The 56645-nt window shown below is 35.2% G+C and carries 76 protein-coding genes (2 of these 76 running past the window's edge); 71 read left to right on the top strand and 5 right to left on the bottom strand.

Features of this window, described 5'->3' with window-relative positions:
* Positions 1-257: the beginning of a hypothetical protein gene (locus IGI72_RS18830; RefSeq protein WP_438755320.1), read on the bottom strand. 640 nt of this gene lie to the left of the window's left edge; 257 of the gene's 897 nt are visible here — the first part of the coding sequence; its start codon is at positions 255-257; its stop codon lies beyond the left edge, outside the window.
* A 167-nt stretch (positions 258-424) separates the two neighbouring features.
* Entirely contained in the window at positions 425-1708 is a 1284-nt protein-coding gene (locus tag IGI72_RS18825) for a hypothetical protein (RefSeq protein WP_438755319.1), read from the bottom strand.
* A 1247-nt stretch (positions 1709-2955) separates the two neighbouring features.
* Here IGI72_RS18825 and IGI72_RS18820 point away from each other — a divergent pair.
* The 46 genes from IGI72_RS18820 (at position 2956) to IGI72_RS18595 (ending at position 29030) form a co-directional block, all read left to right on the top strand.
* Positions 2956-3474, top strand: coding sequence for a hypothetical protein (locus IGI72_RS18820; RefSeq protein ID WP_438755318.1), 519 nt, complete (start codon positions 2956-2958; stop codon positions 3472-3474).
* 52 nt (positions 3475-3526) lie between these two features.
* Positions 3527-3877: a hypothetical protein gene (locus tag IGI72_RS18815; protein WP_086373250.1), complete on the top strand. Its 351-nt coding sequence runs from the start codon at positions 3527-3529 to the stop codon at positions 3875-3877.
* A gap of 48 nt (positions 3878-3925) precedes the next feature.
* Entirely contained in the window at positions 3926-6817 is a 2892-nt protein-coding gene (locus IGI72_RS18810; protein ID WP_438755317.1) for an RNA dependent RNA polymerase, read from the top strand.
* 48 nt (positions 6818-6865) lie between these two features.
* Positions 6866-8347 (top strand): hypothetical protein, encoded by a 1482-nt coding sequence (locus IGI72_RS18805; protein WP_438755316.1) that lies wholly within the window; start codon positions 6866-6868, stop codon positions 8345-8347.
* An 83-nt stretch (positions 8348-8430) separates the two neighbouring features.
* Positions 8431-8697, top strand: a complete 267-nt coding sequence (locus tag IGI72_RS18800; RefSeq protein ID WP_438755315.1) for a hypothetical protein — start codon at positions 8431-8433, stop codon at positions 8695-8697.
* 170 nt (positions 8698-8867) lie between these two features.
* On the top strand, positions 8868-9233 hold the full coding sequence (locus IGI72_RS18795) for a hypothetical protein (protein WP_086373254.1): 366 nt from the start codon (positions 8868-8870) through the stop codon (positions 9231-9233).
* Complete coding sequence (locus tag IGI72_RS18790; protein WP_086373255.1) at positions 9202-9441, top strand: hypothetical protein; 240 nt, start codon at positions 9202-9204, stop codon at positions 9439-9441. The genes IGI72_RS18795 and IGI72_RS18790 overlap by 32 nt, the downstream gene beginning before the upstream one ends.
* A gap of 69 nt (positions 9442-9510) precedes the next feature.
* Positions 9511-9909, top strand: a complete 399-nt coding sequence (locus IGI72_RS18785; RefSeq protein ID WP_438755314.1) for a hypothetical protein — start codon at positions 9511-9513, stop codon at positions 9907-9909.
* Between the two features lie 395 nt (positions 9910-10304).
* Positions 10305-10553: a hypothetical protein gene (locus tag IGI72_RS18780; RefSeq protein ID WP_086373258.1), complete on the top strand. Its 249-nt coding sequence runs from the start codon at positions 10305-10307 to the stop codon at positions 10551-10553.
* Positions 10546-11052 carry a hypothetical protein gene (locus tag IGI72_RS18775; RefSeq protein ID WP_438755313.1) on the top strand — a complete coding sequence of 169 codons (507 nt, stop codon included), beginning with the start codon at positions 10546-10548 and terminating at the stop codon, positions 11050-11052. Before IGI72_RS18780 ends, IGI72_RS18775 begins: the two co-directional genes overlap by 8 nt.
* Before the next feature lie 13 nt (positions 11053-11065).
* A complete protein-coding gene (locus IGI72_RS18770; RefSeq protein ID WP_438755312.1) occupies positions 11066-11506 on the top strand; it encodes a hypothetical protein in 441 nt (146 codons plus the stop codon).
* 151 nt (positions 11507-11657) lie between these two features.
* Entirely contained in the window at positions 11658-12338 is a 681-nt protein-coding gene (locus IGI72_RS18765; RefSeq protein WP_438755311.1) for a hypothetical protein, read from the top strand.
* Between the two features lie 1145 nt (positions 12339-13483).
* Positions 13484-13990 (top strand): hypothetical protein, encoded by a 507-nt coding sequence (locus tag IGI72_RS18760; protein ID WP_086373264.1) that lies wholly within the window; start codon positions 13484-13486, stop codon positions 13988-13990.
* Positions 13990-14493, top strand: a complete 504-nt coding sequence (locus IGI72_RS18755; protein ID WP_438755310.1) for a hypothetical protein — start codon at positions 13990-13992, stop codon at positions 14491-14493. The genes IGI72_RS18760 and IGI72_RS18755 overlap by 1 nt, the downstream gene beginning before the upstream one ends.
* A gap of 66 nt (positions 14494-14559) precedes the next feature.
* On the top strand, positions 14560-15033 hold the full coding sequence (locus IGI72_RS18750) for a hypothetical protein (RefSeq protein WP_438755309.1): 474 nt from the start codon (positions 14560-14562) through the stop codon (positions 15031-15033).
* Between the two features lie 60 nt (positions 15034-15093).
* Positions 15094-15501: a hypothetical protein gene (locus IGI72_RS18745; protein ID WP_438755308.1), complete on the top strand. Its 408-nt coding sequence runs from the start codon at positions 15094-15096 to the stop codon at positions 15499-15501.
* Positions 15502-15787: 286 nt separating this feature from the next.
* Entirely contained in the window at positions 15788-16219 is a 432-nt protein-coding gene (locus IGI72_RS18740; RefSeq protein WP_438755307.1) for a hypothetical protein, read from the top strand.
* Positions 16220-16657: 438 nt separating this feature from the next.
* Positions 16658-16858, top strand: coding sequence for a hypothetical protein (locus IGI72_RS18735; RefSeq protein ID WP_438755306.1), 201 nt, complete (start codon positions 16658-16660; stop codon positions 16856-16858).
* Between the two features lie 23 nt (positions 16859-16881).
* Positions 16882-17055, top strand: coding sequence for a hypothetical protein (locus IGI72_RS18730; RefSeq protein ID WP_413155913.1), 174 nt, complete (start codon positions 16882-16884; stop codon positions 17053-17055).
* Between the two features lie 39 nt (positions 17056-17094).
* On the top strand, positions 17095-17379 hold the full coding sequence (locus IGI72_RS18725) for a hypothetical protein (protein ID WP_438755305.1): 285 nt from the start codon (positions 17095-17097) through the stop codon (positions 17377-17379).
* A gap of 74 nt (positions 17380-17453) precedes the next feature.
* The gene (locus IGI72_RS18720; RefSeq protein ID WP_438755304.1) at positions 17454-17774 is read left to right on the top strand and encodes a hypothetical protein; all 321 of its coding nucleotides are present in this window, start codon (positions 17454-17456) and stop codon (positions 17772-17774) included.
* A gap of 229 nt (positions 17775-18003) precedes the next feature.
* Positions 18004-18396: a hypothetical protein gene (locus IGI72_RS18715; protein ID WP_438755303.1), complete on the top strand. Its 393-nt coding sequence runs from the start codon at positions 18004-18006 to the stop codon at positions 18394-18396.
* 300 nt (positions 18397-18696) lie between these two features.
* The gene (locus IGI72_RS18710) at positions 18697-18894 is read left to right on the top strand and encodes a hypothetical protein (protein ID WP_438755302.1); all 198 of its coding nucleotides are present in this window, start codon (positions 18697-18699) and stop codon (positions 18892-18894) included.
* 40 nt (positions 18895-18934) lie between these two features.
* Complete coding sequence (locus IGI72_RS18705; RefSeq protein WP_438755301.1) at positions 18935-19141, top strand: hypothetical protein; 207 nt, start codon at positions 18935-18937, stop codon at positions 19139-19141.
* A 101-nt stretch (positions 19142-19242) separates the two neighbouring features.
* Positions 19243-19410 carry a hypothetical protein gene (locus IGI72_RS18700; RefSeq protein ID WP_325837270.1) on the top strand — a complete coding sequence of 56 codons (168 nt, stop codon included), beginning with the start codon at positions 19243-19245 and terminating at the stop codon, positions 19408-19410.
* Between the two features lie 42 nt (positions 19411-19452).
* Complete coding sequence (locus IGI72_RS18695; RefSeq protein WP_142425087.1) at positions 19453-19677, top strand: hypothetical protein; 225 nt, start codon at positions 19453-19455, stop codon at positions 19675-19677.
* 111 nt (positions 19678-19788) lie between these two features.
* Entirely contained in the window at positions 19789-20115 is a 327-nt protein-coding gene (locus IGI72_RS18690; protein ID WP_438755300.1) for a hypothetical protein, read from the top strand.
* Between the two features lie 92 nt (positions 20116-20207).
* Positions 20208-20468: a hypothetical protein gene (locus IGI72_RS18685; protein ID WP_438755299.1), complete on the top strand. Its 261-nt coding sequence runs from the start codon at positions 20208-20210 to the stop codon at positions 20466-20468.
* Between the two features lie 50 nt (positions 20469-20518).
* Positions 20519-20701 carry a DUF7167 family protein gene (locus IGI72_RS18680; protein ID WP_438755298.1) on the top strand — a complete coding sequence of 61 codons (183 nt, stop codon included), beginning with the start codon at positions 20519-20521 and terminating at the stop codon, positions 20699-20701.
* Complete coding sequence (locus tag IGI72_RS18675; RefSeq protein ID WP_438755296.1) at positions 20691-20879, top strand: hypothetical protein; 189 nt, start codon at positions 20691-20693, stop codon at positions 20877-20879. The genes IGI72_RS18680 and IGI72_RS18675 overlap by 11 nt, the downstream gene beginning before the upstream one ends.
* A gap of 286 nt (positions 20880-21165) precedes the next feature.
* On the top strand, positions 21166-21360 hold the full coding sequence (locus IGI72_RS18670; protein WP_438755295.1) for a hypothetical protein: 195 nt from the start codon (positions 21166-21168) through the stop codon (positions 21358-21360).
* A complete protein-coding gene (locus tag IGI72_RS18665) occupies positions 21360-21665 on the top strand; it encodes a hypothetical protein (protein ID WP_438755293.1) in 306 nt (101 codons plus the stop codon). Before IGI72_RS18670 ends, IGI72_RS18665 begins: the two co-directional genes overlap by 1 nt.
* On the top strand, positions 21601-22965 hold the full coding sequence (locus tag IGI72_RS18660) for a hypothetical protein (protein WP_438755291.1): 1365 nt from the start codon (positions 21601-21603) through the stop codon (positions 22963-22965). The genes IGI72_RS18665 and IGI72_RS18660 overlap by 65 nt, the downstream gene beginning before the upstream one ends.
* Positions 22966-23004: 39 nt before the next feature.
* A complete protein-coding gene (locus tag IGI72_RS18655; RefSeq protein WP_438755290.1) occupies positions 23005-23625 on the top strand; it encodes a hypothetical protein in 621 nt (206 codons plus the stop codon).
* A gap of 22 nt (positions 23626-23647) precedes the next feature.
* Complete coding sequence (locus IGI72_RS18650; RefSeq protein ID WP_438755288.1) at positions 23648-24019, top strand: hypothetical protein; 372 nt, start codon at positions 23648-23650, stop codon at positions 24017-24019.
* Between the two features lie 43 nt (positions 24020-24062).
* Entirely contained in the window at positions 24063-24674 is a 612-nt protein-coding gene (locus IGI72_RS18645) for a WDGH domain-containing protein (RefSeq protein WP_438755286.1), read from the top strand.
* Between the two features lie 8 nt (positions 24675-24682).
* Positions 24683-24862: a hypothetical protein gene (locus tag IGI72_RS18640; protein ID WP_438755285.1), complete on the top strand. Its 180-nt coding sequence runs from the start codon at positions 24683-24685 to the stop codon at positions 24860-24862.
* Positions 24863-25319: 457 nt separating this feature from the next.
* Positions 25320-25937 (top strand): hypothetical protein, encoded by a 618-nt coding sequence (locus tag IGI72_RS18635; protein ID WP_438755283.1) that lies wholly within the window; start codon positions 25320-25322, stop codon positions 25935-25937.
* Between the two features lie 54 nt (positions 25938-25991).
* Complete coding sequence (locus IGI72_RS18630; protein ID WP_086373288.1) at positions 25992-26201, top strand: hypothetical protein; 210 nt, start codon at positions 25992-25994, stop codon at positions 26199-26201.
* Complete coding sequence (locus IGI72_RS18625; RefSeq protein ID WP_086373289.1) at positions 26201-26641, top strand: macro domain-containing protein; 441 nt, start codon at positions 26201-26203, stop codon at positions 26639-26641. Before IGI72_RS18630 ends, IGI72_RS18625 begins: the two co-directional genes overlap by 1 nt.
* Before the next feature lie 12 nt (positions 26642-26653).
* On the top strand, positions 26654-27157 hold the full coding sequence (locus IGI72_RS18620; RefSeq protein WP_086373290.1) for an NADAR family protein: 504 nt from the start codon (positions 26654-26656) through the stop codon (positions 27155-27157).
* 17 nt (positions 27158-27174) lie between these two features.
* Positions 27175-27462, top strand: a complete 288-nt coding sequence (locus tag IGI72_RS18615) for a hypothetical protein (RefSeq protein WP_086373291.1) — start codon at positions 27175-27177, stop codon at positions 27460-27462.
* Positions 27463-27506: 44 nt separating this feature from the next.
* Positions 27507-27836 carry a DUF5839 family protein gene (locus IGI72_RS18610; protein WP_086373292.1) on the top strand — a complete coding sequence of 110 codons (330 nt, stop codon included), beginning with the start codon at positions 27507-27509 and terminating at the stop codon, positions 27834-27836.
* Positions 27837-27852: 16 nt separating this feature from the next.
* Positions 27853-28131 carry a hypothetical protein gene (locus tag IGI72_RS18605; protein WP_438755279.1) on the top strand — a complete coding sequence of 93 codons (279 nt, stop codon included), beginning with the start codon at positions 27853-27855 and terminating at the stop codon, positions 28129-28131.
* Complete coding sequence (locus IGI72_RS18600) at positions 28124-28612, top strand: hypothetical protein (RefSeq protein ID WP_438755277.1); 489 nt, start codon at positions 28124-28126, stop codon at positions 28610-28612. The genes IGI72_RS18605 and IGI72_RS18600 overlap by 8 nt, the downstream gene beginning before the upstream one ends.
* A gap of 16 nt (positions 28613-28628) precedes the next feature.
* The gene (locus IGI72_RS18595; protein WP_438755276.1) at positions 28629-29030 is read left to right on the top strand and encodes a hypothetical protein; all 402 of its coding nucleotides are present in this window, start codon (positions 28629-28631) and stop codon (positions 29028-29030) included.
* Positions 29031-29472: 442 nt separating this feature from the next.
* Here IGI72_RS18595 and IGI72_RS18590 read toward each other — a convergent pair whose 3' ends face one another.
* Entirely contained in the window at positions 29473-30099 is a 627-nt protein-coding gene (locus tag IGI72_RS18590) for a hypothetical protein (protein WP_438755274.1), read from the bottom strand.
* Entirely contained in the window at positions 30099-30872 is a 774-nt protein-coding gene (locus IGI72_RS18585) for a ParA family protein (RefSeq protein WP_086373297.1), read from the bottom strand. The genes IGI72_RS18590 and IGI72_RS18585 overlap by 1 nt, the downstream gene beginning before the upstream one ends.
* A 627-nt stretch (positions 30873-31499) precedes the next feature.
* On the opposite strand from IGI72_RS18585, the gene IGI72_RS18580 reads away from it, so the two are divergent.
* The 22 genes from IGI72_RS18580 to IGI72_RS18475 all read left to right on the top strand — a co-directional run bounded on the left by IGI72_RS18580 (position 31500) and on the right by IGI72_RS18475 (position 53034).
* Positions 31500-32348, top strand: coding sequence for a hypothetical protein (locus IGI72_RS18580; protein ID WP_438755272.1), 849 nt, complete (start codon positions 31500-31502; stop codon positions 32346-32348).
* Positions 32349-32865: 517 nt separating this feature from the next.
* Positions 32866-33609 carry a hypothetical protein gene (locus IGI72_RS18575; RefSeq protein WP_413155930.1) on the top strand — a complete coding sequence of 248 codons (744 nt, stop codon included), beginning with the start codon at positions 32866-32868 and terminating at the stop codon, positions 33607-33609.
* A gap of 74 nt (positions 33610-33683) precedes the next feature.
* Entirely contained in the window at positions 33684-34205 is a 522-nt protein-coding gene (locus tag IGI72_RS18570; protein ID WP_438755270.1) for a hypothetical protein, read from the top strand.
* Between the two features lie 19 nt (positions 34206-34224).
* Positions 34225-35733 carry a hypothetical protein gene (locus tag IGI72_RS18565; protein ID WP_438755268.1) on the top strand — a complete coding sequence of 503 codons (1509 nt, stop codon included), beginning with the start codon at positions 34225-34227 and terminating at the stop codon, positions 35731-35733.
* 23 nt (positions 35734-35756) lie between these two features.
* Positions 35757-36494, top strand: coding sequence for a hypothetical protein (locus IGI72_RS18560; protein WP_086373303.1), 738 nt, complete (start codon positions 35757-35759; stop codon positions 36492-36494).
* A gap of 21 nt (positions 36495-36515) precedes the next feature.
* The gene (locus IGI72_RS18555) at positions 36516-38036 is read left to right on the top strand and encodes a Mov34/MPN/PAD-1 family protein (RefSeq protein WP_438755266.1); all 1521 of its coding nucleotides are present in this window, start codon (positions 36516-36518) and stop codon (positions 38034-38036) included.
* 14 nt (positions 38037-38050) lie between these two features.
* Positions 38051-39145, top strand: a complete 1095-nt coding sequence (locus tag IGI72_RS18550; protein ID WP_438755264.1) for a ThiF family adenylyltransferase — start codon at positions 38051-38053, stop codon at positions 39143-39145.
* Positions 39145-39726, top strand: a complete 582-nt coding sequence (locus IGI72_RS18545; protein ID WP_086373306.1) for a reverse transcriptase-like protein — start codon at positions 39145-39147, stop codon at positions 39724-39726. Before IGI72_RS18550 ends, IGI72_RS18545 begins: the two co-directional genes overlap by 1 nt.
* Positions 39727-40058: 332 nt before the next feature.
* Entirely contained in the window at positions 40059-40448 is a 390-nt protein-coding gene (locus IGI72_RS18540; protein ID WP_438755262.1) for a hypothetical protein, read from the top strand.
* 1 nt (position 40449) lies between these two features.
* Entirely contained in the window at positions 40450-41304 is an 855-nt protein-coding gene (locus tag IGI72_RS18535; RefSeq protein ID WP_438755260.1) for a metallophosphoesterase, read from the top strand.
* A gap of 116 nt (positions 41305-41420) precedes the next feature.
* Positions 41421-41705: a hypothetical protein gene (locus IGI72_RS18530; protein WP_086373310.1), complete on the top strand. Its 285-nt coding sequence runs from the start codon at positions 41421-41423 to the stop codon at positions 41703-41705.
* The gene (locus IGI72_RS18525) at positions 41692-45228 is read left to right on the top strand and encodes a DNA polymerase III subunit alpha (protein WP_438755258.1); all 3537 of its coding nucleotides are present in this window, start codon (positions 41692-41694) and stop codon (positions 45226-45228) included. Before IGI72_RS18530 ends, IGI72_RS18525 begins: the two co-directional genes overlap by 14 nt.
* Before the next feature lie 19 nt (positions 45229-45247).
* Entirely contained in the window at positions 45248-46198 is a 951-nt protein-coding gene (locus IGI72_RS18520) for an HD domain-containing protein (RefSeq protein ID WP_086373312.1), read from the top strand.
* A 90-nt stretch (positions 46199-46288) separates the two neighbouring features.
* Positions 46289-46663, top strand: coding sequence for an SLOG family protein (locus IGI72_RS18515; protein ID WP_086373313.1), 375 nt, complete (start codon positions 46289-46291; stop codon positions 46661-46663).
* Between the two features lie 10 nt (positions 46664-46673).
* Entirely contained in the window at positions 46674-47057 is a 384-nt protein-coding gene (locus IGI72_RS18510) for a hypothetical protein (RefSeq protein ID WP_438755255.1), read from the top strand.
* A 12-nt stretch (positions 47058-47069) separates the two neighbouring features.
* A complete protein-coding gene (locus IGI72_RS18505) occupies positions 47070-48410 on the top strand; it encodes a hypothetical protein (RefSeq protein WP_438755254.1) in 1341 nt (446 codons plus the stop codon).
* 96 nt (positions 48411-48506) lie between these two features.
* Positions 48507-49304: a hypothetical protein gene (locus IGI72_RS18500; RefSeq protein ID WP_438755252.1), complete on the top strand. Its 798-nt coding sequence runs from the start codon at positions 48507-48509 to the stop codon at positions 49302-49304.
* Positions 49305-49311: 7 nt separating this feature from the next.
* The gene (locus IGI72_RS18495; protein WP_438755251.1) at positions 49312-50055 is read left to right on the top strand and encodes a metallophosphoesterase family protein; all 744 of its coding nucleotides are present in this window, start codon (positions 49312-49314) and stop codon (positions 50053-50055) included.
* A complete protein-coding gene (locus IGI72_RS18490) occupies positions 50056-50580 on the top strand; it encodes an NUDIX domain-containing protein (RefSeq protein WP_438755249.1) in 525 nt (174 codons plus the stop codon).
* Between the two features lie 24 nt (positions 50581-50604).
* Positions 50605-51987 carry a multifunctional transcriptional regulator/nicotinamide-nucleotide adenylyltransferase/ribosylnicotinamide kinase NadR gene (nadR, locus tag IGI72_RS18485; RefSeq protein WP_438755247.1) on the top strand — a complete coding sequence of 461 codons (1383 nt, stop codon included), beginning with the start codon at positions 50605-50607 and terminating at the stop codon, positions 51985-51987.
* A complete protein-coding gene (locus IGI72_RS18480) occupies positions 51988-52755 on the top strand; it encodes a nicotinamide mononucleotide transporter (RefSeq protein ID WP_438755246.1) in 768 nt (255 codons plus the stop codon).
* 120 nt (positions 52756-52875) lie between these two features.
* Positions 52876-53034, top strand: coding sequence for a hypothetical protein (locus tag IGI72_RS18475; protein WP_438755244.1), 159 nt, complete (start codon positions 52876-52878; stop codon positions 53032-53034).
* Positions 53035-53105: 71 nt separating this feature from the next.
* On the opposite strand, the gene IGI72_RS18470 is transcribed toward IGI72_RS18475, so the two are convergent.
* On the bottom strand, positions 53106-53939 hold the full coding sequence (locus IGI72_RS18470) for a site-specific integrase (protein ID WP_438755242.1): 834 nt from the start codon (positions 53937-53939) through the stop codon (positions 53106-53108).
* Positions 53940-54253: 314 nt separating this feature from the next.
* On the opposite strand from IGI72_RS18470, the gene IGI72_RS18465 reads away from it, so the two are divergent.
* The 3 genes in view from IGI72_RS18465 to IGI72_RS18455 are tightly spaced (at most 37 nt apart) and all read left to right on the top strand, a layout consistent with a single transcriptional unit that may run on beyond the window.
* The gene (locus IGI72_RS18465) at positions 54254-55240 is read left to right on the top strand and encodes a hypothetical protein (protein ID WP_438755240.1); all 987 of its coding nucleotides are present in this window, start codon (positions 54254-54256) and stop codon (positions 55238-55240) included.
* Positions 55241-55274: 34 nt separating this feature from the next.
* Positions 55275-56261 carry a hypothetical protein gene (locus IGI72_RS18460; protein WP_438755238.1) on the top strand — a complete coding sequence of 329 codons (987 nt, stop codon included), beginning with the start codon at positions 55275-55277 and terminating at the stop codon, positions 56259-56261.
* A 37-nt stretch (positions 56262-56298) separates the two neighbouring features.
* Positions 56299-56645, top strand: the start of a protein-coding gene (locus IGI72_RS18455; protein WP_438755237.1) for a hypothetical protein. The gene runs 628 nt beyond the window's last position; the window shows 347 of its 975 coding nt (coding positions 1-347); it begins with the start codon at positions 56299-56301; its stop codon lies off the right edge, out of view.

The raw sequence follows: 56645 nt of genomic DNA, 5'->3' as shown, positions 1-56645 counted from the left end.
TTATGGATGAAATCTATTACTTCAAAAAGAGATAATAATTTGTTTTCTAACAAATCATCTTGAAGTGAGAAACTCTCAAATGTTGGCGTAGACAAGGCATCAATCACAGCTAGGCTAACAACTTCAAAGTTATGGTCTAGATTCTGTGGGGAGAGATTCTTCTCCTTTGCTACCTCTCGTGCATGTCCTACTTCGTCAGATAGTAATAAGTGGCTGTTTAAAAGGGTTAGCTTTTCATTTTTTAAATCTTTTGTCATGTTTATATTCTCCTTTAAAGTCCGTTTAGTTTCATCATCATGCTTAACCTAAAAGGGGATATTCTCCCTTTCGCATACCCAAGATAATGTTAACCAATAGACCTGTCTAGCCCTAAATAAAAAAAAGGGAACCTCTTGTGGGCTCCCTTGCTTTTTCGCTTATTTTCTTATTTCATTTCTAAATCATCGGTATCTAGTTGCGATTTCTTCATGTCAATTATAGGTCTAAAATCAAAAACGTATGGTTCTGGATTTTTGAAGTCGTTTGGAATACCGGTATTAATGAAAGATGCAGCTAAGTCTACCTCAAGGTTGTCAGAAAAGGTATAGTATCTAAAGAATACAGATACCAGTTCACCTTCTTCCTTATAATCAATCACATTCTTAATCATCAGGTAATTGCTGTTTTTTAAAGGCTGATTACCGACAGTGACCATTTTGCCTTCAAACAGTTTTTTATTGATTATAAAGCTTTGTTTTATATTCTTACAATACTCTTGAAGTTCATGTTTTTTGAACAACATGCTCAGAACACGAACATATGGAGCTTCACCAGCAACGGTCATTTCATTTCCCGTCCTCACGTCCACATCTTCAGTCTTCCAATAGTGAATATCTATTTTTGAAGGTTTAAGTATATACTTGTTCATTCTAGATAATTCTGCATCTGAATAGTTGTTAGTATCGTTAACTACAGTGAAACTAAAGTTTTTCTTTGGAACAAACTCTTTGAGCTCTCTGTCATAAGTCTTACTATCAAATAATTTGAATTCGTCAAAGAGTTTATTTTGGTTGGTTGATATATCTGGCTTGTATTCTATCAAAGGTCGAGAGACCTCATAAGTTTTACATTCGATAGTAAGAGCCTCTGTATCTCCTTTAAATACTAGAGCATATAGGCCGTTAACCACACAGTTTTCCCACGGTTTGGCCGATATGAAATAAGTGAGGTTTACTTGGTTTTGTTCATAAGAAATGTCTCTTGAAACAACTTTTCCTATTGAAGAGGGTTTTATCCTAGACCATAAAGCTCTATTAATTGCATCCACAACAATCTTCATTCTTGCAGCTCTTGAAATCATTGTCCGTTTATTATTTGTGTTTGTTGTCGCAAGCATAAACATGTCAGTATATTCTGAAATATCTATATCCCATGACGAAAGAATGTATCCAGAAACCTCATTCATCCGTGACCAATGAATCTCTTCAACTGGCGTATGCCCATCAACAGAAAGAGATTTTCCAGATAACATTTCATATTCTTGAATATCATCAATGGTTACTTTATGAATTTCATCACTTAGATAGCTAATGCTTAAATATTCTTTTGAGGACTTCGGTTCATCCGACTTTTTTTGAATGTCAGCTATTTCCTTTAGATACGTCTTTATCATTGCTTCATCATAACTTGGTGATGAGCTCTTGTCTAAAAAATTCTGTACGATAATCATAATACTCATCTCCTGAAAAGTTTGAACTAACTACTACAACTTATTAACTTTTATAGAGGTAAATAAAGCTGAAATAGGGATGAACACAATGTGTTATCCTATCCTAATTATACACCAGAGTGATAACTAAAACAAAATGTTAAGTTTTATCTTAATTACATTTTTTTGAGAAAAAACTAAAAAAACATAGTTATTCATTAAGAGTAAAAACTTTCACCCTTCCAATCTTCCACGCCTTTATTTAACCGAATTAGACTCTCTCAATCAAATGAAAAAGTTCTATCAATCAGACCCCCAAATGAATAAAAAACCTTTTCAAGAAGGAGTTAATTTTCTCAATAAGGTTATGACTATTTATTTAAATCAATCTAATTACTTGAAGACATACTGGTCCCGTCAAAAACATAAACGGGGTCTAGCTGATTATGGCTAAACTACTGTGACCTGCAGAGTTTTTACGCTCACCTGAATACCTTGCAACCTATTTTCTCCCTTATTTTCTTACTTCACTGGGATTCTAGGTAATATTCTGCAGTCCCCTGAACATATGTCTATGTTCAAAACAGGCTCCACTCCCTACCGATATTCAAGTCCTACACACATTAACAATATTCCAATTGAAGATAAATATAATCTATTATTTTATGCCCATTATATTTACTTGTGTCGCAACCAGGCCCCGTAGTCAGGCGCAAGCTCTGTATATCAGTTTCATACCGGCTTGTTTTATGCTTTTGAGAATTCAGCTAGGGTCCTCATTGGCCCATTTTGCAGATAATCATCAATTCTCTCAGTCACCATATAAATTTTCTAGATTGAGGATGCTCGTGGCTCAGTAACCGCACCACATTATTCTTCCACTGTTTGTTCCTCACTTACAGTCATGTTATTAGTCTCTGGCATCTCGGATGATACTCTCACATATCAAACTGAGTTTCGTTCTTCGCTTGCTTAGAATAAAGCCAGTTGGACGCTGTGTCTAGCCCCTAAATGAAAATTCACTCAATAAAGCTCAAAACTTAGTAAATTTTAATTTTGAGAAAATGTAATTCAGCGAAGGGGGGACCCCTCTGATTTTAGCCCACCCCCTATGGTGACCGTTGTGCACTGAACTAGGTACACCCTATAGAATGTAGAAGTTTTATAAATTTTTCTGGCGCAAGGTAGTTGTATAAGAATGATTGGTGGATTCTTTCGGTGCCCACCCATCAAGCTTATAACAACAACAAAAGAAAGAAGGAATTGTAATGTTTAAATTTATGAAGGATTTTTGTGAAGGATTCAAAGAAGGAGTTACGGGTCAGGTAACAATGGTTGAAGAGAAGAAAGATACACTAGTTGCTCAATCAACAGGTTGGACAGTTGATTCTTCAGTGACGGTGGTTTCTGATATCCATAATGTTATTGCTGATGATGAGCCAGTAATAGTTGATGAAGTGACCTCTGCCGCTAAAACTGGCGAGTTTGTAGGTAAAGTTTCTCGTACTGTTTTAATTGGCGCAGGCTCTTTGTGTAAGAAAGCTGTAAAACTAGTATGGGATACTGGTATGTTCGTTTTGAAAGCTCCTTTTAGAATCTGCATGTATGTCATTAGAACAATTCGCCGTTATAAGAGACTAACCTCAATGAGTTATGAGTGGATGGTGATGTCCCAAGGTAATGTTCCTTTATCAACACGTACTGCTTTTATCTTTAATAGCATCTACAGAGCAATCGTCACAGAAATTAAATATGGTTTAACAGGATTAGCAATAGCATTCAATTAATAGAATTTTATTACTAATTTTAAATATAAAAACGAATATGGAGGAATATATGATGAAAACAAAGAACTTTAAGGGTGGATTTAGAGCGGTATTAGGAACAAGCGTGTTCTTCACTGGATATGCATACGGGATGATTGAATTGACTAAAGCGATGAGTGTTATGGCTTATGGGAATCTTATTGTTGGGATAATTGGCCTGATATTCTTTGTATTGCTGCTTAAATGGATTGGATTACTTTCAACAAGTTTAAAGTATCGTTTCAAATTACTCGGTGCCCTGTTAATAACTGTTGGATTACAAGTATTTCTTGGAATGACAACAATAGCTTTTCTTACTGCAGCAGTGTTGATTCTATTCATCAGTAATGATGCTCAGATTGAACAAATTATCAAAATGAAATAAGAGAGCTCTCTCTTGTAATAAACAAATAGAAGAAAGAAGGAAAATATAATGATAAACAATGCAAATTATTCAATGGAGTACGGATTTAATCATGGATGGGTACTAAATACAGATACAGGTAAGAAAGAACAGATGAAAAAGGAGGACTATAAAATGGTCATGGCAAAACAGGTTGAACAAAACAAATTGATTCAAGCATTACAAAATAAAAAAGAAATGAAAGAAGCAGGGGATATGAGAAAGAGACTAGACGGTGTTGTTCGTAGAAATGTTGAGTCTTCATCTTTGGAAGTCTTATTCACGACAGATGAAACACCAACAATCAATTCAGTGTTTAAATCTTCTAAATTGATGGGGTTAAATGCCAAACAGTTTGCAAAAGTATTCGGAACACAACAGTGGGCTATTCAAGAGTTTGAAGAATTGAAAGCTGCAGCTCTTCATGGGGGTATCGTCATAGGAGTAGAAGAGAATCTCTATGATGCGACAAGTCCTAACTATCATTGGGCTCTGGATTCAGCTGGACAACAACATCGTCAATTAGGTAGATTCATCGAAAACTATAAGATTCAAGTTGTTGAAGACTCTATTGAAGGACTCGTGAGCAAAGAAAAAGAAGTAGATGCATACGTATTACCGCACATCTACTCCCTTGAAATTAGTGGACTCATTCCTGGATTGTTGAAGAATCCAGTTACAAATGAATTAACTAATGAGCTAGGCCGCTCTATCTTGGATTATATCAGATATGCTATTACATTTGAAGAAGCATCTTCAGGTATGGATTTTGTTAAGCCATACAACTTTTTGGAGTTTGCTTATGGTTCAGTATCCCAGTTAAGAAAAGGGGATAATGATGCTGTCGTAACTGCTAGTATTGACGCTAATCAACCAACCATTACAACTTTGGCGATGCTTGCCCAAACAGGAGTTACTTTTGATAGCTTTGCCAAAAAGGTAGGAGACGACAAAGTTAAGTTTCCTATGAATAAAATCTTCACTCGTTTCAAATTAGCTAACTCATCAGGTATTGAGCTAGGTTTGTTTGACAATGTTGGGAAAGCAGTTGTGACAGAAAGAGTCTTCAAATTTCATGAAAAAGATGGCGACTCGTACAAACAAGTAGATGTTGTTGGTCAACACTATGCGTATGAGAATGGTCGTACTATCCTGGTGTTACCAGAAGACTTTACAGTTATCAAATCTCATCTGATTGAAGCTCCAGTATTCAATGAGAACAAAGAGATGGAATTAGTTTCTGATTATGAAGTTGTCATCGATGCTCCTAAGACAGATGGTATTTCATACATGGACGAATCTGTAGCACGTGAGATTTACCAAGAGATGAATGGTAAAAAGGGCATGCAAGCCGCCGTTCAATTTCGTATGACTCCTTACAGCAAGGGTTTGATGTTAGCAGTGCCTGGTCTTACTAAACGACTAGATGCAGATATCATTTTGTTTGCTGGCGCAGTGAAAGCATCGATTCATCACTTCCTTGAAGAAGGCGATATCTTCTTCTCAGCATTAAATGTCAATCGCAAAGTGGAAGAAAACATGGTGGGACGTTTGAGTCGACAAGGATACTTGAACCTATTTAACAATGCAGAAGCTGCTAAGGCTGCAATCGAAGAAAATGCTGCAGTATGGGAAAAGGTATCTGATTTAGACCCTGAGTATGTTAAAGCAGTATTCAATGTAAATGATGATATGGAATTAGAAGAACTATTGGCCAATGCTAGTGCAGATGATTTAACTCGTCAATTAGTAAAAGCTAATCCAGTAGCAGCTTTGAAATCTGGAGCAACAAGAGAGAAAGTTCAAAGTTACTTGAAAGGAACCTATGCGAAAGTTGCATCAGGACAATTCCTTTATATGAGAGATACAGCATACGCATATCTAACAGTTGACCCTCTTCTAGTAGTTGATTACTTAGTAGAAGGTCTTCTTTCTGTCGTTTATGAAGAAGGGATGGAAGCAGGGATTAAAGTAGATGGGATTGTTCTCCCTAGAAAAGTAAATGGTCAATTAGTTCCAGCTTATGGAGAAGCAGGATGTATTCGATTCCCTATGCTGCATACTAAAGAAAGTAGAAAGGTAATGGCTGACGGGACTGTATCTGGTTTTTATCAGACAGCAGGTGGCCATTCAAAAGGTGGGTATGCAAGTCGCTACCGTGAAGCAGTTAAACGTGGGTTCTTTGAAGGTTGTGTGGTATTCAGCTTGTGGGATATGAATCCTGAAGCAATGAGTGGTGCCGACTTTGATGGAGACTTTGCCATCATTACTCTAGCTGAGAAAGTTGTTAAGCATATGAAACAACAACCATTGTTCTTAGACTACTCAATTCTTAAAGACGCTAGTGGTAAAGAAACATTAGTAGCAGGTTGCCCATTTGGTCAAACTATTGGTGGTGGTCTTCCAGAAGGTCTATTAACAGAACGTGAAGAACGATTTGCAAAAGAAACTCTAGAGATGACAATTAATGGCTTTGATGTAGTATTCAACAAAGAAAAATACAATCAATATGGAAAAGGCGCAAGTTTAGTCTTAGATAAAATTTGCCGTTTCTTCTTGATGACATCACTAACAGGTAACGATATCGGTACATTGACAAATATCCTGGCATCAGTCACAGAAGCGAAACAAGAGGCTGAAGCAACTGTAACATCTGCTGAACTTTTAGACCTTGAAGTTGAAAAAGAATACTTTGGTAAAGAAGTAAGTGGATACGGCAAGTTGGAACATTATATGGCAATGGCTATTCGTTGGGAAATCGATAAAGCGAAACATGGTGGGGCATATCGTGAATTTATGCCTTTCATCGATAAAGCTTTGTTTGAAACAGGCTCATCAGCAGAAGTACTTGAAGATTTGGAAGAAGAATTTGGAATCAGCTTGCAACGTCTATTCGTTAATCGTCTAGGCGTTGAGGCGTAATACCTATATAACAATAACAAAACTTATAACAATTTGGAGGAACTAACAATGACAAAATTTACAGATATGATGAATAGCATGAACTCAGCGGTACAAGCGAATAAAGCAGAATTGGTGGAACGTTCTGAAGGAAGAAATATCTATACGAATCGTTTCCATGTCAAACCTGATGAAGTTCAAAATAAAATGGTTAAGTCTCGTACTATTTTCATTGCTAAAAACCAAGTGAAGGGCGGTTATTTCCAATCCGAAATCACTCGTATCGTAGAGAAACTTGTTAAGAGTCAAGAAGCATTGTTTGGCAGCCGCTATAATGAGCGGAATTATAACTTGGTATTGGAGTGCCAAGCGTTCATTCAATATGTCTTGAATACTAATCCTGAAGTGAACCTAGAAGATATCAGAACGCAAGGGTTCAATATCACTCGTCGTTACTGGGATACTGTTCAACCTAAGAAAAATGACTATATCAATATTTTGGATGTATTGATTGAAGAAGAGATTAAAGAAAATCCAAACGGTCGTTTCGTTAATAATAACTTCAGCAACTACTCAACTAGTCGCAAATATACTTTCGTTAAAGACAATCTACCAAAAGCAAAAGCAAACTTGGCAGTCGTGAAGTACATGGAGTACAAACAAATCCAAGCACAGTTTGAAGTAGAAGCACGTTTGTTGTGCGATTCAGATGGGTATAATGGTGCATTGCTATTTGCGACAGTATATCTGTTCTTGCTGGAAGAAAATGCATCAATTGAACATGCAAAAATTGCTCAAATGACTCGAGGAAAAGCTCAAGACACTCAAGTTATGAATGGAATGGATGAAAATGGCGAATATATTTATACTCGATTCGCTTCAGTATTCGACTTGTTTGCTCAAGGAACTATCTCATTCTTTGCGATGCTTCGTGAGGGTAAGTATGACTTGAACATTCCTATGAAGAAAGTAAATGCCATCACCGAGTTCTCAGTGCCAGATGAGAAAGTGGACGCAGTGAAGAGCTTCTTGAAGAATTTGTCTGATTCAAATAAACCGCTAAAAGTTCAGAAGGTGAATGGTCAATTAGTATGGAAAGGTTTAGTCATGAGCCCAGAGAATGCTTCTCTTACAAAGAAAGAAACAGTAGGTGCTTTGACTAATACCTTCTTGAAAGATGTTGCTCGTGCGGATGAATTTGCAGCACGCTTTGGTGGAGACAAATGCTTTTTGAAATCTTCTGTCTTCACAGGAGTTTATGATTTGTATCAAGGTTCAGTAGTTGGGTTTGCTTCTTATAATCGCAATGGCGTTACCTTTGTAAAAGTCTTCTTGGCGGATGTCGTTGCAGCATTCAATGAAACAACCAAGAACAATATTCGTACAATGGTTGCTCAACGTGAGGAGAAATACGGATATACAGAGTCAGATGAGGATACTTACTCAGAACTAGGAGAAGTAGGGGGAACCATCAATGAGTATTCAGATAGCACAGATGTATTTATGAATGAAGAAGTTGAGTTGTTCGGAAATGTCGACTTTGATTATTAAACAAAAGAATTTGAGGAGCCTCCGGCTACGGGTAGTTGAACCGTAGACTGGTAGCTCCTCTTTAATTTTAGGAGGGATTCGAGATGAGATATTGGAAGCACACGAGAGATGAAATAAAGATGATACTGTTCCTGGAACAAGAAGCGAAAATGCCTTATACCCGAGAATGGTTCTTGAATGATAGTAAACGACTCTTTCTTATGTATGAGAAGGAGTTTGCTAAATACCGTAAACGGTTGTCTACAGAATTAACGATGGAATATAAGAAACAGATTGAAGAAGAGAGACTATCTAAACAAAAGGATGTCTCTGTTAACCAGTTTGATGAAGATGACGATTTGCCCTTCTAGCTTTCCCCCCTGCGGGTTTTCCTTTTACAGTTAGTTGGCAAATTTAGAAGAGTGTCCCTCTCTAGGAATAGAGGGGGTCTACGCCCTTCGTAGAGATTGATAATTTCTTTACCCTAGAGATAGTCTTCTTATTTATTAGATGATGGGTATGGGAATGTAGGTGAATGGGGATGTTTGATATTGACCGTCTTATGGAGAAAAGGTTTAACTCAAGACAAGAAAAGAAAGGACTGTTGGCTATGTTTAGTAAGAACTATAAAACAGATTTTAGTCGTGATGGTGTTACTCTGAAGTATTCGGTTGATGTGAATTATGGTCACATAGTTGAGTTTGCAGAAACAATGGAGAAGATGGTTGATGCAGGTATCCCTCTAGTAGTTATCTACTACACAGTACAAGAGATGGTTCATTCTCTAAAAGGTATTAGTACACGTATCATCGCAGAACCGGGCAGTCTGGTCCTGTATCTGGATTTAGAAAAGGTTACAGAAGAGGAGAATGATTATGAATTCGAATATAGTAGCATTACCAACTAAGTATGAACGTTTTGCCGATGGCTTTATCAGATTGGTGAATAATATATCCACCATTGAAAAGAAGACCACTGACAAAGTGTTGGACGATATTCACGCAGGGGTATATGAAGGGAAGCAAACACCTATTCATAATATCTACCTCTTGATTGAGCAAGATGATGATATGTCTTATTATGTGATGAATAAACTGGGACTGCTTTCTGAGTAGTCCTTTTTTATATTTACAAATTGACTGAAGTAGAATAGTTTGCCGTTAACACTAAAGGAGGAACAACCGATGAAACTAGATGTAGCATTGTTAGATAATCAAATTAAGACGCTTTGTGAGATAAAGCGTGATAGACTAGGTAACACGAATGAAACAGATGTACTGGAGGGAGTAATCAACTTTCTTGAAGGTATTTCTGTCATAGTAGGAGATAACTACGGTGAAGATATCGACATCACCATTACTCCTGAAAATAGTGAAGTAATCAAAGCTGACTTTGATAAGATTGAATCTATCTTATATGACCAGTATCGAAATACAGGGAAACTTCAGTACCTTGGATACAATGCTCGATTCATTAATGCATCATTTGTAGTAACTAGTAAGTTCAATGATGTTAAATCTAAGTTTAATACTCTTGAAGAAGTTGTTACCTATATTGCGTTGAAGATAGTTTATAGAGACTAACCTGATTGATTCAGGAAGAAAAAGGGAAGGGGGGATGCAAATATATGGCGGCATTTCTATTTATTGGAGCATTTTTTGTTATGATATATTTTGCTTTATCGTGGGGACGTGGAGGGTGTGTAACAACACTCTTCGTATTGTTTATCTTATTTATTTTTCTGGTCAATCCGTTTCTCGGGTTACCAGTTATTGGATTAACCGTCCTAATCAGCAGAGCATTCTTTAAAGACTAGTTGCAGACAACTGAATAGGTCATTGAACGAGAGCCGGGGGTTTTTCCCTCCGGGTCTTTTTTTGTTAGTCAGAGATGTTCTTACAATGAATTGTTGTGGGCTACGCCCGTAGTACGAGGAGAGGCTTTGCCTTAATAGAAGAAAACTTTGGAGGGAATACTTATGACAATTATGCACACATTGGAAGACGCACGAAAATTTTTAGCTGACGCAAAGGTCCAAGAAAAAATGCCGCAACCTCTACAAACGGCAGTTTCAAGAGACCTTAAGGCCATTAAGAAATGTAACGAGATTTTGGAGAATCCTTTTTCTTCAAAACTAGACAAAGAGATTGCCCTAAGTGATTTAGGCTATTACGAAAATGAATTGTCAATGGATTATACATTAGCAAGGAGTGTCGTACATGGCTAAGATTGCATTTATCAGTAACCGGGAAGACCCGAATAGTTACTTTACTCGTAAAGAGGATTTCAACTGGAAAGCAATCAAGCATGCAGTGTGGGAGGAACTGTCTAAGCCAGAGTGGCGTGGGCAGACTTTTTTGATTCCTATCTATTCTCGTTTTGACCGTTTTGTACTGTATTGTGCTGAACGTCTTCAAAATGATGTGATTTTCTACATTCCTCAACAAGAGTGGGGAGAGCATGCTATTCCACAAAACCAGATTGATTTAGTCAAACGTATGAAAGCACGTTACCCAAAAGTAGTTGAGCGTGGCAATCAACAGCGTTTAGAAAGAATGCTCGATGATTGTGATGCAGCATTTGCTTTGATGACTGGAAGTTCACTAGATTGTGACACCAGCATGATGAGAAACAAGAAGATGAAACTGTTTGACTTTGAATCAGCAGTGGCATCTTATACGTATCAACAAGAAATGAAGCAACAACCAATCACAACAAGAAGATAATGGAGGAATTACTATGTTAGAAGGATTACGACTTGCATCAGGAACCAAAAAATTTGACCGATTTTTACCAGCTACACGAAAAGATGTAAAAGAAGCAGTTGCAGTGGCTCATGTGTCTGCTAATGAGGCTGCTGTTCAAATTGAACACATATACAGTGTCTTAGAAGCTAACGGCTTGAAGGTTGACCGTCTTGATGATGAAGAAGTCTTTGATATGGCAGTATCTGCATCAGTCAATGACCATGCATTATTGAAAGACTTAGCTAAGGCTGACTATGAAAACCGTCTAGCTAAACGTAAAGCCGACCGTCTAGAAAAGAAAGCACGCAAGGCGGCGGAAAAGAAGGCAGTCCAAGAAACTAAGTTATCAAACTCAGTTAAAGAAACTGCTAATGTTGCTACAAAAACACAATCTCTAGTTGATGAAGCACTAGAAGCCGGGACAGCTGTTTAACAGTTGTCCTCTTCTCTTTGAGGAGAGAGAGGGGCTACGCCCGGTATTGACAATGAAAGAGTGATTGATACAGCGTATCACCTATACACGATATAGGGGAAATTAGTATTCGTCACTCTAATAAAAATAAAAAATTATTGGAGGAATTAACATGTCTTTTGCACAAAATAATACTCGCACAGGTTACAACACAAATCAAAACGTCGCTGGGCAAGGCTATGGCAGTCAACAATCTCAACTACAAGCACTTTCTATTCGTTCTACAAAACCAGGGGATATCGGTCCTGAATGGTACATGACTGACCAGTTTGATGGCGCACACCTCGTGACCAATTACTCTTCAAACGATAAACTGCACATCGACTCTATCTTTCTACAACCTGCTAACAACCCTAATCGTCCGAAGTCAGTTGCTCGTGTGACTATCACTATGGCTGGCGGCTTAGTTCGTACCGGTGGTTGGATTAACCAAACAGATGAAGGTGCATTGCGCTTTAGTCCATACCAAAGTGAATACCTAGATGAATCTGGTGCCAAGAATTACTCATCACCTGTTATCTTGAATAAACTAGTTGCAGCTCAAATCTTGCGCTATGCTCATAAGTTGATTGTGCCTTTTGACCCGTCTATGATTGCTCGTCCTAACAATGGACAAACTCAGAACCAAGCGCAACATCAATTCCAAGGGCAAGCTCAGCCTCAAGGCAACTTCCAAGGTCAAGCTCAAAGCCAAGCTCAAAACAATTTTGGTCAAGGCCAGCCTGCTAACAATTTCGGTAATCAATTCGGGAATTCAACTATTGATATTTCTGATGATGACCTGCCGTTCTAAGCAAACTTTTCTGACTCATCGCTTATGTGGTGAGTCTTTCTTATTATGGGTACTCCAAAACCCACCAATTGTTTATGTTATAAGTTTCTTCATTGAGGAGAGAGAGCGAGTGCTTTCTCTCTTTTTTTTATAGTTCCACAATCCTTTGTGGGCCTGAAAATGACATTGGATACTACATATTTATTTGACAAATTGATTAAAAGGGAATAATCACCATATAGTGAGTCCCTAGAGGGTCTACGCCCAGTTGAGCTAGTTGATTACCAGTGGGATGAAATGAAGTTCCCATTGCTAAGTTTAATCTTTATCTATTTCTTATCACATTTACTAATAATAAGGAGGTACAGGCAACTATGCTAACTATGGCACTTAATCTTAAACAAATACATGACCCTGAAAAACTGACAAACGAATCGAAATGGTACCCAGGAGTAAGGATTCATACTAGTGAAAGAGTCTGGTATCGTCAATTCTTCCTAGAAGACTACTTATCTGAGGATGGTTATTTTCCTAAGTTGAACTCTGTCCACAAAGACGGGTCTACTTCCCTTCCCACTTACTCGCTTGAAGGAGCTAGTCCTATTAGAAAGGATGTCCCTATCCAATGTGGAGACTTTCTAATTATTGGACACACTCTAGAGGGTATCTGCATGTACTCTATGAGACAAGACCTCTTTTACGAGACGTTTACCACCTCTGGGGAACTTCCTCTGGAGGATTTCGTCCCTATTTTTCACTCTGGAGTTTATAACAACATTCTCTATAGTACATCTCATGCTTCGTAAGAGTCTCATGCTCTGTATATTCGTTTAGAGAGAGCAGAGAAGAGGAGAGGAGAGCGAGTAATTTGCTCTCCTTTTTTCGAGAGGATTTTCTCGGGATTTTACTCTGGAGGACTTTGTTGTTTCACCTCTGGAGAACCCCCTATCTTTTAGAGGGGCAAGGTCCTAAAAAAGAAAACTTTAATGAAACAGGGTGTCTGATTTTATGGTCCTACCTTACGTTCTACGGCGTTTTTATTCCAATCTGGATAAATTCCCTTTTTAGAGGTTAAAGGTCCTCTAACCGCAAATAGGTCTACACATTTTTTATTACTATGGTGCCGCAATCTTACGATTTTCTTAATTAATGAAGGAGGATTTAGTATGCTCGAATTTCGCTATGATAACTTTTATGAATTGATTGATAAGACGTCCAATCTTGATATTAGTCCTTTAATTACTACTGTCTTTGAATTACAAAATATTGTCAGCATTACAAAATTGGGAACCATAATCAAGGTTGATAGAATTCAAAGTCCGTCAGTAAAAATCGACCACAACAACTATAGCTATAAGCTATTTGATTGGTTTATAGAACAGATTATTTCATGTTTGCCTGAAAGTGTTTTGAAATATGCCGATGAAAATAAGCTTCGGAGGGTGGAGATTTTTTCTAGCAGAAGTTCTGGTACTGACATTTCGTTTTTACCTATTGAAATTGGGTACACAGGCCCTATGGTGATATTTTCCAATAGCGGTGAATGTATTGGAATGATTGAGTCAGTTTCAGATTACGATGAAGACTTATATGAGTCTCAAAAACATAGGTCTTACGATGTCAGCAAAAACAGATTCTTGCGACTTTTCGAAAAATATCCGGAGGTAAAATAATGACGAATATTATTGATTTTGAAGATAATACAATACTTGCTAACTCTATCCTCAATCTGGAAATTTCCCCTTTAGTGGCTATATTCTTTGAAAAACAAAATATAGAATCTATTACCAGATTTCCTACATCAATACGCATTGAGTACAGGACTGGGGAGAGGATGTCTGTTGCACCTGACTCTGACACTTTTTTATTGTTAGATGGCATGTTTCAAAAAGTAAGAGGATGTATTTCTGAGGATATATGGACGTATATTAGAAGTTTATATTTAGATGAAATGACTATCTATTCAAGCATAGCATATGGAACTGACGTTTCGTTTAACCGAAACAAAAATCATGAAGATGGCCCTTTGATTGTTTGGAACTTAGGAGGCAGGTGTGTTGATGTCCTAAAAAATTGTTTTCACTATGAAAGTAGTAATTATTTTATCAATCCAAACTATTGGCACTCATATACAGGTGGGAGTCCCTTTTTACATGCTTTATGGAATACTGTGTAAATTATTCATCTAAATCCTTTCCTGAACTGCTGTTTAAATATTTATTGACTTAAGGAGGTAAGCTACATGATGAATGAATATCATACAGAGAATTCTTCTTCTGGGGTTCAGTATAATCCCCTCATTGCAAAGTCTTTAATTGGTTTGTCTGAAGGTATTGGGGCTACTTATTTCTCATGGCTTAGTTTTTTGAGAACTGGTCACTATCAGATAGAACAATCCGCTTTTTATGAATGTTCTCCGATTTATATGGAGCTAATCGACTTATTTTATAAAGAAATTACCCATCTTAATATATTCCACGATGACATATATCTGGATTATATTCACGTTCAAGAATTTAATATCATTTTTTACAATTATGGACGTTCTGCACGTGTAGATATAAAAAGTAGAGATGGTGGTAAATATCAATTGTTCTTTGACCAAAATGGAGAATACCTCCACAGTAGCTATTTAGAATATGAATCTGACTTGTTGGATGATGAAGATGGGGATGAGACTGAAGGTTATTGGGATGATGATTATGATGATGAATAATCTTTACATCATGAATCTCCTATTCTTTTTTCAACAATTCAAAGTGTCAGGAGGAAAATTATGGAAACCGATGTAGAAAAATATAATCCTTTAATTGCAGAAACGTTATTTAGATTATCAAGAATGCAAAATATTATAAAGTTCTCGTGGGATGGTGTTCTTGGAAATTCGAGTTACAGGGTTAAAGATGGTTATAACCAGATTTGTCCTAGTATATATACTAATTTATTTGAACTATTCTATGAACAAATCACACTTCTTGATTTGGATGGTCCAGAGATTTCGAACTCATTGAGTGAAACTGACTTGGTATTGATTTTCTTCTCTTATTATGAGGACTCTTCAATCGCAGAAGTCACGTTTTCGGATAACATGATTTATGAATTGCATTTTTCAAATTCTGGTGAATGTACTCATAATTTTTTTTATCATGATGACGAAGAAGACGAAGATGAGGAATTTTACTAACGACAGAGGCGATTGTTATACCATGTGCAACAAGTTACTTTAAAAATTCTGTCAGAAAATAATGATTATTGAGTAACTATTTAAGCTGATTTTCTCTATATATATATTACCCACCTGCCACCCATACCCACAACCTTACAATCTTTTTTTGCGGCAACTAATCATTCGTTAGCAACATGACTTAGCAGCTGATTAAGATATCCGAACTTGATAGGGGGATAAACTATATATAGAGATTCCCCTTTATATTTTTTCTATATACAAACAACCGAGAGGAGCATCACCTATGTATTACATTGACTACCAGAATTTGACTATTGTAGAGATAAAGACTGAGGTACAGGAGAGCTATGAGATTGAGCGTACAAACATCGCTGGAAAAGAGACATCTATAAGGGTGAACCATCTATATATATATGATGACCAACACTCTGCCTGGCAAGCATTGATAAGCAGCTTCGTCAATGCTGAGTTAGACCAAGTATTTGATAATCTAGTAGCGGTTCCTGTTGAAAGGGAGTCTTATTTATCTGCAAAGGGGATGCTGGAACAGCTGGGTAAAGAGCTTGACTCTATATATAGGAATGCGCCTATAGATACATCTGGTTGTGTTTATGGGTTATGCGTTAAGAGAGTACAATACTTTCTACTGTTTTTGAGGACTTACCATCTAACGATTACCATACCAGAGGATTACCTACTGTTTATAGAGCTATAGCTATATATATATATAGCAACCTTCCTCCCAACCCCGTTTCCCTTTTTTCTTTCTTTCCCTGAATGATTAAACTGAATGGAATCTTATATAGGGATTATCTATAGAGGTTATATATAGTGAGTCTTCTCTTATAGAGATTTATATATATGTAATAGGTTCTATTAGGGGGATTGCTATATATATTAGACGGGTATATATAGGGAGATAGTAAGTGATTGGTTTCAGGGGTCTGTATCTCTGTATATAAAGTTAGAGAGTCAGTCCTGGAGTCGGAACTTTAAAAAGAAGGAGGTCTGGGTGTAGGGATGAATGTATTAAAGCGATTGGTCAAAATGGTTTTCTATAAGTGTGAGCATAGTTTTCGTTATCTTGGCCAAAACAATTCTGGTCGAAAGTTGTACGAATGCGAGAAATGTGGAAAAGGGGAAAGATTCTAGGATGAAGAATAATGTCAAAGCATATTTTTTAGATAGAAAAAATAAGGCAATTATTCCAGTAATACTTATAGAGAAATACTTTTCCTCAGCAACAATAAGCTTAAATAAGGTAGCAGGTGTTACAAAGAATGTTTCTTCGGAAGACGTTTTTCTAAACAATGAATTAGCTATCAAAGAATATAATCGAATCATTAATAATTAACAAAATTATAGGAGGAATGGCTCATGGCTTACTATTTATTAATTGTAGTTGGTATTTATATGATTTTTCAAACAACTTTTACTAGTACGAGTAATGCTTTATCTAAACTTTTTTTCAAGTTTGTGCCTATGATGCTGGCAATAGCTTGTTTAATGGTCGCAGTAATTAAGCTGAATTTGTTCGGCATTTTGAACTGATTATTTTTCAAATTGATGTAGTTATAGGGGTGTAAAGCGATGAAAAAAATGATTAATAATTGGTGTTCAACAATACATCATAGAAGGATGATTGCACAAACAAAAAGATTACTCTTACATCACATTAGAAATAAAAGTTATCTCCCATATTTTAATCATCCTAAAAGTGACCATGAGAACGTCTTAGAAATGATTCGCTTTTTTAAAATTGGCTATGAGGATGGTTATTTTGCTCATGGCGATAGTTTTGATGTTGCTCAGTGGATGGACGCTAACAAAGATAGGGTGTTAGAGATTTATGATGGCTTAGTCCAAAAAGCGTAAATATAGTTACTGAGTGCTTAGAACCATGCATTTCCTGTCATTATTGGTATCAAGTAGGAAAGGAAAAAGTATAAATGGATGAAATACTTATTTGTGAACTTAATAAATTCGATGTAATTGAAAGTCGCAGCACTGGCTGTGAATTGGAATATGTTCTGATAAAAGATACCAAAGAACATAGGGAAAAAATAAATTATTTGCTTTGCACGATTAATACTTGGGCTTATGTACCAGAGAAATTCTCACCAACAATGCATGAGTTTCTTACATTCTGCGAAACAGAGTGTGAAGGGTATTTGGATGTAGCCCATCTGGTTTATAATTTCGTTCAAAATGTAAATTTGGAAAAAATTGAATTTAAACAGAATAAAAATAAATGGGTATCAACTATTTAACGGAGGTTTAAATTTTGAGAAATAAGTATCCAGGTTATTGCTATCGTTGTGCTCAACGTGTTGAAAAAGGTAAGGGTCACTTTGAGAAAGTGAAGGGTCACGGATGGCGAGTGCAGCATGCTGAATGCGCTATTAAATTCAGAAAAGTTAAAGAACATCAACAAAGTTAAAAACATTTTCCAACCAAATAAATGATTGGTACATCTGGTAAACAAATAGGAGGAATCGAATGTTGGATATAACGTGTCCTTATTGTGCGACGACTTATAGTACAGAAATAAATGGAAAAGAACCCAATACTGAATTCACAAACGAGAAATGTAATAGTTGTGGAAGAATTTTTGCTTTTGAATATGAATTAAAAGCACTATTACTTCACACAAGGGAATTGAAACCTGCGATTTTTGAATTATCAGTAGGAGATTTAGTTATTCGCAAAGGAGCACATGAAGCAAAAGTCTATTTTGTAGAAGCTATAGATGAAGATGGTGTTTTGTTAGTAAATGGCATAAATGATGAGCTTTATAGTAATGATGAAGCAGGTATTCAGGATAACTCTTTAGATTATTTCTACGATAATTTCCGTTTATTAGCCAAGAAAGAGAATCTTGAGACTGATTAAATCTGTAAGCGGAAGTATTTAAGTTAATAATCAAGAAGATAGTTGATTGGTCGAAGAGATAGCGGAATATGAGGATATAAAATGCACCCAATTTTTGCTAGACTGCATAAAATTATTAAATCTACGATTTGCAAATACAAAGGTCATAACTATGCGGTTTATCCCTATTATTACAAAGATGACCCGTTACCTGAAATGGCTGGAGAGTGTACACGATGTGGACATGACACGCACGAGGATTTACATTATCTGCCAAGATAGTTCATTAGTGAAGGAAATTAAGGAATGGAGGAAGCTAACTTGAAAGAATGTAAGTACTGCACACCAAAAGAAGGCACTTGTTATGGTGAATCACTTGAAACTGATTTCAATCAAATTGATACCAGAATTGATGGTCTAAACGGTTGTCTAGATATTAGAGGGAACAATGATGATGATATAGTTTTAATTAATTTTTGTCCTATGTGTGGACGTGATGTTTCAGAAGGTCATGATTAAGTACGATAGTGACAGAGATAACGAAATAGGAGGAACTTTTATGAAGTTAGAAGTAGGAGATTCTGTAAAGGTTATTGCAAATAGTATGATGGCAGTTAGGGCTGATGATACCTATTTTGAAAAAGGTGATTTAGCAGTAGTGAATGATGTAAACATCAATGGAAATCCTAATCTCATTCGTATTGATGAACATAATATCGGTAACATAATGAAAATATCTGATGTTGAAAAAGTAAATACTTACTAGTCAAGATAATCCTATTAGAAAGGGCTAATTTTTTAAGATAATAATCTACCAATATATTTGATTAGAGGAAGATATTACAAATCAGAGAGGAATTGAAAATAATGAATGAAATTTACAAAGAGTATAAGACACGTTATCCAAGTATCGTGCCTCAAGGGTCAGTTGGTACTTGTACTGAAGTAATAAATGCGCAAGTCTTTGCGTTAAAGATTAAATTCGATAACGGTGAAGAATTTTGGTTTATGAGAAGGGACTTAGAAGAAGTCTGATTCCACTATCCACCAAAATAGCAAATTGTAAGGAGGCAGAAAATGGAGCAATCAATCCATATTAATTATGCGACTAGGAAATTTTTATGTACAAAAGCTTTTTCATCAGAAGGAAGACATTGTTTAAAAGATGAAACTTATACAGCACATCCTATTGGTGGAGGGTATAAGTTAGTGTTTGAGAATGGCGATATGAACTTTACGGATGAACTATTTGAGCGTGTTGTTGAAGCGTGGTCGAATATGTTAGTTGAAATAACTGCATAGTTAACTATCCGACAAGCTAGCAAATCTAAGTTTGTGACCGTCAATTCTGATGGTCTCAAAAAAGTAGACCGACAGAATTATCAGTCAGTAAAAAGAAAACGAGGTATGAATGTGAATATAAAAGAAGCCATCCAAGCAATTGGGGACCAGTGTGAATACCCTGGGAATTTTCCATGTGCGATAGTTCGAACACCTGCCGTATTGGACATCGTTAATAAAATTGATGGACCAAAAGAGGTAAAACTCAACGAGAATCAGCAGATAATTGTCAGAGACGTTAAGGAGGACCACTACGCCTATGGACATTCGAAACTTATTGCTATTCATTCAGCTTTTACATCATATATAACCGGATATTATCGTAACCACATAAATAGCGATGAAGAGTTCATCGAAGTCTTAGATACTTTGAATGAATGGTTAAAAGTAAACGATTGACATTTGTAAACTGATTAAGAATAAACTATCTAGTTTACCCAAAGACTTAATATTCATCTAAGACATATGAATAGCTTGGGAGGAGAGCTGTAATGGATATAGAAGAACTTAAAAATGTTCTAAGTAATACTTCGGATTTTCCATTGTTGATTAAGATTTCATTACCTTCTCTAGAAGAAGAAATAACAGTCGATTCTAATACTAACGCTATAAGGACTTATCAACTATTGGCTGAAACCACGGTCTATTTAGCTGAGGAGTATGGAAAAATTATTGGTCAAGAAATGGAAAAAGAAAATTTTTTAAAGTATATGGATGCTATGTATGGTATATCAAAGGGTAAAAAAGGCTGATTTTCAGATATAAAAATATACTGAGAAAGTTGATTAAAGGAGTGATAAGTATGTCCAAAAAAATTAGGTTAGATATTGAAACGACGTGGGCAGGTGTTGGTCAAGTTGAATTTTTCGAAGTCGAAGACAATGCGACGGCAGAAGAAATTGCCGAAGAAGCTCAAGATATCTTTTCGAGCTATTGTAGTTATGGGTGGTCAGAGGTAGAGGGAGAAGATACTAATGAATCGTAGCCTTTCTATCCTTGCTATTTTATTGACCATTGTCGGTTTAAGTGGCATATCCTATAAGATTATCGACCAGCATCAAGAAATAGCTCAACTCGAGGAACAGCTAAAGGATGAGCAGCTTAAGTATAAAATGCTCTTTCGTGATGAAAACGTAAGAATGGCCATCGAGAGCGGTGGTTAAAAAAAGGTTGACTATTTTATTGGTTGACATTATCCGTATGTAAGAAGAAGGACTCTCCTTTTCCCCCTCTTGCATACCTGCTTTTAAGATAAGAGGTTCTATTCTTCATCGAATGGATTCTCTTATCTTTTTCTATATATAAAGGGACATTCTCTATAGGTAGTTCTTCTATAAGGAGTATGACTACTCTATTAATCGTTCCTATGAATTGAGATGTAGGAGATTTAGGGGCCTGTATCTGGAAATAGATAGGATATAGAAAATTGTAGGATATCGGAGGTTAGCTATGATAGCTAGTGGAGAATTTGTTAGATATACAAGTGAAATCTTGAAAGTAAAAGCAGTTCTAAATACTGGTGTGATTATGAGACTGCCTGATGACCACTGCAAAGATATTGCATTAGATGGTTTAGATGTCTGGAGTATGAATACTATGCTATGTTCATTTTCTGAAATTCAACATATAGGAGATGTTAGTTAATGCAAGCTTACTTAGTATATGAAAAAGGTAACGAAGAAGCGGGTTCAGATATCGTATTTGCTAAAAATGCACGAGTGGCAAGATATATGATATATGGAACTTACCTAGAGCCAGAGTCTTTTATTGATATTCGAGCTGTTAGGGCTCCGGATTTTGATGACTGTTTATTTTTTAGTGAGCGGGATATTTGTCATAGAAAATGGAAACTTGGTTGGTGGTTTGACGCAGGTGATTTACCAGATGCAGAAACTGCCGATGATGAAGAATTCTTTGTGTGGTATTTCCAAAATTACGAAAGAGAGTGATGCCTCAGTGGCTCAAGAAGATATTTTAAATGGAGCAGTTTTGTTAGAACATTTGGGGTTGTGGGTGAAGCAGAATGGTTCAATTTTCAAGAGACTCCCTAACGGGAAAATTAAAGAAATGAATATATTGAAATTAAAATCTACTTCACGAACATACAAATTTGTAAATCACGCAATCGATGGTGAACAAAAAAGATTTTATCAGCACAGATTAATTGCTGAAGCTTTTTTACCTAATCCACACAACTATAAGATTGCAGAACTCATTGATGGTAACTCAGACAATATTTCTTTAAACAATATACGATGGGTGTCAGCTAGCTATATTAGAGCAAAAGGCAGTATGACTTATGAAGAGAACTCAATCATCTGCAAAAAATGCGGTAAAAGAAACCATAAGTCTTTAAAATCGTGTCAAATATGCGAAAAAAATAAGCTAGATTTTGAACGAAGACTCAATAAATCAGTGGAGATTCTCAGTTACAGAAAAACAGAATGCCAATTAATTAATTTAGTATCTCTTCGTCCTAAAACAAGGCAATATTTTGAATTATATCTCCAGGGGTTAAGCATTACTAATATCGCAAATCAAGGAAATACTACGACCTCAAATGTTTCAGGTATAATCTCTTCTTATGTTTCGAAATCTTTACAGGATAATCCTCTAAATTTTGGAGACAAGATTTCGTCAAAAGTAGTAGAAAACGGAAAGTTGGTTCTATTCGAGGATGGTTCATGCTTTAAGATTTTGAATAATGGTGACTTAGTCCCGGCAATAATGTCCACTGAAGGGGAAAGTGACGGCTATCTCATTACTGCAGTAACGAGAAGAGGTAAGAAAAAGATAGTTTATCTGCATAAACTATATGCTAAGACTTTCATTCCTAATCCAAAAAAATACAAAAACGTCCAAATTCTTGATAACAATCCCTTCAATATAGTCAAAGAAAACTTGCGATGGGTTAGTCAAGAAGTGCCATGGGTGGAAGACAATCTCAGTGAGAGAGTAAGTTGTCCTAAGTGTAAGACAAGTTATTCAGAAGATGATTTGTGTCCCTTTTGTGAACAAAATAGGATATTATTCGAATCTGAAGAAAATAGAAGAAAGAAAAAAGTCGCTATTCGTTTAAAAAAATGTGCGAATATAAATACCCTTCTTTTAAACAACCGTACAAAAGAAATTTTCTCGTTATATCTTCGAGGTTTCACCTATACCGAGATTGCGGAAAAGATGGACAGTTCTTCGCAAAATATATGTAACGTCATTCGTCATAATATAAGAAAACAATCTGCAGCTTAAAATATATGAGCATCAATAAAAAATGAACGGAGTGTTGGTATGAAAGTGAGTGAATTTTTAGAGTCAAAAATTATTAGTGAAACTAGAGTAGTTTCTTTGCTAGAAATGGGAATTGAAGGCCTTCATTTTGACAAAATGGAGCTTGAATATGTTGAAGAGTTTCAAAAATTTAATCCGTATAGTTTTAAGGCCTACAAGATAGCGGAATATTTTCATGAAGATGGTATATCTGAATATGGATACATTAAATTCGATGGTATTGAAATTGCTATTTACAAGAAGTCTTATATTCATCGCTCGATATCATACCGTATTGTGGACCGTAAGAAATACCAGGAGTTCATTAAGTTGTTAACGTTGTTTAAGACGTCGTCTGTTTATGGAGAATCAGCCTATGAAGATGACATAAGTAATTGGCTACCCGTGGATAGTATTACTGTGGAATATAATGTAAATGGTGCTACTACAAGGAAAACTAGACCATACGAAACCTGGACCGAGGAACAAATTTTTACTCGTCGTGAAAACATGGTTCAGTTCCCCGCTGAAAATACTATGAGTTACGGTAGCATTACTTATTATGAAGATACAATCACTGCTCTAGAAGATGAGCTAACCATCCGAAAAGTGCCTTTTACAAAGGCAAAAAGGATAGACTAAAGGATTGAGGGAATCTAATTTTATGAAAAGAATGTTGTGGATAGCTATTTTTCTATCAGTATTTATTCTGTCCGGATGTAAATCCGAAACTGAAGTCGAACGCAATAATTTGCGTGAAGAAATAAACGAACTGCAAGTTGAAAAAGAAGAGCTAAGTAAAACAATATCTTCTTTGTCTTCGGCAAATGATTTTGACCGATATATTGTTGTTGTGGAAGTTGGTCAAGAACATTACTCGATAGATATAGAAGATATGATGAAGGACTCCATGAATCGAATTGAGATTGCATTTCCCGTTGATAAAGCCTATTATGATGCGGTTCAAGTGGGAGATGTAATCGATAATAGTTTTAGAGCAGGTTCCTTTTTTACAAAAGGTTCTTATGGCTCTTGAGATATAAGCATCACAGATAAATATATAGAATAGAGGTTTTCATATGAAATCGGAATTTTTTATAACTTTAATTTTTTGGCTAATAACTTTAGCATTCTTCAAATATTCAACTTTTCAGTGGAGAAAAAGGTATGAGACGCTGCACAGTCTTTACAAATCTGAGAAGCGTACTGCTGATACTCTGAAAAACACAAATAAACAAAATACAGAAATGATTACGAACTTGACCAATAGAGTCAATGAGTATAAAAACAAGCCTCTAGACGATTTTGTATTCACACCTCTTCAAGTAAACAAAATTATTTTGAAAATGAAAGAACATGGGCATAGTACCAAAACTATTTCTGATAAATGGCATACTTTTGAAGATTTGTACACCCATCGCATGATTCTATCCTTGTTGGTGGCCTGGTCATTTCCCCAGAACTCATCAAAATCTTTAAAACATGCTGATGGTACCATGTTTGATAATTCATTCATTCTAGTTTTCGATACACCAGCCGGTACTTACTCTTATCATTACGATTTAGAATATTGGGATATGTTTACGGTTAAAGAAACTCCTAATGCACCAGAATACGATGGGCATAAACCCGAGGATATCTATCGATTATTATCATTATTTAATGAATACAAAAAAAATATTATCAAGTAGGAGAAGATATGGATACTGTTACTATTACTAGACTAGAATATGACCGCTTAAAAGAAATTGAAGCCGAATGGAAGAAACGGCAGGAGGATATTCACCAAAATAAAAGCCGTCAAAGTGGGGATGGTTTAAAATATGAGTTAAATAATAACTTAATCTGGCCCTCTAAATATCCAAGAGTCAAGTTTTGAATTTATCACAAGGATATAGATACATCGTATGGGACCTCAACATTAATAATGGAAGACCTAGTATAAAGGGTACTACTTACGAAGCTTCATTTATTATCGAAATTTTTTTCTCAACTGATACTTTTGAAGAGGGGCACGCCCTTCTGGTCACAAGATACAAATTTAGTGAATCTGAAATCAGCGAAGCAATTAGACTCTTTAAATATGACTGCTTCTTATCGAAAGACTTTGATTAAGGGACCTTGTGTCCCTTTATTCTTGACCTTCAAACTCAATACATATTTGACTTACCTTTCCTTTAGTTTACTCCCTATTACTTCTTGAAAAGTAAGTTGAATATGTATATAGGGAGAACTGTCGTGAAACTTAGTTTTTTAGCTAGCTACTTAGGACGTCATATTTTCTTCATGTGACAATCGTTGTAGGTAAAAGGATAAGAAATGAAAGAGGAGTTCTAGTGAACAAGAAGAAAGTTTTATTATCTGTTGTCGTTGCTTCAGTTTTTGTGTTTGGTGGCATTGTTGGATATGCTGCTTCTACAAAATGGTCATTTGCTCAGAATATTAACCAAATATATGAGAACTTTAGTAAGTCTTTGAGGTACGGAAAAGAAAAAGCACAGGCTGTAGACGAACTGACTGAACAGCTAAAAGCTGAAAGTCAGATAAAGAATGGTCTTCAAGAAGAAATAGCCAGCTTGAGAAAACAAATTCAGGAAAAGATTGATGAAGGTAATAAAAAGGTAGCAGTCAAACAAGCTGAATTAGACCAGAAGCAACTTGAATTGGACAATCGAGTTGCGCAATTAGGTCTCGAAAAACAACAAGCGTTAGATAGCTTGAGGGCTGAGTACGAGAAGAAGATATCGATGATTTCTTCTCAAAATGAAACAGTCATAAGACAATTACAAGACTCTTTATCCTCAAAAGAAAATGCATTATTAGAGTTAAACGGCAAAATTAGTTCAATGTCTTCAGAAATTGAAACTTTGAACAATAGTAAAGAAGACTTGGAGAGAACTGTTGAATCCCTACGGGTATATACAGATGAAGAACTCGCTAAGCAAAACAAGTAAATTTATGTTCCCTCTTATTCTGAGAGGGAACTACATAAAAAGGGGGGCCTACTCATGGTAGATATCAGAACAAGCTATATCGTTTATGATGTAAAGATAAACTCACCATCATGCAACAAAGAAATCAAAAACATAACTAAGCTGGAATACCCTCAGGTTAATTTGTTGAAACTTACAAAATCTGACGGGAGCATCGTTCTTATTGTATTAGATTTACTTCATGACCCAGTTATTGAATTAAATGCTTCTGGAGGGCTCGTATAATGGGTATCATAGTTGAAGGTAATATCCTTAATATCAAAGAAGGTATCATCATCCAGCAGGTCAACTGTAAAGGAAAAATGAATTCTGGAATCGCAAAATCCATCGCTACAAAGTATCCGATAGTAAAAGAAAGATATTTAAAGGTTTGTTCTCTGAATACGGCAGATAATTTATTAGGAAAGATGCATTTAGTAAAAGTCGATACTAATTTATTTTTCTTGAACTCTTTTAGCCAGTTCTCCTATGGTCGAGACAAGAATGTTAAGTATACTGATGAGCAACTGTTAATCAACAATATTAATAGAGCTATGAGCTTGTCGGTACAATATAAATTACCCTTATTTGCACCTTGTTATATCGGTTGTGGATTAGGAAATGGTGTTTGGGAAAATATTTTAAGTGGAACTAAAAATACGCAAGTAACATATTTAAAGATTTAAGGAGGAAAACCAATGTCAGATTATGTATTCTTTTGGGGACATACTGGAGACGGTAAATCTCTTGGAAAAGAAGTTTTTAGCCAATGGTTCCCTGCAAGCTTCCAAGCAGACGGACGTATCTTCAGCACAACAGAGCAATGGATGATGTTTCAAAAGGCTGTTTTGTTTAAAGATAATCATACAGCTAGTTTAATACTTCGTGAACCAGACCCTAAAAAAATTAAAGCACTTGGAAGAAAAGTTAAGAACTTTGATGAAAAGACATGGGATAAATACAAGTACGCTATTGTATTGAAGGGTAACTACTTGAAATTTACACAAAACAGAAAATTGTTGCAGGTACTATTATCTTATGAAGGGAAGACATTTGTTGAAGCATCTCCCTATGACAAGGTATGGGGTATAGGCTTAAGAGCAACGGATAAAAGAGCTTTAACTGAAACTACTTGGCAAGGAGAAAATCTTTTAGGAAAGGCTCTAACAAAAATTGCTAACGATTTAAAAGATATGTATTAAAAACAGGAGGGTTCACTGTGGAGAATCATGTTCCTATATTTTTCAAAGATAACCACGATATCTTAAGAGCGGGCTTCTTTATTGGTGAAGTTGAGATTGAAGGAAAACAATACTCAATTATCGGGTCAGGCTCTTCTTCTGAAAAGAACATTTATCTACCTTCTACACGAGTATCTCTAGACCTCAATTATTTAAAAAATCTAGATAGCAAATCAACTATCAGAAATATTGAGAAAGGTGTTTCGCTTTCCAGTAAATCAATGGCTAGCAGAAAGATATGTCATACTTATTATATTGACATATAAATTGAACGGGAATAGAGGTAAATAAAGAAGGGTGGAAGGAAGTTATGAAATTAAGATTAATTAGTGGATACCACATCAATAAGAATGGAGTTTTTAAACAGAAGGAGTTTTATTGGCGTGTTCCCAATACTCCGATATTTAGTAATCTGGCTCCCGGAGATGTTGTTATGGTCCGTTCCAAAGCTCAAGTGTCGCCTGTAGTTGTTGTCTCGGTAATCAATGATGTCAGTATTGATGACTACCGTCAACACAAAGAAGTGACTTCTCTTATGTTTAAGAAAGAGGTACTTAATGAAGTTATGGGAATAAATAAATTGCGATTACCAAACAAGAAACTTAGTGTGTTTATTCCTAAAGCTATTACAAGTATTTAAAAGGGGAGAAGAAGTTTTGCATGATTTAATTATTCCATTAATTAAGAAACTTGATTTAGAGGAAGAACTATTCGAAGTAGCAATTAAATTAACAGATACTGAAAAAAAGACTGTATCTGAATTATATGATTGTTATTTAAGTATGGCCGCTGAACTAGATGATGAACATCAAGCATTTAAATTCACTTTGAATAAGGTGATTGACTCTGCAGAAATTAATCAATCAATACTTTTAGGAATTCTATTTAAGATTAATATGGATGAATATTGTATTACGGAGTTTCAAGATGCATGAAGGTTGGGGTCGTTCTCTTAGCAATAGATTGAGCATTTTTTTGGAAATAAAAGTGAAAACTAGAAGTACTCGAAGCATAGATACAAACTACCTTTCAATAAAAAAGTTTGTTGGCAAGAATTATGAGATAGTTGATATTTCTGACGCTATTTTTAATCTAGAAGATTTTAAGGAGTATGATTATTTTACAGAATTTACATTATCTATTGAATTTAACGGTTACATGAACAAATACTGGGGAAATGATATTGGCCGTGGACTTAGAGATTCTCCTGATTTTATCTATGGAGGTAATTTCATATCAGATATTTTGTATGACAAGAATCTACTGCTATTTCAACTGGAATATACAAAGGACAATTTATCACTTAATAACTTAAATTCATTTATTCAGCTTGATTATTTTGAGATAGATTTTAAGAGTAGAAGGCATAATCATATGTCCAGAAAATGGCTAAATTTCCCGTTAAAAATAAATTAAATCTAGGAGGATAAAGATGTTTGAGTTCCTAAAATCACTTATTTATACAGATACAGAACGGTTTTTGTTTTTATCTCAATGCCAATTTCATATTGAGCAAGCAACAGATAGTAGTGCTTCAGAAAAGATACTTAAAAAAGTCAATTTAGAAGAACTAAATCCCAAGTACATCCCATTGAATACGACTGTTAAGATAATCCGTGTAGTTAGTCCTGAAAAAGAAATTCTCTCTGTCGGTGACACAGTTAAGATAGAGAAGTATGATGAAAGTGGCTTTCCTATGGCGTATACTAATTCTGGTATTCTTACAAGAATTTACCCAGATGCGTATGCTTTAACTACTAATGCTTATCACAATGTAAGATTGAAGGAGCAAAACCGGCTAGGTATTTTAGCAGAAGTAAAAAGTATTCTCTGAATTTATTAATACCTTTCCTCGAAATAGGTTTTTATTAATTAGAGTGATTAAACTAAATGCATTGATAACTAATCTCATAACTTCTTAACACATGATAAACCCATTTTCATTTGAGTATGAAGTCAGTCAGGTTCATGTTATCTGTCAGTGTATGGTAAAAGAGTATCTCGTAATTCATACAGTTATACTTGTTTCTAAAAGTTACGATTAATTGAATCGTAACATGGAATAGACTAACAAGTTGCTCTTTTCCAATTGATATGAAAAAAAAGCCCTCTTAGTTTCCGCTAAGTGGGCCGTAAATTATTATGCGTAAATAATTATACATTCATCAGGTACTATTATCAATAAACAATCTGCAAACAGGCAATTTATACAATTATTACAATTTTTATGCCATAGATAAGTCGAGAGACAGGAAAAATCCTGTCTCTTTATTTTGTTATTTGTTTTCGATTAAGGATTCTAGATGACCTTTTATCGTTGCTGCTTGAGTAACCAACAAGGCTCTCATCGAAGATAAATCAGTCCCCAGGCTCTCTGCAGTTAAAATAGATAGTGATTGGGGAAGTTCGTTAATTTCTTTATTCAAAGCAGTTACTTTTTGGTATAGTTCTCTTTCATTAGTTACACCAATTTTTTTAAAGAACTTAGGTTCAAGATAATCATCTCGGAGTTCAAAGTTTTCATTATCCTCAAATTTTGAAGGGCGCATTTTGAACCATTTTCTCAATTCTTTTTCTGCTTTGAAAAAAGGAAATATTTCCTTCCCAGCTTCCTCAACTGCGACCCCTTGTTCTTCCAATAGTCTCAGAATCGCAATATCGACCAAATCACTGAATTTCAAATCTTTAGAGCGAGCGAACGTTTTTAGCAAGCCAATCGATGTGTCTTTTAAATTAAAGGTGATTCTAGTTGAACTTGTTCTAATCAATGATTCTAAAGAAAATTGTGGTTGGCTTGTATTCATGAATCCAAATGCGTTAGATTTAACAGTATCTTTTGATTTGTCATGGAAATCGTTTAAAGCCGGCATTTCGATATTATCAAATTCAAATTTTTTAGCCATTATTTCTTACCCTTTCCAGACAAAACATCAACACGGTCCATAAGTTCTTTAAATGCATCTGCATAATAGACATTAAGAAGAATTGAATTATCTGAGCCTTTCTCTGAGATTCCGTATTCGCTCCAATCCTGAGCTACGACACGAGCTGGTACCACTGTTTTAAATACACTTGCACCGTAAGTCTCTTGAATTTCAGCTAATTTACGTTTGTTGTGATTGTTTCTATCTCTCATTGTTGCAAGGATGCCTGCCATTTGCACTTGGCTATCCGTTTGCTGCTGAATTCGATAAATAGTATCTAATTGTTCACTTATTCCTTTTACAGATAGGTGATGGGTTTGAGTACTGATTAATGCATAGTCGGCGACACCGATGCCTGCTAGGGATGCAGGTTGCAAGCCTGGAGGATTATCAATAAATATAATGTCATAAGGTAAGGATTTGAGCATAGCTCTAAGAGGTTTGATTACCTGAAGGGCTACCTTTGGTTCGAACCCATAAAGTGATGGTCCGAAAGTAATTAAATCTAGGTTTTCTTTGATTTCATTACTTTGAATATTTTGCTTTAAGAAATCAGAACTGACAATATCTTCAGTATTCTCTGTACCTAAAAGTAAGTCTTTAATTTGGTCTTGCTGGTCCAAATCCATAGCGCAAGTTTCATAATTACGTTTTGCTGATATAGTTGATAATGCTGCTACAGTAGTTGATTTCCCTGAACCGCCTTTACCATTTGTCACAGAGAAAATAAGAGGTTCAACAAATTTGGGCATTAGTGTTCTCCTTTAAATCTTTTTTCTTTCATTCTACCAGATAATACTTATTTCAACAAATTTTTAAATAAAGTTAGTAATAAAAAAAGTAATAAACATGAGGGGGTAGAAAATACCGGTTTGTTAAATGAAAGTTAACAGCCATTATTGATGCATTACAGTAATATAATGAGCGTAAGATTAAAAAAATATAAATAGCAAATTTTTTTTGCAAAAGATATATATGCTATATACTTCATTTTTTTGGGACTACAACTGCTACTATAAGGATATTTCTCCTTAATCTCGACACTAACAATAAAATAATTTTTATAAAACATAAGAATGTAAACGTTCAAAAAGTAAAAGTTTGATTAGTAATTAAACTAAATTATGAGAATTCTATTATATCAGTATATTAAAAAACGGTTGATATCCTTTAATAACGCTGATTGTAAGTTTTCTGTAAAGAAATAGTTCTCATTTGAGCCGTTTTTTGGCTCCAAAGGCCTTTGAATTTTTGTCATTTTTTATATATAATCACTTTATCGCTTGAGACTGACGTAATTAACAATTCTTCAGGCTTTAAGTAATTTTTTAAACACGTTTCGACCACTAACATTTATATAGGCTGAAGGAGCAAAAAGCATGGTAAAAATTATGGATAAAGAAGAGTTGGTTTCATTGAAGGTTTCTCAAGGCGAAGCAGTTGTAACAGCTGAACCTGTCTTAGAGAAAAAGGCAACAGTTTTACATGTAATTGGTGACAGCAACAACTGTGTTAACGAAGTCAGATATTTGTTGGCTAGAAAAAATGAAGGATATCAAGAGGTGGATATGTCTCAATATGGTATCGTTTTCTTAGGAAATTATTTTAGTGGGGACCCCGGTTTTGTTGAAATGGCAAAATACATGTTGCTGCTAAGAAGCTCAGATAGAAAAACGATATTTTTGAGAGGTTACAATGAAACACTTATCGTTAAATACTTATTACAAGAAAAGTTAAATGATTCTGAAGTTGATGATACAATGGAACTTGTTGATTCAATTTCAAGACAGTTAGGATACCCGTTGGAAAATTTACAAGAGATGAATCTTCCCCTTTATAATCTCTTTCTTGAAACAAGATTATGGTACGACAATTATAACTTTATTTTTTGCCCAGCTTCAATAAATCTTGATGCTGCATGGAAAACCACAAGTGTTGACAGATTTTTCCTGGATGAACAGGATATGTCTAACAAGAAGAATCACACAGGAAAAGTTATTGTCTTTGGACATTATGCTTCTTCAGAATTGAATCGTTCTATTGGGCTAAAACAAAGAAAACACGATGTAGCCTTTTGGCAAAGTAATGACCAAACCAAAATATGTTTAAATGGTGAACCTGCTTCGCCTGGTTCTGGTAAGGTATTGGGTATGTTCATTCATAACGAAGAAACACACCCACTTTCCAGCCGAGTAGGACGTAAAAAGCCTATTGTTGATGAAATTTGAATATAAAGATTAAAGAAGGATGAGGAAATCCTTCTTTTTTTTTGCGTATTTTTATTTTTTTGGTGTTTACAAATTGATTGGGTGGGTTTTATTTATGATTAGTCGAGAGGGGCTACGCCCATTATTCAAAAGGAAAAATAAATAAAAAAAAGGTGATTATATGAATGTTAGAGCTGTTCTTTATGTGACCGATTTTCAAAGTAAATGTCCGGATTGTCAAACAGAATTAACCGTTGCCTCTGATGAAGCATTACTTGAAGCTGGAGAAGGATGTTACCTCTCAGTGTGTCAAGGTTGTGGTCGTGCAGTTGCAATTTTGTCGGAAGACGTCATTCTCCAAAATGAACTCAGAGTAGCATTGCCACTAGAAATAGGATTCTAGAGGGGCTACGCCCATAGGAATTAAAGGGTTCTTAAAACGAAACATTGCCATTATGGCAGTGTCTACACCTGGTTGCGCTGGTGTACTGAAGAAGTTAGCAAAAGACCAAAAACAAAATTATTGGAGGAATTTGACATGTCAAAAAATATTTTGAAGTACCAAGGTAACGTAATTGAAATCCCTGCAGGAGTAACAGTTGAAAATGCTCGTACATTATTGGCTAGTACTTATCCTGAAATCGCAAATGCAGAATACACACAGTCTATGGACCCAGTTACTGGAGATGTAACAACTGAATTCACTGTTAAATCTGGTACAAAAGGTGCAGATACAGTCCAAGCTGTTTACCAAAACAGTACCATCCCATTGCCTGCTGGAACGACAGCTGACCAAGCAAAAACATTGCTTGCATTGACTTATCCTGAAATTTCGAATGCTGATGTAAATGAATCAGTTGTAAATGGTGTACGAACTATAGCATTTACTGCTAAGTCTGGTACAAAAGGTGCAGATAGCGTTCAAGCGGTCTATCAAAACAGTATCATCCCATTGCCTGCTGGAACAACAGCTGACCAAGCAAAAACATTGTTGGCTTTAACTTATCCAGAAATTTCAAATGCTGATGTGACTGAAACTGTAGCAAACGGTGTGCGTTCAATCACGTTTGCAGCTAAGTCTGGGACAAAAGGTGCAGATACCGTACAAGCGGTTTATCAAAACAGTATTATTCCTTTGCCTGCTGGCACTACGGCTGACCAAGCAAAAACATTGCTTGCGTTGACCTATCCAGAAATTTCAAACGCTGATGTAACCGAAACTGTAGCAAACGGTGTACGTTCAATTACATTTGCAGCTAAATCTGGGACTAAAGGAATTTAATATTCTTTTTCCATTATAGAGAGAGTCGGTCTTTAGGACACTCTCTCTATTTTTAAAAAAAATGAGGTGGCGTTATGTATGATTACGAAACTATTGGTCAATTTTTAGAAAAAAGCGAACTTTTGAAGAGTCCAAATAGTATATCAGATGAACAAAAAAATTTATTACTTATGACAAGGCTGGAATCAGTAGGACAATCAGCTGATGAAAACCAAATTAATGTTCAAAAAGCTATTGTTAGCAATGTTCTTACATTCTTCAATAATTCAAAAAAAAGGGTAGAAAATATCTTAGCAGCTCCTATTCCTAAGGAAGAAGTATTCTTACTACTTGATGAAGAAGGGAAAACATTATTTGAAAGATTTTCCAAATTGTCTTTCGAGGAGTTTAGTGCTCTTTCGGTGGAAGAAAAAATTGAATTCGGCACACTTAAGTTAAATCTTGTCGCAGCTCTTCAAACAGTTGTGGATAACTATAAAGAACAGCTTGTGCGTCTACAGGACCAGGATTATCGAAAAGTTAGAGATTTAACCAGTAGAATTTCAATGGTACAGAGTATCAGCATTCCTATTGACGACGAGGATGATTTTATTTAGAAAGGAGAGTTCCAAGTAAATGGTTAATATTTACGATGCGACACAACTAAGTAATTTTCGAGAATCATTAGAAGTATCGAATTATTTTTTGGCCTTATCGATGGCTTCAACAGAGCAAATCGCTGAACAAAATAGAGAAGTTAAATTGTCTGTAAATCCAACTATCAAAAGTCATCTAAAAGATTATTTTGGTCTTAATAAAGACAACACAATCTTTAGTGGTTCTATGTTTGATTATGATTCTGCCAGTGACTATTTGACACAATTGATTTCACTTCATATCAATACTGATAATTTTTCTTTTTCTACAGGTTTAGAAGAAAGAACATATAACTTTACTTTTAAAGGTAAGAATCAGTTACGTGCTTTGCACCTAGCTCAAATCCATCAAGACAATCCTATTTGGAAGGAAATTGTTGAGGGAGAATTATCTGAAGACGAACTTTCAATGCTAAATACATTAATCGAGATTTTAAATCATCGAACTATCTTTTCAGAAAGTAGTGGGTGGCACAGTGCAGAATCATTTGGAACTCATGGTTTTACCATAGATAAAACTTATGATGTAGGTGACTGGACTTGTATTGTCGATTACACAATGATAATGATTTATGTGCAAATTGCAACTGACTTGTTAGTCTTAAAATATGAACAACTATTAAATGCTTTGAATGAATATCGTGCAAATCAAATTCGTTTCATTAATGAAAATATCAACAAGGGAAGAGCCGCCTTTTCTGATTATTTGAAGAACAAGGTTGTATCCAATACTGATGAGTTTTTAACCGATGAAATGAAGAAATTTATGAGTCAAACCAATGTAGATAAATTGCTGATTTGGGAAGATTTCAGTGATAGAGGTTTGTATTTTAACGTCTACTCTAATGTTAATGATGAAGAAGAGCCTTGGATTATTTTACCGCCAATTCCATTTGAGTCAGTTATTGAAGGCTATACCTATGAAGCTACATTCAAGTATGTAGGAAAAGTAGATAAATCGACTGACGGATATTATCAAGAGCATGAGATGGAGAACGATTATGTATGTGCAATAAATACAGAATTGTTTATGGAAGTTCTTAGACAGGAATACAATATCGATTTGTCAAATGCAGAAAAATGGTTTATGAATCAAACTTACGAAATGTTATTTGCACAAGAGCATTTCTCATTTGACGAAATAACTGGAACTTTAGAAGTGGAAAACAACCTTTATGAAGGTGTGTCTTTCACAGAAGATGACCATGGACAAATTTCGTTCTTCTTTGAAGAGGAAGACAATCAGGAAGTCAGAACCAGTTCCGAGTTTAAAGTAAATATTGGTGGGACACCCCCTGTACTAACTGTAAAACATAGGGACCTAGAAAATAGACATGAATTTGAAGAAGGAGAGTTTATCGATAATTCTAAGATACAGACTGTTGGATATGAACTAATTCATTCATTTGAAAATGTTGTACCTACACCAAGTATGTTGATACCTGTTATGGGACCAGATGGAACTATGCCTTTTGTTATTCGAAACTAGAACGATTATGGAGGAAATTAACCATGCAAGAAACAACTATAAAATTAAATGAATCTGGCATCGCCACGATTCAAACCAATAATTCAGGAATTAATTCTGAGAAAATTATCTCATTTGAACAATTAGGAATGGCTTTTAATTCTTACGCTTCTTTCGAAAGTCCGTTACTACCTGGCGACTCTGGTTTACTAAAGTACACTACATCAGGTGATATTGAAAAGTACATTTACGTAACTCCTCCACAAAAGATTATTACTAATCATTTTTGCGGGGATGAAGACCCTGAAGATTTTGAAACAGCTGTTCCTTATTTAATTTGGTTTATTAAAGTAAGGAAAATTGGTGAAAATCGTCGTGAAATTAGAAGCTCGTATGTGTTTAGTTTACAACATCAAATTTTATCTGAACAAGATACTTTGTATGTTTGTCCGCTTCCGAATGTGTTTGACAATGGAAGCATTTGTTGGGGTAGCTTTAATCCTCAGTTTACTTCTGTTCGTTCTATCCAAAGTATTTTCACTCAGTTTATGGGGTCAAACACAAACCGTGATTTAGAGTGGAGTAGATTTAGTAGTGGTTTAGATAATCCTAGCTCAAGAAGACGTTCAGGAAGTCAGATTCAATCACCAACAGATTATCTTGAAGCATCAGATTACTTCTATAAGCAGGAAAATAAATCTACTGAAGAAATCCTGAGTTATATGCTTTCTAATCTTCGAACTGCAAACCAATCAATTAAGCATGTCTTTGACCGATTATAATAATGAAATGGAGAGATATTAATGTATCAATCAAAAAACACCCCTTTAGTTGGGGCTTATAAAGCACCTGCACCAAAGCCTGTGGAATTAACCCCAGAGCTTATTGCTTTTCAACAAAAATTCTTAGCTGAAACTCAAGATAGAAAATTTGCACCGGTCGCTGAATACGAAAAAGAAGTGACGATTGTAAGTGCTGGAAATGGTATTTTCCGTGTACGTAAAACGCCAGTAGCGCTATTTATTCAAAAAATTAGCGACGCTAAAATCCCTGGAGTACCGGATATGAAAGAAGAAGCTATTTTGCTTGTTCCCAAAATCCCTATGAAATATATTGTTCAAATTCTTACCTTTTATCGTGATGTTCACGCTAAGGACAAAACGGAAGCTTGTGCAAATTTCTATTGGAATCACAACAATGTTCCAGTACCTAATTATGATGGAGTCGTTCAAGACGGACAACTAATTGTTTTTTGTCCATTCCAACGCAATAGCAGCGCAGAAACAAACTTCGAATCTGGTGTAAACACTCGTGGTGAAGAAATTGCTTGGTTCCGACAAAACATGTCACCTTTATTAGAAACTCATAGTCATCATACTATGGATGCATTTTGGTCTGGCACTGATGATTCAAATGAGAATTACCCTCAGTTTTATCTAGTTTTAGGGAAAATTACTTCTGACCAAATTCGTTTTGAGTTCCGATGGTGTGAAGGGGATAAGAAGATGAACAAACTATCCCCATCTCTTTTAATTGACTGGCCTCAAATTACTCAAGTACAAGAAAAATTTGAAACAACAAAAACAACTATTACAGTGAGTAGTTTAGAAGGTTCGTTTTTACCTGAATCTATTGTTTCTGATTTAGACCAAAATGCATCTTATTCACAAGAGGCTAATGGAGAAGTTAAAACTGAGACACTAACTAAGGATTACGATGGGCCTTTTGAACGTGCTGAATATCCATCAGAATGGTTAGAAAAGCAACATCATCCATCATTTGTCGCATACAACTATGGCGGATTCTACGGAGGTACAGCGGCTGGAAAAAAGTCGGTAGGGACTCCTGGGATTGGGATGACTCCGAATGGGACAACTGGGAGAAATCTAGGGTATCCAAACGTGGGAACAAACCCAAGGGGAATAAAAACGGTAAATGGGGTAGAAGAGTTAAATGATGTTCAACAAGTAGATTTGTTTGAAGACTCTATTGGAGGTAATTATGCCTATCAAGGTTCTTACGAAGATTTCGGAGAGATAGGCATTTATGAAAATTATAACCAACTGCCTTATAAAGAACAGTTAGATGTAGATAATATCGTAAAAGAAATGGCAAACGGTCCATTATCTACGCTTGTGAGTTGTATGGATATTGAATTTAATCTAGGTGTCGATTATGACCAAACGTTAACTAAAGAACAGGAAGAAGAAATGAAGGCTATTGAAGATGATGCTCAATTGTTTTCGGAGAACTTAGTTGAGGCAATCACTAAGAATCCTAACAAAGAAGCATTAAGAACTATTCTAACGACAATGTATAATTAAGGGGATGTAAAGTAATGGAAATTACATTAGAAAAGGTTTTACAATTTCAACCGGAAGAACAAACTACGTATCACTTTTTAGTAGTAGGCGCAGGGGGCACTGGCGGGTACCTTCTGCCTAACCTTGCTCGTCAAGTCTCATTATCAAACCAAGTGATGAAAGGCCAAGGATTTCGACCTCATACAATCACAGTCATCGATGCAGATGATGTAGAGGAAAAGAATTTAACACGGCAAAACTTCATTCCCAATGATATTGGCAAAAATAAAGCAAAAGTTCTCGCTACAAGATATGCGAAATCATTTGGTGTGCCTATTTCGTATATCGAAGAGTATATCGAGAGTGTAATGCAAGTAAATGAATATTTGCAAAATATTACTAGTAGTGTGTTTCAGAATCCTGATAATGGGTCTGTAAAACAAATGCGTGTCGTGGTCATTGATTGTGTGGATAATACAAAAACGAGACATTTTCTTAAAACTGCTGTATCTAATTTTACTCGATGCCCAACTGATTTTATTTCTTCGGGAAATGAAGAACGAGCTGGTCAAGTTGTTTTTGCACCGAATCAAAATATTGGAAATAAGCTTTCCTTATTTAGAGCTCTTGATAAGGATGATAATAAACTAATTGTAACTAGCTCAAGAGCTACTTTCCCGAATCCTATGGAAATTTTTCCAGAGTCGATGCGACCAAAGGATAAACTTCCCTCGGAAGAATCTTGTGCAGAACACGCAGTATCTGCTCCACAAAATATTCATGCCAATATGACAGCTGCGAATATTATTTTTGGTTTTGTAAACAAGTTAATCAATTGTGAACCAATTAGTGAAATGGCCGTATTTTTCAATACAAGTAATTCGTCCACCAAAACTTATTTTGCTAAAAGAAGTGACATCCTACACTTACTTACCATCGAAAATCCTAAAAATCCTTATATGACTTCTTTCTTATCCTTCAAGGGCTTCATCAAAGAGTTTGGGGAGATTAGTGAAGAAGACTGGACAGCTTTGACAGATGCTCGAAAAGAGCTCGTTAAGGAGTCAGAAGAAGCTGTTACAGTAAGACATGCGGATAATATCGATTCTCCTGCTGAGGGAGTAGCATAATGCATTCAAAGATTGAAAAGACAGAAGCTGGGAATTTTTCAGCTTCTCTTTTCTATAATTCAGATAAGCGAAATAAAGGTTTAAAACAACTTACAGGATATATTGATGGCTCTGTTATAGGTAATGATGATTTTAGAAAAGGTCAGGATGAAAGCTTAAAGTTTTTAGGTGCAGGATGCTCTTATCAATTGTTAGATAATGATACTCTCATTTCAAGCGGGGGTTCAGTATTGGAAACTTTCTACGAATTTAGAAATGAAATTATGGCAACAAACTGTCATATTCCAGAATTTGAAGGAGTTTATTTATTACTTTCCAATATTAAAGAGATGTTTGACAGCTTAGACGACATACACTTAGTTGTGAAAACTGACAGCCAAACGGTTATTGAACATCTTTATGGTTCTCGACTTACAAATAACCCTATACAAGCTAGAATCAAGAGCAGTATTTTAGGGATACTTTATCAGTTAGGTAGTTTCGAACTAGAATATATACCACGAAGAGAAAATCATGTCTGCGATTCATTGGCTAAAGAGTATTCAAAAATGAAGATTTCTGGAAAAGGGACAATTAAATGAAGACTATTCTTTTCCATTGGCTAATGAGTTTAACTCTTAAGCCTAGGAGTTTTAATAATAAAATTTTAAATAAAAAATTATGTAAATGTAGGGTTTACACTCTTGATGAGGAAGCTAAGATGATTTCAAGTAATATCTGGAGTGTATTAAAAGAAATAAATGAAGGCAAGTATAAATCCGGATGTTTATTTAACAAAGCTACTAAATTCTCGGAGAAGCGCTACTTATCAGGTCTTTACACATACAATCAGATAGAAAATATTTTTAACGAGTACGGATTTGAACTTTTCTGTACTCCTTAAATTTATTCTCTCATAATAGGAGGAAAATTTTTGGTAAACTACTTTGTTTTTGAAACCTTTGTAAGGTCTGAATATGATGAAATGACATTCTATTTCGATTATGCAATTGATAATAGTCTTTCTTCATCAGAATTTGAAACGGTTAAAATCATAAGAGCGATTGAAGAGACGGCGAATAATTACGACAATGAGGAAATAAATTGTAAAATAAATAGTTTGACTCATAGTATTGAGTCCTACTTTGACAATATAAGCCCTAACATTATTTTTTATCAGTTATCTCGTGTTCAAAAAATGCTAGAAAAGGCATGTAGTGAACTTTATGGAGATAAAGTATTTATTCGACGAAGTAGTATAGGAACCGATGAATTAAAGATTCCTATCTACTATAATAAACTAGCAGAAGAAATGGAGCGTTAAGATGAACATTTTCTTTACCTCGGATACACATTTTGGACACAAAAATATCTGTGGTCCAAACGGCTTTGAAGAGAAGCGAAAAATTTTCAAAGATACCCATGAAATGGATAAAGCAATAATAAAATCATGGAATAAAGTGGTAAATGAAGAGGATACTGTTTATCATTTGGGAGATTTCTTCTTGCATAATTCATATAGAGCATGTATTGATATTATCAATCAATTAAATGGCTCTATTGTATGGATTGCTGGCAACCATGACTCTCACAAAAGTGGGAGAAGGCTAGAGAATTATTTTAAAAACAACAGTGAAGGCTCAAAGGCGAAAATTCAGTTTTGTCCTTCGGGTGAACGCTTAATTGTAGAAGGTTACACCCTTTATTTGAATCATTTTGGACTATTAACTGGACCCAGAAAGAAAATATTCTCAGTCCATGGACACATTCATGCGGCTAAGCCAATGTATCTGAGCCATATAAACGTTGGAATAGACAATATTGAATCTGAGTTCAAGGACATACCTTTCGGAGAACCCATCTCTTTGGATAGTTTGTTGGAATGTGTAAAGAGAAGAGAATCAATAATGGTTGAGAATGGTACGTATTCTATCTATCACAACACAAAATCCATGGAAGTCGGTCAAAAGATTCAAGAAAAGATTCTCCTAAAAAAGGAAAAAGCTTCTATAGACCAAATCATTGAGAGAATAGAAAGTTTTCAAACTTCAGTGTCTTCAAAGAAGTCTTACGACGAACTTTTGAAAGATATCCAAGAATCATTAAAGGATATACAGGAATTAAACCAAATCAAATTCATTGGGGTTTCAGAGGATATCACTAGAACATTTTTTGAATAGAAAAATTAGACTCTTTATTCTGAGAGTCTTTTTTTTATTTCTAATCAAATTTGCTATGGACTTTTTGATTCACTCAGATTACTCAAATTAATATAAAGCACTAAGGAGGCTAACAGATGAGTTTGAATAGATGTTGGGTTTTAGATAATAAAGGAGTTTTTGAGGATACGGAAGAAGGTAGAGCGGCAAGTTTAAACTTGTTTCGAGAATCTTTAAATCTTATGTATCCAGGTTATGAAGTGAGAATAACATCAGAGCTTAATGAAACGGGAAAAGTTAGGGCCTACCATGGAGAAATACTTAATGAATTTGATGAAGTCTGGTATAGAAAATCAAGTCTTACGCTTTTGAACAATCTTCAAAATGCGATTTCAGAGGTGGAAAAATATGTCGTTAACTAATCCAGTTCAATTTACTCACTTGCATACACACACGCCTAAAGGTTCCTTGCTAGATGGATACATGAGAATTGATAAGGCGATTGAAAAGGCATTGGAATGGGGGATGGACTCGCTAGGTATCTCTGACCACGGAACAATGGCTGCTCATCCTGAGTTTAATAACCTTTGTAAAGAAAATGGTATTAAACCTGTTTTTGGAATGGAAGCATACATTACTCCAGATAAAACATTTAAAAAAGCGGACTTTGAGTCTGTTAACTATACAATTTTAACTGATGATGAAGGAACAGCGATTTTAAACAAAAAAGGAAAAGAGCAGTACATATTCAAACTCTTTTCAAAGGAAGAATTTTCTTCCCATTCAGAGAACTTCAGCAATGTATTAGAAATAAGCCCTAAAAGTACAATGAAGAAATTTCTAACTGAAGCCAAGCCGCATATTCAAACCAAAGCTCTTGAAATTCTAGAAAGAGACTATGAGGAATTGGCATTAGCGATGGGAGAAAAACGTCCATTATCCGAACTCAAAGCCAAAGAAAAGAAACCTTACTTACAAATTGCTTCGGATAGAGTGTTGATGGAGAACGTACTAGGTATTGAAGGCGATGCAGCAAGAAGTAATTACTTTCAATGGTTTCCAAGTATATCTCATCTACTTCTAATTGCGCTAAATGACGAAGGATATCGAAACTTAATAGCTTTGAACAACATCGCTCATTTAGAAGGGTTTTATAAAAAGCCCCGGATAGATTATGGAGACATAGCCAAATATGGAAAAGGTATTGCAGCTACAAGTGCTTGTTTAGGTGGAACCATTCCCCAGTTGATTATGAAAGGAAAAATAGAAGAGGCGAAAAAAGAAGTTGAACTTTATAAGAACGCTTTTGATGAATTTTATTTTGAAATTCAACCCTCTAAGCAACCTGAACAATGGCATGTAAACAAAGTCTTGATTGAGTGGTCCAAGGAAATGGGTATTCCCTTAATCGCAACGAGCGATGTTCATATGGTAACACACGATGAGTTAGCTATTCATAAGCAACTTATGAACATAAACAAGGGGAAAGAAGACGATGATGACAATGACATTTCTGTATATGACTCATGCTACTTCATGCATCCGCAAGAGTTTTTAGATAACGGTATTCCTCAAGAAGCTCTACAAAATGCCTATGACTTAGCTCATCGAACGAAGGTCACCATTTTGGATGATAATGACTGGCGCTATCCTGTATGTGAAATACCAGAAGGAGAAGACTACGATACTTATTTAATGAAGCTTGCTGAACAGGGATTATTTATGCGTTTCATGAATGACCAAACCGGGAAGATGGATTGGAATTTATATCATGAGCGACTGTATTACGAATTAGAGGTAATAAGAAATAAAAAGATTTCTGCCTATTTTGTTATTGTATGGGACTTTCTAAATTTCTGTCATGAGAAAAATATTTTGACTGGTCCTGGACGTGGTTCTGCAGCTGGAAGTTTAGTGGCCTATTCTCTCGGTGTGACGAACATTGACCCTATTCGTTGGGATTTGCTATTTGAAAGATTTCTTAATCCAGAACGACCTGGCTTTCCAGATGTGGACTCGGATGTTGATGGAACGAGACGTGCAGAAGTAATTGATTATCTTGGAAATAAATATGGGCACGACAAAGTGACCCAAGTGGGGACCTATATAACGATGGCCTGTAAATCAGTGTTGAAGGATATCGGTAGAGTCCTTGGTATAAACCACGAAGAAATCAATGAATTAAACAAAAAGATTCCAGACCAAATGAAATTGGAAGATGCACTTCTACAAGTTCCAGAAGTCGGAGAATTTATGGAAAAATATCCTGATTTACTTGAACTAGCTTTAGAAACAGAAAGTATGCCGAAAACTTCTTCTGTACATGCTTGTGCAATTGTTGTATCGACAGATAGTCTTATGGATTCAATTCCCTTAATGCGTGGGAAGAACGAAGAGATAGTTTCTCAATACGAGGGACCAGAACTTGAATCTATAGGATTTATAAAGTTTGACTTACTTGGTTTAAAGAACCTTTCTGTTATTGAAGGTGCAAGAGCATTAGTCGAAGAAAAACATGGTAGCGCAATTGATGTTAACAATTACTCCTTCTTTGATGACCCTAAAGTTTTTGAATTAATTCAAAAGGGTGACACTGATGGTATTTTCCAATTAGAGTCAGATGGAATGAAGGGTGTATTCAGAGGTCTTAAGAAAGTTGATTTCGAATCTGTAATTGCTGGTGTTGCTTTGTATAGACCAGGTCCAATGGCAAATATTCCTGCGTATCAAAGAAGAGCGAATGGCACAGAAAAAATTACCTATCTGAGTGAAGAATATGAGCAATTCACCAAAAATACATTCGGAATATTGATTTACCAAGAGCAAGTAATGATGTTGTCTCAGGTAATGGCCGGATACTCCAAAGGTGAATCTGATGTTTTAAGGAAAGCCATCGGTAAGAAGAAAGTAGAGTTACTTGATAAGGCGTTAAATGAACTGAAAACCTCACTAATGCGTAATGGGCACTCTGAGGAGCTTTCTGACAAGATTTGCGAAGAGATTAGACCATTTGGAGCCTATGGATTCAACCGGTCTCATGCGGCTGCATATGCCTTTGTAGCTAGCCAAACAGCATATTTTAAAGCAAGATATCCTTTAGAATTCTTCACTTCCCTCCTTACAGTCAATGCAGCCAAAAAGAAAAAAGTAGTGAAATACATTGAGGATGCTAAAAATCATGGCATTAAAATCTTACCACCGGACATTAATCGGTCAAAACTTGGCTATTCCATTGAAGGCTTCAATACCATTCGGATGGGGTTAGAATCGGTCAATAATCTAGGTAAAGCCGCCATAGATGAAATTGTAGCTAACCAGCCATATTCCTCATTATCTGATTACTCATTAAGAAGTGGCAAGAATGCTATTAATAAAAAGAATATTGAAACATTGTCTCTTTCTGGGGTATTTGACTCATTTTATCCAAGAACGGTTAATAGGATGGAAATTTTGGCTGATGCTTTTGTATCTAAAGGAGACGCCGAAAATGCTAATAAGGCTTATGGAGAGATTGATGTATTTAACAACGTAGCAAAACTTGAAAAAGAAAAATACTACTTAGGCTTTTATTTTTCAGGACATCCACTTGATGGCATTGGAGAAGATATAGATTTGAGCGTACCTGATGGACAAACCGTAAAGGGGAAAGCCATTGTTTCTACAATTAAAGAAATTATCACTAAAAAAGGAGACCCAATGGCATTTATTGATTTCTCCTTTAAAAACGAAGTCGTTTCTTCAGTAGTATTTCCTGACACGTATAACGAAGAAATTGTATTCAGGAAGAAGCAAACAACTTACAGGGATTTGCTAAAAGAAGGAATGGTCGTAGATGTAAGTGGTGTCTTTAAGTATGACTTAAGAAGAGATGAGCGGAGTTTTATCATTACAAAAGTCAATGTACCAGTTAAAGCAAATCGAAAATTCTGGGAATTAGAAATATAAAACGAAAGGGGTAGTAAATATGTCACCAAAGGAAATACGAGAGGTTAAAGGTAAAAACGGGGAACCCATTATTGATGTAGTTAAAATCATAGATTTAGCGGTGCGCTCTGGTAAACGGAGTAAGTATGCAACCGGGATTCTGATGGATACCTATGGAAATAAATATACTTTCAATTGCTGGGACGAAACTCTTTCATTAAAAATGCAGGATATGTATCAAGTGAAAGAATTGGTAGGAGAAGTAGCTGGGAATACAAACATTTATAATGACAACTTCCAAGTTGTAATCGATAAGATGAATACCGAGATTACAATTGATTCTTCAATTTTTTTACAAACACCATACAATGCAACTGAAATATGGAGTGATGTCAATAGTCTGATTCATACCAAGACTTCTGAAAAGGCTCATGCGGTTCTGAATATGATTTTAACCTCAAAAGAAGGGCTATTTAAACGGTTCTTAGAAGAGTTCTCTGCGAAATCTCATCATGACAATGTACGTCATGGTCTGTTAGCCCATACTGCAAAGATGATAAATATTGGCTCTGTAATTGAAGGTCAGCATCCAAATTTATTTAAAACGCAAGACCAAATTGATTTGTTTTATATTGGTTTACTAGTCCATGATATTGGAAAGACATTAGAAATGTATAACGGTCAATATATGGCAAACAGCTTCGTTTCTCATCGCTTTTTGGGGGCAGAATTAGTCACTGAAGTGAAAACTCAAATCGTTGATACCTATAGTGAAGAATGGTTCTATCAATTGATTGCCATCATTCTACAACACCATGGGCATTTTGAAGAGCGTCCTAGAACACCAATGGCTTTATTAATTCACTACATCGATAGCTTTGAGGCTCAGTTAACTAATCTAGATGAAAAGGTTCAGGAAAGTGACGACACTCCAGTAATAAATAGTGTTTTTGGAGATGACTACTTGCACTTAACAAAAGCAACATTCTAATTGAGGTACAGGGAATGCTCCTTCGATTCAGGAGGGGCATACGCCCATCTCACTAAAAGCAAATCATTAACAGGAAAGGAGAAGGATTTAGTGGTTTTTAAATTGATAGTCGCTGGAAATAGGGATTTTACTGATTACAAAGTTGTCAAAGAATCTTTGGATTTCTTTTTACGTAACGTTAAAAACAAGGAAGCCATTGAAATCGTCTCTGGCAATGCAAAGGGAGTAGATTCTTTAGGTGAAAGATATGCGAAAGAAAATAATCTACTGCTTACTTGCTTTCCTGCAAAATGGGGCACTTTTGGAAATGCGGCTGGACCAATGCGCAATGCAGAAATGAGCAAGTATGCTGATGCATTAGTAGCGTTTTGGGACAAACAAAGTAGGGGCACACAATCTATGGTCAATTTAGCGAAGGCTGGTGGATTGAAGGTTCGTATTGTAGACATTTCTGGAAGAAAGTGAGGAGGGAAGTATGAAGTTTATTGATTTTACAGTTGGGTTAAATTACAAAACATATCATTCGAATTCTGATTCAGTTAAATCACAGATTAAAAGTTTATTGGAAGTTAATCATGTCATCGTGGTGGCTGAAGATGAGTGGACACCTTATCACGACAAGTACAGCTTCCACATTGTTGATGATGATGATTATTTCACTTTGTCTTTTGTTGGAGTATATCAGAGTTATGATTCTGAAGAGGTTATGAATTTAATAAACATTATTCTTGAAAGAATTCAAAAAGATGATTCCCTGCTTTTTATCGGGGAAACCAAATTTGTCCCTGAGGAAGAGGGATTAAGAAATTATATTACTAGGTCAGAAGAAAATGAATTAAATAAATTGATAACAATTTAAGGAGAGAAAATTATGGAAAACAATCAATTGAATGTAGCACAACCAATCGAGGAAACATTATTGCAAATGGCCGCACAAGCTGCTGTTTCGAATAGTTCAACACAAATGCCGGTAAGTCCTAATCCATTAGAGGTGGCTTTCAATCAAGGGTTAGCTGCGGTTCAAGCTATTCCTGATACAAGCATTGCTACACCAGGTGTGATGCCAGCTACTTCTTTAACCCCTGAGTCTCAGGTTACTGCAAGCGTTCATCCACGAGTAGCAGGGGTAGAAGTAACTCCAGAACTAGCAGTTGCTTTGGGATACAATTACGCCGCTTTAGCTGCTGAACAAGGAATTATTGTTCATACAGACACAGCACCAAGTCCCTCTGTATCAGAGGGGGGAGAAACATCCAATACTCTGTCTGCGTTTGTTGTAACAGAAGGAACTTCTCTACATGCGCATCAAGCAGTTATGTATTTAGGGACTAATGGATATGGGCAAAATATCACAGCGCTAAACAATGGGACTTATAGCTGTAGTGAAATTACGGACCAAGCAAAGTTGCTTCCAAACTTCTTTGTTCGCTTGATTCAACGGAATCCTCAAGAGCTTAAAATGTTATTAGAAGCATATGGATTACATGTCGTCTTTGAAACAATTGGTGAGAATAATGAATTCGAATCTGAAGAATCCATCATTAAAATTTTTGGTTCAAGTGAAGATGATACGCCACTCTTTTATATTTTTGATAGTGAAAAGGACCAATGGACTATTAATTATAGTAGTAAAAATGGTTTAACACAAAATCTATTTTCATCTTTATATAAAACATTGGAATACTATATTTCCTTACCTGTCGAAGTTAAGAATACTAGTTTAAAACGCATCGTCTCTGCCGTATTAATGTCTCCTAACAGCGAAGCTGCTACTACAGTTTACGCAACAAGTATCGAAGACTTTTTAAGCAAAGTCAGCGAGCAAAATCTTTCAGGTGATTTAACCGTAGTCAATGGCCGTATTCTGAATGATGTTTTGATGGATGTGCCTTTATCTGAATTTTTAGCACAAGTCACTGCAGTGCAAAATAATCAAAAAGTCCGATACATGGACTATCGAATTGAAAAAGATGGCCTTAAAAGTGTAATTGAAAACATTCGTGCGATTAACGTGACTACAGGTGAACTAGTAGCTACTCCAGAACTAGTAATTTTAGATAGTTTTTCATTTTTCAGTGATGCAGATTCTGTAAACAATCCCGCTAAGTTGGAAGAATTTTACCAATTAGAAGCAGAAGCTCCAGGAATTCATGAGATTTCTGCAGCTGATATTTTTGAAGTAGCAGAATCAAAAGGTCTCAAAATTATTTAAACATTATGGGGAGGTTTGACTCCCCTTTTTTTTATTTTTTACTGGACTTTTTGATTGAAAGAAAATAATTTCTAAAAAACGAAGGAGGAGTTACATATGACATTGCAGTATTTAGTAGTGAACTATGATAAAAAGCAATTTTTTCATCTTTCCGGTAGTAGTCTGGAAGCACACTTGATTAAAAATAAAGAGACCAATTTCTTAATTAATCTTATTGCTGGGGATTGGAAAGGTGAACGTGTATCTGTAATTACGAATACAGCAGAAGCAAAAGGCAGTAATGTATTAAACTATGATTCAATGTTCTTCAGATTCATTGAACTAGAGCTAGGTATTATTTGGACAGATGAAGATGGAGATATTTGTCATTTATCTACAAAGGTTTTTGACCATGTATTAGAAAACTTTTCTGAGATAGCCGTAGAAGATACTGTCATTGACGAAGAATTATATATCTACAATCCTGCGAAAAATTGTTATATTGACATGCAAAAAACACCAACCCTGGAATCAAACCTGATGGTTTTTGATGAAGATAAAATGGTTGACGTTGAGAAGGTTATTATGAATCCAATTGTAGCCTTTTTGCTGGTTGGTTGGCGCAACGAAGAACCTGTTATTGATGCGAATAGCATGCATAACCGAACATGGATTTCAGAAAGTTCTAGAATCGAAGTATTTACTTCGTTGAATGAGCAGCTTAATCGAGAAAGCGTTCATGCTGTAGAACTAGACTTTATTAACATGGGCGAATCCCAAGAGAACTTATTTGGATTCTATACAACAAGAATCGAAGCTTTAGTTGAGCAAAACGAATCTATCAAAGACTACGGAATTGGTTCTGACTTGAAATCGGATTTAGATAAGTCTATGCAGACGTACTTAATGGGGTAGATAGCTTATGAAAAACTATTATGCAATTTCAGATGTTCACGGACGGCTAGATTTGCTTGAAGAGGCAATTAAAACTGTCGACTTATCAAAACCAGAAAATACTCTTGTATTAGTCGGAGATTATGTTGATAGGGGTCCTAACTCATTAGGAGTTTTACAATATATTATGTCTCTCAAATCTAATTTCCCCAAACAAGTTATTACTTTAATGGGGAACCACGACAAGATGTTTCTTGATTTTATTTTTGAAGGCGATACCCTCGGACTGGAAAATGACTGGAATCTAAGTACTGTTAAGAGTTTTTTATCTGAGCATGAATATTTTGAGGACATTTCATATTTTGAGAACAACATCTATTTGAATAAGGATTATTCAGTTGTTACAAATGAAATAAGAGAATATATCCAACAAAGATTTCAATCAGAATTGGCATTCCTTCAATCTCTAGATTATTACTTTGAAAGCTCCAATTTTATTTTTGTACACGCTGGAGTAGATTTTGATTTAGAGGATTGGAGAGAATCCAATAAGTTTCGGATGATTTGGCAAAGGCCATCATTTAGAGAAGTCAATAATACGGGTAAGGTTCTTGTTGTAGGACATACTCCAGTAAGTTCCTTTACCAAGGATAAATCTAATGATATCTTCGAATACTCCGTTGGTATAGGAGACTCTATCTTTTATATTGATGGAGGAGCAGTATTGTCTAATCAATTGAATGTATGGATAGGAAGAGAGAAGGAATATTAAATGAATGAAAAAGATTTGCCTTATTTAGAGTGGCTCGAATGGTACAAAAATCAGGATTTACCTAACTACCCAATGCCATCAGTTACAGTAGACAGTGTCGTTTTTAATAGGAGCGACGAGATTCATGTTTTGGTGATAAGAAGAAAAGGCCATCCTTTTAAAAATATGCTGGCCTTGCCAGGAGGTTTTGTGAATCCATACGAGAATCTGCAAAGAGCAGCGGCTCGAGAACTTAAAGAAGAAACAGGTCTTGAATCTTTAAATAGTCAATTAGTGGGCGTATATGGAGACAAGGGAAGAGACCCACGTGGATGGACGATTTCGATTGCTTTTTCGACTGTAGTAGAAGACTTTCCTGAAGTAATTGCTATGGATGATGCTTCTGAAGCCTTTTGGTATAAACTTAAAGACTTTGAATTGGAATTTTTATTGTCCGGTGACAAAGACTATTTTGTTTTCGGACATAATAGTTTTGCTTTTGACCATGCACAGATTATTTCAGATTCACTCAAAATGTTGAAATAAAATACAGGAACAGGAGAGTAATATATGGAAAAGTATGGAATGTGCATTGGCAAGTTTTATCCATTACACAAAGGGCATATTAATATGATTCAAAAAGCTAGCAGTTTAGTGGACCATTTATTTGTAATTGTAAGTCATTCGGATATTCAAAGTGAGAAACTCTTTGAGCAATCAAATTTGAAAAGACCTCTGACAGCTCGGGACAAATTAAGAATAGTTCAAAAAACATTTCAAATGCAGCCAATGATTCAGCCTATTTTAATTGACGAGACTAATGTCCCAAGCTATCCCAATGGATGGGAACAATGGGCAGAGCTAGTTAAAAATTCTGTTCTAACCTCAAGAAGAACACCTAAGGATTTCACTAACTTCTCAGAGTTAAGTATTTTTATTAATGAACCTTCAGATGTTGATGGCTATCAAAAGTATTTTGGATGCGAGGTTTTAGTCTTAGACCAATACCGGACAGATATGAATATCTCTGCAACTGAGATACGAAAGGACCCAGCAAAATACTGGGAGTTTCTTCCTCGTGCTTCTCGTGAGGCTATTGCACCTACTATTGAAATTGCTGGAGGAGAAAGCTCTGGGAAAACGATTATTGTAGATAAATTGGGAAACTTTTTTGGAACAACTACAGTTTGGGAATATGGAAGAACCTATTGCGAAGCTGAGTTGGGTGGTGATGAGGCGGCTCTACAGTACGACGATTATGCCATTATTGCTAACCAGCATTACCAGGATATTCGGTTCGCACGAAGAAACGCTAATAAGTTTGTTATTTCAGATACAGGATATGTTGCTACTCAGGCATTTTGTTTAGTTTATGAAGGTCGTAAGCATCCTTCAGTTCAAGAGAAGATTGATAATGACCGTTTCGATTTAACTATTCTATTAGATAACTCGACTAAATGGGTCGATGATGGCCAACGGTTAATTGGAAACGATGAAGGTAGGATTGCTTTTCAAAATACACTTAAGCAAATCTATCAGTCCAACAATATTTCTTATGTTGAAATTAAAACTTCTAGTTACTTGCATCGATATGAAATATGTAAAGCAGTAATTTCTGCCTACATCAATGAGAAATACTCTATAGGACAATTACAACATTTGGTTGATATGATGGAACATAGATTTTCTATGGAACCAAAAACAGATAGTAGCTACGACTACTCATTATCTGAACGACAATTTAACGTAATAATTAATAGAGAAACATCGAACGAATCCTCTTCACTAATTGTTTTGAAAAAAATGATAGGAGGTAGATTTGATATTGTTCAAGTTGATAAGAAGGCTTTTTTATCTTCTTCAAACGAATTCGTTTTTACTGAAAGTGAAATCAAGAAACACAATGAAAATTTATTGCCTTTCGCAGTAGATATCAAGAAAGCAGGAGATTAAATGACCACATTTATGAATGGTTTTGACAGTATTTCTTTAAGCAACGGGAAGTATCGAAAGCATTATATGCTTTCACTGATTATATTAGGATTGATTATTGGCTTTTTCATCACTGATTTTTCTAAACCCAATCAAATCGGTTTCTTTATTACAGCTTATTGTTTAGGCGTACCATGCGTGGTGACATTAGGAGATAGATGGCCTATCACAGGTAATGTCTTGGGATTATTATCTAATGTCGGAGAAGTTTTAATAAACTTTAGCTTTGGTAATACAGGACTTGCTTTTGCGGGTTTTTATTATGGGGGAACTCATATTGTAGGTTTGATAAAAGCTGCTAATAAGAATAATCGAGATGAAGACAATAAATACAAAATTTCTAAACTAGATAAATGGTGGGCTTGGTTTGTATTGTTTTCGGGCGCTGTTGGATTGTTCATATTGATTCACTTTGCTCCGCAATTAGGATTTGTGTCAGATGGTACCACTTTAGGAGATATTAGATACTGGGGTAATATCATTGCTTATCTGTTAGGGATACTATCTCAATTCACAATGATTATGGGAATCGATATTTCATGGTGGGGATGGTTTTCTTCAAACTTCTTCTGGTTCTTACTAGACTTAACTTCTGGTAATATTTGGTTCGCAATTCGAGACGTTATTTATGAAGTAAATTGCATCACTTCAATCAGAAATTGGTATGAATCCAGTCGACGAGAAAAAAATATGATTAACCAAGAAGTATCTTATAAGAAATTGGTCTAAATGCTTAGAGTTCTCTTAGGAGGACTCTATTTATATGACATCTCTCACTAAGGCTGAGAAAGAAACAAAAAAACCCACATAATATGTGGGGTAAAAATAAAGAGAAAGAAGAGTGTGAAAGTGTCTCAAGAAATAAGAACAAAATTATTAAGTCAATTGCTTTATTTGCAATGTATTGGTGACTTGCAGGGATTAGAAGAAGAAACAATGTGTCTGACCAGCTTATCGGATGAAAAACTGGCTTTTTATCAAGAACAATTTCAATTACAAAGTTTCTAAAAAAAATGCATTTCGTATTGACTGTTCTATTGATGGGGAATAAACAAAATATATAGAGATAAGATTATGCATCAAGAGAATGCTATCTTTTTGTAATAAGCCAAACTAGAAGGGTCTAGACGCAGTAAATCCAAAAGTTCATCATCAGTTAACTTCGCTTCAGTATTAGCTTCATTTTCATGAAGAAAGTGAATCAAAAAACTTTGATGAAGATTCCGAGGATGAATATCAAAGCCAAGTTTTAACGAATCTCGTTTGAGATACTTATAAAGATGCTTGTCAGTCATCAATGGGTCATTTGGAGAAATACGTATTTTTAAAAATAAATCAGGACTTTTCTGAATCCTTTGTATAGGAGTAATAAATTTTTCGAATTTTATAAAGAACTCAGTTTCATAATTCGTTAACTCAAGATTGTTTAAAATCTGATAAAAACCATCTGTAAGCATTTCTTGTACAGTAAAACCGCGAGCTAGGAATATTAGGCTTAGTTTTGTGTAATAGTGAATTTCTTTGTTTTGCAAAATGATTGGTAAATCATATAACCATCTTGTATCTGTGAAGTCAAGATTGTCTTCTCGTTTTAATCCTTTAAGTCGAATGGTTGGCAAGGTATCAATAATTTTCTCAACAAATAGAAATCTAAAATAGTTGTTTAAAAATGATAAATATTTATTGTAAGTCTCATTGCTGTACTGTCTTTCTTTAACAATCATCTCTAAATATGCTTTAACATCATTTTCAACAATATCTTGTAAATCCAATGTTCTTTGATAGTTTAAGTTGAAATTCATTTCGTAGTTATAAAAGTCTTCTAATACTTGGTGGTAATTTTCAATTGTTATAGGTGCAAGATTCCTCCGGATTAAGGATTGGGTAAATCCATTCTGATAAGGGTAAGCCATATAGCACACCATCCTTCATAATTTAGGCAAGAAAAAAGTTACAGTAACTAATTATAGTTTATCAAATTAATTTTTTTTTGCAAACAATTTAAGTACGAATGAACAGTTTAACTATCTTAATAGGAGCAACAAGACATTGAACTATAATCTTTTTTTTCAAAGATTGAACATCATAATGGCTCAAAGTCAAAAGGAAGTTCTAAAAAGTGGTGTAAAAGAGATAAGTTCGATTCTAAAAGAGGGGGTATCCCCTTAAAGCAAGTCAAAAAAGCATCAACATGCCTACTAAACATTTATAGAAAGGATGAACAGATATGGCTATGGTAAAGCAAGCAATTGTTAATTCTACATTTGATATTGATGTCTCAACTTATTACAACATTAAACTTTCAGACGGTATATATCATATGAATAATCGCATTCATCAATTTATATCATCTCATTATTACGTTCGTACTGATACTGGTAGAGAAACATGCATTTCAGATAAATTATTTGGAGAAGCTTTATTTTCGGATTTGGAAACTCTAAAAAAATCCATTGAACCATTGCTGATAACAGCAAGTCTGCGTCCAGGATATTTTAGATATGCAATCAATGGAGAAGTCGCTAATTTTATTATCGAGCACTTCACTAAATCCGAAGTAACCTCATTTGCAAGAGTTGAAAATAGACGAGCTAGAAATACTGGTGATTCAACTATTTCCAAAGAATCACTTTTGAAAGCAAAGTGCTTAGATATCAAAATTAAAAATTACAAACGTTCATTATCATTAGATAGCTTTTCTTTGCAAACTGTCAATGCTGCTTTGCCCTATCGTTATCAGAAGAATAAGCTTTCGAATGATAGCTCATCATATTGTGATAAGTCAATTCTTGTTGGTGTTGAGATTAGTCAGTTCTCTAATCTACCAAATATATATCGAAATGTTACGAGAATTCATTTAGAAAAAGATTTAATCAATCAACTTATAAGGACCCTTAAATCAAAAATTTCAGATTACACCGAGAAATATGAGAGAGAGAAGAATGAGTACTTAACTAATTATCCCGTTGATAGTAAATTGGAAGATTATTTGAAGATGCATGACTTTTCAATAGAAAATAAACATTCCTCTTATTATGTCGAAGACTATGAAACTTATCAACGTTATGGGTCATTATTCATTAGTGCGTTTGACCAGAAGAAAAATATAACTTTAAAAGACTTTCGTCATAACTCTATCATGGCATTGCCATTTAATGGTCAGTCAAAACCAGATAAATGGAACCTTCTCCCAGAAGTCTTTGCCCTGGCGTAATTATACAAAAAATCGGAAAGGCAGGTAGTGAATAGTGGCTTTAATAAAACAAGCAGTTACGAATTCTACGTTCAATATTGATGTTGGAACTTATTATTATATCCGACTCTCAGATGGGGTCTATCATATGAACAATTTACTGGCTGATTACATGGATAAACACCATTTTCGTGATTCAGAAACCCATTTAAATACATCTTTCAATGAATATTTTTTTGAGGAAGCTAATTTTTTAGAATTAGAGTCTTTAAAAACGTCTATTAATCCGTTACTTATTCTTACGAGTCAAAATAATCAGAAATTTAGATATGTTAAGGATGAGGAAGTAGCTGCATTTATAATTGAAAATCTCACAAAATTTGAAGTAACAACCCTTTCAAGAATTAAGAACAGACGGAGTAGGGAAGCAGGCGATTTTGCTAACTCGAAACAAATACTAAAAAAAGTAGAGAAACTAAATATTAGAACTATAGAAAATTCTTCGAATCTTCAGTATTCAGGCCCAAGGTTTCGTAGATTATATCGTTCTCTTCCTTATAAATATAAAAAGAATAACTATCAAAACGGAAGCAATTTTCGCTTCGATAGTCCCTTACTTGTAGGAATTGCAACTCTAAGTTACTCATCTTTCCCTACTGTGAAGAAGAATAGGCTGAATGTAGAGTCCTCCCAATCCTATAATGAATGCTTCATGGACTATATCAAGGCAACAATAACCGAGTCTAAAGAAGAGTATCAAAATGCTATCAAAAAGTATCTAGAATTTTATCCAGTAGATGAAAAGCTGGAAGAACACTTAAATAAATTACATGTTCCGGTTGAAAGCGTCAAGACTGCTTATTATTTAGAAAGACTCGATTTATTTAACTACTATGGGTCACTTTTTGTATTTTCATTTGATAAACATAACTCTATTACAATTAAAATCATTTCCGGGAAATATTATTTGGCAATGCCCTACAATATCACCTCTAAGCCAAACAAGTGGGTATTATTGCCTGAGGTAGTTGCATTAGCATAACAGAATGCAAAAGAGTCAAGAGAGGAGTAAAAAGAAAATGGCAATGGTCGTTCAAGCGAAAATAAATTCCACCTTTGATATAGAAGTACTGACGGTCCATCATATACGAAAATATGACGGAGTGTATTTCATGAACAAGAATCTCTACGATTTTCTTAAAACGTTTTATGTAATAAATGAACATTATCATACTCGTCGTGCCGTTCAACTTGGTATTTTCGAGGAAGTCAATCTAAATCAATTTGATTCAATCAAGCAATCAATGGATGTTTTATTGGTTTGTTCATCCCTGGAATTGGGTAAATTTCTGTATGTTAAAAATTCTGTATTTGCCCAATTTTTAATTGATAACTTCAGTACGACAGAAAGAACTATTATTTCATG

This window comes from Enterococcus sp. DIV1059_2, from assembly GCF_051713685.1.
GTDB lineage: Bacteria > Bacillota > Bacilli > Lactobacillales > Enterococcaceae > Enterococcus_D > Enterococcus_D casseliflavus.
Note: the sequence above shows the minus strand (reverse complement) of the source record. Positions and strands in the feature narration are given on the sequence as shown.

Bases quoted from the DNA above. Each gene is read 5' to 3' on its own strand.
- IGI72_RS18825 (WP_438755319.1), bottom strand. From the start codon at position 1,708: ATGATTATCGTACAGAATTTTTTAGACAAGAGCTCATCACCAAGTTAT.
- IGI72_RS18820 (WP_438755318.1), top strand. From the start codon at position 2,956: ATGTTTAAATTTATGAAGGATTTTTGTGAAGGATTCAAAGAAGGAGTT.
- IGI72_RS18815 (WP_086373250.1), top strand. From the start codon at position 3,527: ATGAAAACAAAGAACTTTAAGGGTGGATTTAGAGCGGTATTAGGAACA.
- IGI72_RS18810 (WP_438755317.1), top strand. From the start codon at position 3,926: ATGATAAACAATGCAAATTATTCAATGGAGTACGGATTTAATCATGGA.
- IGI72_RS18805 (WP_438755316.1), top strand. From the start codon at position 6,866: ATGACAAAATTTACAGATATGATGAATAGCATGAACTCAGCGGTACAA.
- IGI72_RS18800 (WP_438755315.1), top strand. From the start codon at position 8,431: ATGAGATATTGGAAGCACACGAGAGATGAAATAAAGATGATACTGTTC.
- IGI72_RS18795 (WP_086373254.1), top strand. From the start codon at position 8,868: ATGTTTGATATTGACCGTCTTATGGAGAAAAGGTTTAACTCAAGACAA.
- IGI72_RS18790 (WP_086373255.1), top strand. From the start codon at position 9,202: ATGAATTCGAATATAGTAGCATTACCAACTAAGTATGAACGTTTTGCC.
- IGI72_RS18785 (WP_438755314.1), top strand. From the start codon at position 9,511: ATGAAACTAGATGTAGCATTGTTAGATAATCAAATTAAGACGCTTTGT.
- IGI72_RS18780 (WP_086373258.1), top strand. From the start codon at position 10,305: ATGACAATTATGCACACATTGGAAGACGCACGAAAATTTTTAGCTGAC.
- IGI72_RS18775 (WP_438755313.1), top strand. From the start codon at position 10,546: ATGGCTAAGATTGCATTTATCAGTAACCGGGAAGACCCGAATAGTTAC.
- IGI72_RS18770 (WP_438755312.1), top strand. From the start codon at position 11,066: ATGTTAGAAGGATTACGACTTGCATCAGGAACCAAAAAATTTGACCGA.
- IGI72_RS18765 (WP_438755311.1), top strand. From the start codon at position 11,658: ATGTCTTTTGCACAAAATAATACTCGCACAGGTTACAACACAAATCAA.
- IGI72_RS18760 (WP_086373264.1), top strand. From the start codon at position 13,484: ATGCTCGAATTTCGCTATGATAACTTTTATGAATTGATTGATAAGACG.
- IGI72_RS18755 (WP_438755310.1), top strand. From the start codon at position 13,990: ATGACGAATATTATTGATTTTGAAGATAATACAATACTTGCTAACTCT.
- IGI72_RS18750 (WP_438755309.1), top strand. From the start codon at position 14,560: ATGATGAATGAATATCATACAGAGAATTCTTCTTCTGGGGTTCAGTAT.
- IGI72_RS18745 (WP_438755308.1), top strand. From the start codon at position 15,094: ATGGAAACCGATGTAGAAAAATATAATCCTTTAATTGCAGAAACGTTA.
- IGI72_RS18740 (WP_438755307.1), top strand. From the start codon at position 15,788: ATGTATTACATTGACTACCAGAATTTGACTATTGTAGAGATAAAGACT.
- IGI72_RS18735 (WP_438755306.1), top strand. From the start codon at position 16,658: ATGAAGAATAATGTCAAAGCATATTTTTTAGATAGAAAAAATAAGGCA.
- IGI72_RS18730 (WP_413155913.1), top strand. From the start codon at position 16,882: ATGGCTTACTATTTATTAATTGTAGTTGGTATTTATATGATTTTTCAA.
- IGI72_RS18725 (WP_438755305.1), top strand. From the start codon at position 17,095: ATGAAAAAAATGATTAATAATTGGTGTTCAACAATACATCATAGAAGG.
- IGI72_RS18720 (WP_438755304.1), top strand. From the start codon at position 17,454: ATGGATGAAATACTTATTTGTGAACTTAATAAATTCGATGTAATTGAA.
- IGI72_RS18715 (WP_438755303.1), top strand. From the start codon at position 18,004: ATGTTGGATATAACGTGTCCTTATTGTGCGACGACTTATAGTACAGAA.
- IGI72_RS18705 (WP_438755301.1), top strand. From the start codon at position 18,935: ATGAAGTTAGAAGTAGGAGATTCTGTAAAGGTTATTGCAAATAGTATG.
- IGI72_RS18700 (WP_325837270.1), top strand. From the start codon at position 19,243: ATGAATGAAATTTACAAAGAGTATAAGACACGTTATCCAAGTATCGTG.
- IGI72_RS18695 (WP_142425087.1), top strand. From the start codon at position 19,453: ATGGAGCAATCAATCCATATTAATTATGCGACTAGGAAATTTTTATGT.
- IGI72_RS18685 (WP_438755299.1), top strand. From the start codon at position 20,208: ATGGATATAGAAGAACTTAAAAATGTTCTAAGTAATACTTCGGATTTT.
- IGI72_RS18680 (WP_438755298.1), top strand. From the start codon at position 20,519: ATGTCCAAAAAAATTAGGTTAGATATTGAAACGACGTGGGCAGGTGTT.
- IGI72_RS18675 (WP_438755296.1), top strand. From the start codon at position 20,691: ATGAATCGTAGCCTTTCTATCCTTGCTATTTTATTGACCATTGTCGGT.
- IGI72_RS18670 (WP_438755295.1), top strand. From the start codon at position 21,166: ATGATAGCTAGTGGAGAATTTGTTAGATATACAAGTGAAATCTTGAAA.
- IGI72_RS18665 (WP_438755293.1), top strand. From the start codon at position 21,360: ATGCAAGCTTACTTAGTATATGAAAAAGGTAACGAAGAAGCGGGTTCA.
- IGI72_RS18660 (WP_438755291.1), top strand. From the start codon at position 21,601: ATGCAGAAACTGCCGATGATGAAGAATTCTTTGTGTGGTATTTCCAAA.
- IGI72_RS18655 (WP_438755290.1), top strand. From the start codon at position 23,005: ATGAAAGTGAGTGAATTTTTAGAGTCAAAAATTATTAGTGAAACTAGA.
- IGI72_RS18650 (WP_438755288.1), top strand. From the start codon at position 23,648: ATGAAAAGAATGTTGTGGATAGCTATTTTTCTATCAGTATTTATTCTG.
- IGI72_RS18645 (WP_438755286.1), top strand. From the start codon at position 24,063: ATGAAATCGGAATTTTTTATAACTTTAATTTTTTGGCTAATAACTTTA.
- IGI72_RS18640 (WP_438755285.1), top strand. From the start codon at position 24,683: ATGGATACTGTTACTATTACTAGACTAGAATATGACCGCTTAAAAGAA.
- IGI72_RS18630 (WP_086373288.1), top strand. From the start codon at position 25,992: ATGGTAGATATCAGAACAAGCTATATCGTTTATGATGTAAAGATAAAC.
- IGI72_RS18625 (WP_086373289.1), top strand. From the start codon at position 26,201: ATGGGTATCATAGTTGAAGGTAATATCCTTAATATCAAAGAAGGTATC.
- IGI72_RS18620 (WP_086373290.1), top strand. From the start codon at position 26,654: ATGTCAGATTATGTATTCTTTTGGGGACATACTGGAGACGGTAAATCT.
- IGI72_RS18610 (WP_086373292.1), top strand. From the start codon at position 27,507: ATGAAATTAAGATTAATTAGTGGATACCACATCAATAAGAATGGAGTT.
- IGI72_RS18600 (WP_438755277.1), top strand. From the start codon at position 28,124: ATGCATGAAGGTTGGGGTCGTTCTCTTAGCAATAGATTGAGCATTTTT.
- IGI72_RS18595 (WP_438755276.1), top strand. From the start codon at position 28,629: ATGTTTGAGTTCCTAAAATCACTTATTTATACAGATACAGAACGGTTT.
- IGI72_RS18590 (WP_438755274.1), bottom strand. From the start codon at position 30,099: ATGGCTAAAAAATTTGAATTTGATAATATCGAAATGCCGGCTTTAAAC.
- IGI72_RS18585 (WP_086373297.1), bottom strand. From the start codon at position 30,872: ATGCCCAAATTTGTTGAACCTCTTATTTTCTCTGTGACAAATGGTAAA.
- IGI72_RS18580 (WP_438755272.1), top strand. From the start codon at position 31,500: ATGGTAAAAATTATGGATAAAGAAGAGTTGGTTTCATTGAAGGTTTCT.
- IGI72_RS18575 (WP_413155930.1), top strand. From the start codon at position 32,866: ATGTCAAAAAATATTTTGAAGTACCAAGGTAACGTAATTGAAATCCCT.
- IGI72_RS18570 (WP_438755270.1), top strand. From the start codon at position 33,684: ATGTATGATTACGAAACTATTGGTCAATTTTTAGAAAAAAGCGAACTT.
- IGI72_RS18565 (WP_438755268.1), top strand. From the start codon at position 34,225: ATGGTTAATATTTACGATGCGACACAACTAAGTAATTTTCGAGAATCA.
- IGI72_RS18560 (WP_086373303.1), top strand. From the start codon at position 35,757: ATGCAAGAAACAACTATAAAATTAAATGAATCTGGCATCGCCACGATT.
- IGI72_RS18555 (WP_438755266.1), top strand. From the start codon at position 36,516: ATGTATCAATCAAAAAACACCCCTTTAGTTGGGGCTTATAAAGCACCT.
- IGI72_RS18550 (WP_438755264.1), top strand. From the start codon at position 38,051: ATGGAAATTACATTAGAAAAGGTTTTACAATTTCAACCGGAAGAACAA.
- IGI72_RS18545 (WP_086373306.1), top strand. From the start codon at position 39,145: ATGCATTCAAAGATTGAAAAGACAGAAGCTGGGAATTTTTCAGCTTCT.
- IGI72_RS18535 (WP_438755260.1), top strand. From the start codon at position 40,450: ATGAACATTTTCTTTACCTCGGATACACATTTTGGACACAAAAATATC.
- IGI72_RS18530 (WP_086373310.1), top strand. From the start codon at position 41,421: ATGAGTTTGAATAGATGTTGGGTTTTAGATAATAAAGGAGTTTTTGAG.
- IGI72_RS18525 (WP_438755258.1), top strand. From the start codon at position 41,692: ATGTCGTTAACTAATCCAGTTCAATTTACTCACTTGCATACACACACG.
- IGI72_RS18520 (WP_086373312.1), top strand. From the start codon at position 45,248: ATGTCACCAAAGGAAATACGAGAGGTTAAAGGTAAAAACGGGGAACCC.
- IGI72_RS18510 (WP_438755255.1), top strand. From the start codon at position 46,674: ATGAAGTTTATTGATTTTACAGTTGGGTTAAATTACAAAACATATCAT.
- IGI72_RS18505 (WP_438755254.1), top strand. From the start codon at position 47,070: ATGGAAAACAATCAATTGAATGTAGCACAACCAATCGAGGAAACATTA.
- IGI72_RS18500 (WP_438755252.1), top strand. From the start codon at position 48,507: ATGACATTGCAGTATTTAGTAGTGAACTATGATAAAAAGCAATTTTTT.
- IGI72_RS18495 (WP_438755251.1), top strand. From the start codon at position 49,312: ATGAAAAACTATTATGCAATTTCAGATGTTCACGGACGGCTAGATTTG.
- IGI72_RS18490 (WP_438755249.1), top strand. From the start codon at position 50,056: ATGAATGAAAAAGATTTGCCTTATTTAGAGTGGCTCGAATGGTACAAA.
- nadR (WP_438755247.1), top strand. From the start codon at position 50,605: ATGGAAAAGTATGGAATGTGCATTGGCAAGTTTTATCCATTACACAAA.
- IGI72_RS18480 (WP_438755246.1), top strand. From the start codon at position 51,988: ATGACCACATTTATGAATGGTTTTGACAGTATTTCTTTAAGCAACGGG.
- IGI72_RS18470 (WP_438755242.1), bottom strand. From the start codon at position 53,939: ATGGCTTACCCTTATCAGAATGGATTTACCCAATCCTTAATCCGGAGG.
- IGI72_RS18465 (WP_438755240.1), top strand. From the start codon at position 54,254: ATGGCTATGGTAAAGCAAGCAATTGTTAATTCTACATTTGATATTGAT.